This window comes from Limosilactobacillus urinaemulieris, from assembly GCF_932750685.1.
Lineage (GTDB): Bacteria > Bacillota > Bacilli > Lactobacillales > Lactobacillaceae > Limosilactobacillus > Limosilactobacillus urinaemulieris.
The window spans coordinates 57,672-115,342 of record NZ_CAKOBX010000007.1 but is presented as its reverse complement, the minus strand read 5'-3'; the positions used below and the strand labels follow the sequence as shown (position 1 = coordinate 115,342).

Sequence of the window (57,671 nt, the reverse complement as noted above, 5' to 3'; positions counted from 1 at the left end):
GACGTTCAAACTGGGGTAAATGACGATTATTAATGTCTGCAAGTAACTGTTCAATAAAGCCCCGTTTCAATCCTAAGACACCGGTTTTCTCTAACCACCGTACTAAAACCAGCCGCTCCTTAGCTAGAGATAACTGAGATAGTTCTTTTATATCCAGATGGCCATCCTTGTTACTAAGTTTTGCTAATTGTTCTTGAGCAAACTGGTTTTCAAGTTCAACCGCTAACTCGATCTGTTCATGGTAACTGCTTAAAGAAGCTAAGAAATTGGAATTTTCCTTTTCTAATAATGGAATGACTTGATGACGAAAACGGTTGCGACTAACAGTTAGTTCGTTGTTAGTTAAATCTTCATACCACTTTAAATGATTATTGATCGCATACTCACGCAAGCGGTGTTTAGGAAAGCTTAAGAGAGGCCGTTCAAGCACTCCTGATGCAAAAGGCCGCTTTTCTTCAATCCCGATTAACTGGTGCAATTGACCACCGCGAGTAAGTTTCATTAGCATTGTTTCAGCAAGATCATTTTGGTGATGCGCCGTCAGTAAAATCGTTGCTTGCTCTTCCTTCATTACCTGAGCGAAAAAACGATAACGCATTTTTCGGGCAGATTCTTCAATCCCAGTTTGTGGATGATCAGCTAACGACCAGTGGTAAACGAATAATTTGAGCTGGTGTGCATTACAGTAATCACGAATAAATCGTTCCTCTTCCTCACTCTGCTTTCGTAGCCGATGATTAACATGGGCAACAATTATTTGGGGACGAATATTTGCGGGAAGTTCCTGTAGCAATGCTAACAAGACCATTGAATCTACCCCCGTTGAAACCGCCACGACTACTCTATCATTTTTAGTAAAAAAGCGACCCCGTTCCAGGTGCCGCTTAAATTCGTTGTTTAGTTCCATCTTAGCTTCGACGACCGCCACGACCGCCACGCTTACCGTCAGTTTGACGCTTTAGTGTTGAAAGACGAGATTCGCTTTCCTTCAAGTATCCAGCTAACATTTCATCAAAATTTTCGTGGTGTCGCGATTGATGATGGCCTGAGTTGAATCCACGGTGGTAACCATGCTGACTTTGATGCTCAAAATCATTATTCCGGTGTTCATGATGCTCATGATGGAGGTTATTATGACGATGCTCGCGATGTTCGCCATGTTCTTCGTTATGATGGTGTTCTTCTGCATCCTTCATGGATAAAGCAATTTTGCCATCATCGCCAACCTTAGTGACCTTAACAGTCACAGTATCACCAACTGATAATACATCATGAATGTCTTTTACGTAATTATTTGAAATCTGACTAATATGTACTAAACCAGTTTGGTTATCATCCAAATCAACAAAGGCCCCAAAATTAGTAATTCCTGAAACCTTACCCGAAACCTTTGCTCCAACTTCAATTGACATGAAATTAATTGATCCTCCTCAAGCCACAATATTGTGATAAATGTACGTTGAGTATACCATACTTCAAACCAGAAAAGGTGCTAAAACCTCAGAAAAAAACAGGAACAAGTTATCCATGACCCTGTTCCTGTTTTATTGCTAATTATCTAAATTATAAACTGTCTCGCCCTTCTTCGTATAGTTATACTTTGAGCGGATTATTTGTTGCAGATAATCGGGATTATGTAACTGCTTTTTCTCTTGTTTAAGGTCTTTTCCAATATCCCTCTGACGAGCTAATTGGGTCTTTGAAGTACGAATACTTGCTTCAATCTTTGCTAAAGACCGTTTACTTTGAATTATTTGAAAACCAAGAAGCAAAAAAACAACCGAGAAGATCAACAAAATTCGTTTACAGCGCTTAATATGTGCACGACGAACTAACTGCTGATTAACAGTCATTTGCTGCGCATAAGGCGTATTAATTTGTGAAATTTTGTCAGATCGACTCCTCATTTTAATTGCCCCCTAATTTGGCTTATCACGGACTAAGTATAACAGCTTTTTAGGGAAATTGTCTATAAACATTTAAAATTATTAAATATTTTATTAATAACTGTTCAGAATCAGCATTAATCAAAATTCTCCGCATAGGTTTCATCAATAATTTTGTACATATTTTCTGCTTCGCTCTTCTTGGTTGTTTCAACAATTTGGTTAACTTTAACTGTTTCAGTCTTATTACCAAACTTAATTGTTAACGTATCCCCCGCTACAACCTGACTTGAAGACTTAGCTGGCCGATTATTAATTAAGATCCTTCCCTGATCAGCAATCTCCTTGGCAACGGAGCGTCTTTTAATAATTCTTGATACCTTGAGAAACTTATCTAATCGCATTTGATTCTCTTCTTCCTTATTGTTTATTTTTCTTTAGGTTGCTCAACGCTGTGACAAACTTAAGAAGCTGGTGGAGCCAATCATCAACCGTCATTTTCGGTTGAATTACCAGCCGGACATTTAATTGATGATCATTTTCGCCAATTGTTGCCTTAAATTTTGTCTGGGCTAGCTCCTTAATAATTTGTGGCGCCGTAATGTTCTGGCTTCCCTTTTCTGTAAAAGTAATCATGATTTGATCACGTTGTCGTTTGATGCTTGCAATCATCGCTAAATCCGCGTGTAGTTTCAACTGACTAATCAGGAGCAAATTCCCGACAGCCGTTGGATAATCACCAAAGCGATCGATCAAATCACCTTGAATATCCAGGAGTTCTTCATCACTGGCTGCGGTGCGGATAGTCTTATATAACTCAATCTTCTGTTGTTGATCGTTAATGTAATCATCAGGCAGGTAAGCTTCGACACCCAGTTCGATCTCCGCATCTGACTTGTCAACTTGCTTTTTCCCCTGCTTCTTGGCAACAGCATCACTCAGCATTGAAGAATAAAGGTCATAACCGACCGAATCAATAAAGCCGTGCTGCTGCTTTCCGAGAAGATTTCCGGCACCACGAATTGAGAGGTCGCGCATTGCGATTTTAAAGCCTGAACCCAGCTCGGTAAAATCACGAATTGCTGCTAACCGTTTCTCACCCAGCTCCGTTAAAACTTTATTCGGCTGGTACATAAAGTAGGCGTAGGCAACCCGATTGCTCCGCCCAATTCGGCCGCGAATCTGGTACAACTGAGCTAATCCCATTCTGTCGGCATTCTCAACAAAGAGGGTATTAACATTCGGAATATCAACTCCGGTTTCAATAATCGAAGTCGTCACTAACACGTCATACCCGCCCTGAATAAATTCATAAAGAACTGATTCAAGTTGGTTCTCACTCATTTGACCGTCAATATAACCAATCCGTGCTTCGGGAACTAGTTGTTGCAAACGAGCCACGGTCTCTTCAATGTCCATTACCCGGTTATGCAGATAGTAAACTTGTCCTCCCCGTTGCATCTCCCTAAGGATGCCGTCACGAATTGCACCTGAATTTTGTTCCATTACATAGGTCTGAATCGGGTACCGACCAGCAGGTGGCGTCTCCAGAACGGACAAATCGCGAACACCAAGCATCGACATATGAAGTGTTCGGGGAATCGGTGTGGCTGTCAATGTTAGAACATCAACATTGTTCTTTAACTGCTTCAGCTTTTCCTTATGTTTAACCCCAAAGCGTTGTTCCTCATCAACAATTAATAGCCCTAAGTCCTTGAAATGAACATCTTTAGATAAGATTCGGTGCGTACCGACAACAACGTCAACCGTCCCGTCAGCAAGCCCCTTCTCAGTTTCTTTCAATTCTTTTCTTGTCTTGAAACGGGACATCAATGCGATCTCAATTGGGAAACCCTCAAAGCGTTTTTTCATCGTGTCGTAATGTTGTTGAGCTAGGACAGTCGTCGGAACGAGAAAGGCTACTTGCTTTCCGCCAGTAACTGCTTTAAAAATCGCCCGTAAAGCAACTTCGGTTTTTCCGTAACCAACATCGCCAACTAGCAATCGATCCATTGGTTTGGCTTTTTCCATATCTTCCTTAATTTCCGTAATGCTTCGTAACTGATCACGGGTTTCAGAATAAGGGAAGTTAGCATCAAACTGCTTTTGCAGGTAATCATCCTTAGGGAAGGCGTATCCTTTCTCGGTTTCCCGCTTGGCATATAGTTCGACTAACTCATCAGCAATATCTTCTACTTTAGAGGCAACACGGCGTTTAGTCTTAGCCCATTCGTTACCGCCCAACTTGTTAATGTGCGGGGTCTTCGATTCAGCAGAAACATATTTTTGTACCAGGTTTAATTGGGTAACCGGAACAAAGATTTGCGCATTATTCCGGTAATTAATTACCATGTAATCTTGGTGGACACCATCAACCTCCATGGTCCGAATTCCGCTAAAGATTCCAATCCCATGGTTAACGTGAACCACATAATCTCCTGGTTTTAGATCTAAGTAATTCTTAATTCGTTCAGCATTAGCAAGCTTCTGTGGACGAATCCGTCGCTTTTTAACTTGCTTAAACATTTCACCCTCAGTAATGATTACTAGTCCCATCTGAGGGATTTCAAAGCCGTTTGCCAGGTTAGTTGGCACTAACTGAACGATATTTTGTTGAAGATGATTCAACTCGGTTGAGGTAACTTTAATACCGAAATCATCCATTGTTTGGGCAATTTGATTTCGGCGTTCCTTGCTAGTCGCCATTAAAATGACGGTTTGGCCTTGATCAAGCCACCGTTGCATTTCAGTTTTCAGCAATGGCATTTGACCAAAGAATCGTTGCATCGTTCGACTACCAAAGTCGGTAAGGGTCTTGAACCTTAACTGGCCCATCCCCTTACGGAAGAGTGCCCAAAAGTCTTGAGCATGTTTGTCACTGCTAATTAACTTACTAACATCATGACCAAGGCTAACTGCTTGCAAGATTTGATGGTGCTTCGCCTTATCTTCTAACCATCCTAATTCTTCCTCACCGATCTCTTTAGCCGTCTGCTTAATCCGCGTCCAATCATCAATATGAACTGCCCCATCAGCAGAAAGGTAATCCAGGAGAGAATGCCCTTGCGGATAAATCAAATTAGTATAAGTAAGAAATTCGTTAGTTAACTGGTGCTGTTTTAGATCCGTAAGCAATGGTTCAAACCGGTTTGCTAGTTGTTCCAGTTCATCTTCTCCATCAACCTGATGCTTTAACTGTTCATACTGTTCGGCTAGTTTTTCTTCTACTCGTTCAAACTCATTAACCGGAAGAATAAAATCGGTTGCGGGAAGGATCTCAACTTCATCAACGTTCTTAATGCTTCGTTGCGTGCTAGCATCAAAATACCTCAAGGAGTCAATTTCAGTGTCAAACAGATCAACCCGTACCGGATCATCAGTATTCAGGGAGTAAATATCAATAATTGATCCCCGGACAGCAAAGTCTCCTGGACGCAGAACCATCTTTTGGCGCTGGTACCCCATTGAACTTAATTGGTCTGCCGCTTTTTCAGGATCAATTTCACCGCCGACTTTAAGTGATAGTTCTGCCTGCTTAAACAATTCTGGCGCAACAATATTTCGGCGAAGACCAGCAGTTGATGCAATTACAATTGCCGGCTTGTTATTAATTAACGCGTTTAATGCTTGAACTCGCTGCAGCCGATAGTTTGGTGAACTCGTTGCTACTTCGGCAGCTAACACTTCTTCTACTGGAAATTGATAGATTTCCTCTTCTGGTAACAGGTTCTCTAAATCCGCTGCCAATTCCTGCATATGAAAAAGGCTATCAGTAATCACTAATTGAGGCTGATTAAGGTCCTTCTGCAATGCCGTAAGCAGCAGCGTTCGCGCTGATCCTGAAATACCAGTGATTAGCTGACGTTGATGCTTTTGAATTACCGTCAAAACCTGTTTAAATTCCTTTGTTCGGGTACAAAATTCGGTTAACTCCATGGTTTCCTCCTTTCTGTATTACTAATTCATAATAAAGGTGCTTTTAATTTTAAAGACTAGTTGGTCAGAAATTCGCTAGTGCTGATGTCTTCGGCTGCATAGTCGAAACGTGCTCGCTAGGAACTTGCTAGAGCTGATGTTCTCGGCTACATAGTCGAAATGCGCTCGCCCTAACCTTCCTCGAGCTGATGTTCTCGGCTGCATAGTCGAAATGCGCTCGCCAGGAACTTGCTAGAGATAACACCCTCCCTCCTAGGCGCAAGACGCCTTTGTCGGGAGTTAGTGTTATCTTTCCGCAAGTTCTTTGCTGGCTCGCGCTCTACTTTAGTTATATTCATTCATCAACTGGGCAAAGTTTTTACCGTTGATCCAGTCTTCGAGGGCATGTTCGGCGGTCAAAACGGCTTGATCGAAATCTGGGCGTTCTTCTTTTGTGAATTTACCAAGAACGTGGCTAACAACGGTCCCGTGCTTCGGATGATCGATTCCAACCTTAATCCGGTTAAATTTATTAGTCCCTAATGCATTAATAATGCTCTTCAATCCATTATGACCACCTGAAGCACCGTGAGTTTTCAGCCGAACTTTACCTACTGGCATATCAAGATCATCATTAATAACTACTAAATCATCAAGATCAATATCATAGTAATCAACAAGCGGTCCAACAGCTCTTCCGGAATCATTCATGAAGGTGGTTGGCTTGACGAGCATTACTTTCTCACCATTGATCATTCCAGTAACGGCAACAGCCTCTTGCTTAAGATGCGTAAAGGCCCCTAAGTGGTAATCACGAGCTAGTTGTTCTACTACCATAAAACCTGTATTATGACGAGTTTCATCATAGCGCGTTCCAATATTTCCTAAGCCGACAATCATTTTCATTGTTTTAATTCGTCCCCTTTAAGTCAAATGCAAAAAGGCCGCCTTAGTTGCAGCCTGATGCCTATTTACTTCGTTCAATTCTGATTATGTAGAATTACCTGCATGTTATTATACCCTAGCCGTGACTAAAACTAAAACAATTAACGTCACCCTTCTTTAGTTGTCATATTAGTTATTCTTAATTCTCTCATTTTGTTCTAATACTAAGATCAATTCTGTGTTATGATGATTTATGCACTTAATACGTTTTAATTTAGTAAAGGAAGAACATCATGATTTTTAGTTCGCTTATTAAGAAAAAGGCAGATCTGACCACATTACCTGAAACCGCAACTCTCCAGGAAGCATTGACCGTTCTTGAAAATACTGGATATCGTTGCGTGCCGATTTTAGATAAGTCTGGGAAAATTTTCCGTGGTAATATCTACAAAATGCATATCTACCGTCATAAGTCACGAAATGGCGATATGACGCTTCCGGTAACTTCACTACTAAAGAACTCTACCAAATTCGTTTCCATTAATTCTGCTTTCTTCTCTGTATTCTTTGCGATCCGTGATCTCCCATACATTGCCGTTTTAGATGAAAATAACCAATTTTATGGCATCCTAACTCACAATCGCTTACTCCGAATGCTCGCAGCCGGATGGAACGTTAACAACGGTAGCTACGTTTTAACTGTCGTTGCTCATGACGAACGGGGGGCTTTAATGAATGCCGCAAAAGAAATCACCCGTTTCTGTCAAATTGTTAACGTTATTTCTTTAGATCCCGATCATTCATCTGTTAAACAGGTCCTGTTCACCTTACCGACCGATGTTGATCATGACCGAATGGAACGAATTGTTCGGCGGTTAACCAAAAGGGGCTTCGAAGTTACTGAAATTGAAGACTTACATGAAGCTTAAAAAAGGAACCAAAAAGTTGGTTCCTTTTTTTGATCCTATTGCTTGGTTAGATTGAAATTTGCTACTGTAAGTGAGTCAAAAGGTGTTGAGTAGAAGTTCTAGGTAGCTAAGTCGAGATCTTCCTCGAGCTAGTAATCCTACTGCAACATAGTTGAGATCTGCGCAGTAGCTGATTGACTTCTTTCATCAACAAGTTGATAGCAAGAAGTCTAATCAGCCTTGCGAGGGTTCACAGACGAAAACAGGTTTTCTGGTTCACTCCTTCGCCGTGACCGCAACTTCCGCCTAACGTTCTAGGCAACTGAGTCGAGATCTGCTCGCCAGGAACTTGCTAGAGCTAACAACCTCCCTCCCAGATGCTTTCAGCATCCAGTCGGGAGAAATTGTTAGCTTTCCGCAAGTTCTCTGCTGGCTCGCACTCTACTTCAAACGTGTTCAGCCTAAGCTCCCTCAAGATAACGAACTCTCTCCTAGGCGTAAAACGCCTTCGTCGAGAGAAATCGTTATCATCCGGGAGCTTTTTACGGCTTCACACTCTAATCTAAATTCACCCTTGTTTCTGCTGGCTTGGTTTGGGCAAGGATTTTGCCGTGGCGAACATTAGCTAATACTTCGACATGCTTATTCAAGGCATTGTAAAAATCAGGAGCATTTAACAGGATAAAGTTAGCTGGTTTGCCAACCTCAATTCCATACTGATCGGTAATATGAAGAGTTTTAGCTCCATTATACGTAACGAACTTGAACGCATCTTGAAGCTGGTGGTAGCCCATCAAATGACCGGCATAAACGCCCATGGTTACAGCATCAAGCATGTTCCCATTACCAAGTGGATTCCATGGATCTTGAACATCGTCTTCACCAAAGGAAACGTTCATCCCCGCTTCCGTTAATTCCTTTACCCTAGTCATCCCCCGACGCTTTGGGTAAGTATCAAACCGGCCACCAAGGTGAATATTAACTAACGGGTTAGCAACAAAGTTAATCTCACTCATCTTTAATAGGCGAAATAGCTTATAAGTATAGGCATCATTGTACGACCCCATTGCAGTCGTATGACTTGCGGTTACTCGATCTTTCATTCCCCGTTCATAGGCTTCGGTTGCCAAAACTTCAAGGTTCCGTGAAGCTGGGTCATCAATCTCGTCACAGTGAACATCAACCAGCCGATCATAATGGTCCGCTAACTTCATTAAGAAATGAACTGATTGCCAGCCATATTCAGTAGTAAATTCAAAATGAGGGATTCCACCAACAACATCGAGGCCTTCCTTAACAGCTTGTTCCATTAATTCACGGCCATGAGGGAAACTCAGAATTCCTTCTTGCGGAAAGGCTACTAACTGTAAGTCAATCTGATCCTTTAATTCTTCTCGTAACTCCAATAAAGCTCGGGCAGCAATTAAATGCGGATCCGTAACGTCAACGTGACTCCGAATATGCTGAATTCCGTGACCAACCATATTCTTAATCGTTGCTTTCGCTCTCCGCTTGACGTCTTCAATCGAAAGATCCTGCTTCCGTTCGCTCCAAATCCGAATACCATCGAATAACGTTCCCGTTTCGTTCCACTCAGGCTCACCTGCCGTTAGCGTTGCATCAAGGTGAACATGAGAGTCAACGAACGGTGGCAACATCAACGCGCCATTGCTATCAATCACTTTTTCACCTTCACGCGGCTTGATTTTAGCAGCGATTTCAGCAAATTGACCATCAGTAACGCGAACATCTTTTAACTCTTCATCATTATCAATGTGAACACTCTTAATTAGCATGATGTGATCCTTTCCGGTCATAAATGGCCATTAAAATGTAATAAAGCAATCCGCTTAGTACCATATCAACAAATGTTGCACCAACTGTATTGGCAAAAATTGGCATTTGGTGAACCGCAATGAAGAATACTACTCCTAAAGCAAAGACCAAGTAGGCAATCCAATTAATTCCATGATGGTACCAATATTTACCATTAATAAGCCCTAACTGCTTAACCTCATAATGACGGTGAGCTCGAATATAGAAGTCAGTGCAAATAATCGCAATCGTTGGTCCCAGAACCATCCCAACATAATCAAGGAAGGATTCAAAAGTATCCAAGAAGCTCCCAACAAACATTGGAATAAAGGTCACAATTGTTGCTAAAAGAACCACGATCCACAATGAATATTTTAACCGTAACCGAATAAAGATGTTCGATAAGGCTGATCCGGCAGCCAGCAAGTTAACCGCATTGGCAGTCATTGACGTCAGGATAATTACCAAGAACGCTACAACCCCAAGGCCTAACTTACTTGCAATTGTCGATGGATCCGAGTTATTAGCATTATAAACGCCGCTGGAAATTGCAATACTAATTGTGGAAATTAAACCAATAAAGGCAAACCACACAACCCCAATCAATGCTCCCCAAAATGGTGTATGGATCGCGTTATTCTTGATTGAAGTAAAGCGGGTAAAATCAGCACCAGCAGTCACCCAAGCCAGGTTAAAAGCAGCTACGTAATCAATCGCTGCTCCAGTAGCCATCCGTGCCTTTGCCGGTACATGCCAGCCAATGATTTGATCCATCGAAACTGTCTTAAAAACAGCAACAGATTCCCAAAGAACAAAAATGAAGACCAGGATAATCCCAATTCGTTCAATCAGCTGAACCGACCGCGAACCGCTGGAAACACTGATGATGTGAAGAATACTCATAATCAAAATTCCAACAACCAACCCTTTATCACCACCCGGTTGTCCCCAAAGCGGCCAATGAAGCAGCTGGTGGAAAATAAGACTAACCGACTGAGCAGCAATAAATGTATTAACTGCCGTCCAGCCAATAAACTGGGTAATGTTAACCAGTGATGGCAAGTAGCTTCCGCGTTCCCCAAAGGACGCCCGGCTAATCGCCATGGTTGAAACACCTGTTTTGTAACCAATATAACCGATTAGACTTAGAAAAACATATGATAAGGCTGATGAAAGAACAAGTACCTTCATTGCCACGGCAAATCCACAAGCCGCAAGAACACCACCGACGAACCAGGTTCCGTTATTTGCGTTTGCCCCAACCCAGGTCGCAAACATGTCCCATCTTGTTGTTCGCCGACTCTTCATGGGAATACTTAAGATTGGCGTGTGTTGTTTATCTTCCACAATCGTTCCTCCTAAATAAATAACCTTGAGTCCCGTAAAGAACTCAAGGCTATCCAATCTCTGCGTGGTCGACTGTGGATCACTGCTTATTAATTCGGTAGTCTTTTGTAGTCTCACGGGGCTACATTAAAGGACCTATAAAATTAACTAAATTATATCAAATGGATCAACGATGTCAAGCAACTAATCAGTATAAACCCGGTGAACACGGTTACTGATATTTGTCATAATTTCATAGTTAATTGTGCCTGCTCGATCAGCAAGATCATTGGCTGTAATTTCCTTATTTCCAGACCGTCCCATTAAAACAACTTGTGTTCCGACTGGGTAAGGTTTAGGCAGCCGGATCATCATTTGATCCATGCAAACCCGCCCGGCAATATCACAAAATTGACCGCCGACAAGGACCTTATAGCCTGTCATACAACGTGGGTAACCGTCAGCATAACCAATTGGCAAAGTTGCCAGCCACTCATCTTCTTGCGCGGTATAGGTTGCACCATAGCTTACTGATTCACCAGCTTTGAGTTTCTTAACAAAACTAATACTGGTAACCAACTGTTCTACTGGTTTCAAATCAAGGGTCGCAGCTAATTCACGACCGGATGGATTCTGTCCGTACATTGAAATCCCCATTCGAACAGTATTAGCCGTGATTTTTTCTCGGTGCCACATTCCGGTAGCGGAGTTTGCCATATGAACAAACGGTGGCAACTCAGTCAAACTACTGACAAATTGTTCCCACTTATTAACTTGCTTGTTAAAGTAGCTATCATCGGCACTATCTGCAGTTGCAAAATGGGTAAACATCCCTTCAAATTCAAATTCGTGATGCTCGCGGACGAACTTAACTGCTTCATTAAAGCTCTCAACAGTTGTAAAGCCAATCCGCCCCATCCCTGAATCAATTCCCAAATGAACCTTCAACGGCTTAGTCCAATGATTGGCAATCGCTAATTGGTGATAGTCTTCAAGCCAATCTAACGAACCAACAGTTAACGATACTCCTGCCTCTGCAGCAATATGAGCATTCTCCACTGGGGTAATGCCTAAAACCAAGATTAGTGATGTAATCCCACTATCACGTAGTTCCAAAGCTTCATCCAGAATTGCAACACAAGTCCCCGTTGCGCCAGCCTTAATTGCTGTCTGTGCCACCGGAACTAAACCATTTCCATAAGCATTCGCCTTAACAACCGCAAGGATCTTGCTATTAGGAGCCAGTGACTTTTGCTGTTCATGAATATTGTGCTTAATCGCTCCTAAATCAACAATTAATTTTGTATCTCGTAATCGTCCACTAATCATTTTTATCCTCCAAAAGAATTTCCGTGATGACATTTACCGCAGTATGACTAACCGATGCATGTACCCGACCGGCAAATGGTGCTTTAGTAACGATTGGCGCACCAAGCTGGTTATCAACAACTTCAATATCTTGAAAGCCAACTTCACTACCAATTCCGGTCCCGTACGCCTTTGAAAAGGACTCCTTTAATGACCAACGACCAGCTAAGTATTCTAGTGCCCGTGAACCATTTAGCCCCTCATACTGCTTTTGCTCTGCCGGCGTCAATATTTTATTAACGAATTGGGGATGCTTTTGCAGTATTTCCTGGATTCGTTTAATCTCAGTGATGTCAATTCCAATTCCCTTAATCACTGTCATAACCTCTTATATTAATAAAATTTACCTGTCATTATTCTTTGAACTCTTATTTTCGCATAAATAAATAATAATTCGCAAGATTACATTATTTTACTTTGAACCTTACCGCAAATTATCTATAATAAATAGGTGTAAAAATTTAATTACGAATATCTTAAATTTTTGCTGGAACAATTAACTAACTTACCATGGCGCGCTAAACTCGTTATGGTATATTAGCTTTTATGAGCGAAAGGAGCGATTCGTAATCTTTAGTAAAAGTATTAAGAATCATCCTGCACTAATATTCATCTTAAAAACGGTATTCTACTTTATCGTTATTCTCCTGCTGATTTACCTTTATGGTTATTATGGAGCAGGTCAAGAACCGTTCATTTACAATGAATTCTAATGTGGAGGAAATAGAATTGAATACAAATATCGTTACTGTCTTTGACCAAATTGCCAAGGATAATTCAACGCGGGTTGCTTATGACGAGATGGGAAAGCAGACAAGCTATGGTGAATTAAAAGCCAATTCAGATAGTTTAGCTGCTTGGCTTACTAAGCAAAATATGACCCGTCAAAGTCCAATCCTCGTATTCGGTGATCACCAAGTCGAGATGATTACTAGTTTCTTAGCAGCATTAAAGGCGGGCCATCCATATATTCCCGTCTCAACTGATTCTGCGATTCCGCGGATTCAATCAATTCTCGATACTGCTAAGCCAGAATTAATTATCGCTGTTGATGATTTTCCAAGTGATAATCTCAATTTCGATGCTCGGGTAATTCCTAACGAACAGCTAACTAATGTTTTAGCGGATCACCAAGAGTTTACCCCTACTGATCCCGTTTCTGGAGATGAACTGGCCTACGTCCTCTTTACTTCTGGAACGACTGGTTCACCTAAAGGGGTGGAAGTTAGCCATGATAATTTCAAGACCTTCGTCGATTGGGTTCTTGATTCAGATTTCAATATTCCTGAACACGCTAACTTCCTTGGTCAACCACCATACTCATTTGACTTATCTAATATGTACTGGTTACCGGCACTATTAAATGGTGGAACCATCAAAGCTCTTCCGCACTCAGTGGTGGAGAACTTCGGTCAAATGTTTACCGCATTGCCAACTCTGGACCTTAACGTCTTTGTCGGTACACCATCATTTGCTGATATGTTAATGCTTAGCCCTGCATTTAATGAAGAAAAGATGCCAAGTCTAAGTATCTTCATGTTCTGTGGCGAAGAGCTTACCGTTAAGACAGCTAAGGCTCTTCACCAACGCTTCCCTCATGCCCGAATTTTTAACACTTACGGACCAACCGAAACAACGGTCGCAATCTCTGGAATTGAAATTACTCCAGAAATCATCGCTAATAATGACCGATTGCCAGTTGGTTACGCTAAACCAGGAGTTGAGCTTTCAATCTGGGATGGCGACAAGCAGTTAACCGAACCAGGCCAACAAGGGGAAATTATTATTAGCGGTAATAGTGTTGCTCGTGGCTACATGAATAATCCTGAAAAGACTGCTAAGGCCTTCTTCAAGATCAACGGTGTACCAGCATACCGGACTGGAGATGCTGGTACTCTCGATGTAGATGGTCTCCTTCATCATAAAGGACGAATGGACTTCCAGATCAAGCTCCACGGTTTCCGGGTTGAACTTGATGAAGTACGGGCTAGCCTTGAAAAGAGTCCGCTCATTAAACAAGCCGTTGCTGCTCCAAAGTATAACAAGAATGGTCAAGTTGCTCACCTTATTGCTTACGTTATCCCTAAGGAAGAAGTTGAGGATCAGGAGCAACTAACCAAAGAAATTCGGGAAAGTCTCAATGGTTTGATCATGCCTTACATGATGCCAACCCAATTCATCTATCGAGATTCATTCCCAATGTCTGCAAATGGCAAGATTGCAGTTAAACAACTAATCAAAGAGGCTAACCAATGATTAATTGGCTCGCAAGTTTGCCGAATTTCACTGCCTACGGGACACCAGTTTATTTTATTTACTTACTACTTGCCCTGCTTCCCCTAGGTATTGGATTGTACTTCGGCAAACGTTTCCAGTGGTACGAAGCACTAATTAGCTTCATCTTTATTTTCCTGATGTTTGATGGTGCTAGTTGGCAACAGCTCTTTTCCCTAATTGCGTATGTCATTTACCAAACCATTTTGGTAATGTACTACCACCATTACAGAAAAGCCAACAATTCTACCGGTATCTTTTACCTCTTCTCATTTCTTTCTTTGATTCCAATCATTATTGTTAAGTTATCACCGGCAATGGTCGGTCATAACTCGCTGCTTGGCTTCTTGGGAATTAGTTACCTAACATTCCGGGCAGTCGGAACAATCATTGAAACCCGTGATGGGATGGTAAAAGAAATTACACCGTGGCATTTTATTCGCTTCATGCTCTTCATGCCAACCATTACTTCTGGACCAATCGACCGTTACCGGCGTTTCTCTAAGGATTACCAAAAGACGCCTGAACGTTCCGATTATCTCAAGCTTGTTGAAAAGGGGATCTATTACCTATTCCTCGGTTTTCTTTACAAGTTTGTCATCGCCTACTTCTTTGGCCAACGTTTCTATCCACACTTTGAACAGGCAGCCATGGGTGATGGACTATTTTCGTGGAACATGCTCGGTGTAATGTACACTTACGGGTTCTACCTCTTCTTTGACTTCGCTGGATATTCACTCTTCGCGGTTGCGATTAGTTACTTTATGGGTGTTAAGACCCCAATGAACTTTAAGCAACCATTCAAATCTAAGAATATCAAGGAATTCTGGAACCGGTGGCACATCAGTTTATCATTCTGGTTCCGTGATTATATCTTTATGCGCTTTGTCTTTATGGCAACCAAAAAACGCTGGTTCAAGAATCGGAATACATTATCCGCAACAGCATACATGTTAAACATGCTGACAATGGGATTCTGGCACGGAATTACATGGTATTATATTCTATATGGATTCCTTCACGGACTGGCACTTGTTATCAATGACTGGTGGCTGCGTTACAAGCGTAAGCACTTAAAGAACCTGCCGCATAACAAGTTCACAGAATGTGTTGCCATCTTTGTAACGTTTAACTTTGTAATGTTAACGTTCTTACTCTTTAGTGGTTACCTCAATACTTACTTCTTCGGGTAATCGAGATTTATTTAGGAGGATTTTATAATGAAAGACGATATTATTAACATTTTAGCTGACGCAACTGGTCGGGATGCAAGTGACTTCAGTGATACTAGCGAAGACTTGTTTGCTGATGGTTTATTAGACTCAATGGCTACTGTTAGTGTTCTCTTAGCACTTCAAGATCAATTCGATATCCAAGTACCTGTTTCTGAATTTGACCGGAGCCAATGGAGTTCAGTTGATAAGATGGTTGACCGTGTAAAGGAGCTCCAAAATGACTAACCGCAAGCGACTGTGGTATATCTTTGGCCCAGTTATTCTTGCCTTTGTTCTGATTTTAATTCTTTTTACAATGCCTTTAGGTAGCCACTATTCAGCTAAAACTGAACAACGGGCTGCTTCTTCGCTTAGTCCCGTAGTTTTCAAAAACCAAAAGTTAAAACAACAGGCACTTTCTGATAAGAATACCCGTTACGTTCCGTTTTTTGGTTCAAGTGAATTACGGCGGTTTGATAATTTCCACCCATCAATTATGGCGGCACGTTATCATAACTACACCCCGTTCCTTCTAGGACAACGGGGAGCCCAATCACTCCCCCAGTTCTTTAACATCACTACGATGGAGGGGCAGTTGCGAGATAAAAAGGCCGTTTATATTGTTTCTCCTCAATGGTTTGTTAAAAAGGGGATTTTACCCCCTGCCTTTAAATACTACAACGGCGAATTAGCTGACTTAACCTGGTTGAAGAAAGCTAATCCAAAGTCACCGTATGATCAGTACGTTGCCAAGCGGTTAATTCAAATGATTGGTAATGATGGTTCGGTTGCTGAAGATGCTGCTAAAATTGCTCAAGGAAAGCCTTTAAGCAGTTGGGATAAAACTATTTTGAGCTTCCGGCTAACGTTGTTACAACATCAGGATGCATTATTCTCAGGAATCCAGTTAGATAATAATTATAGCCACTTCATTAAGCCACAAGTTAATAAGTTGCCGGCAAAATATAATGAAGCCCGGTTACATAAAATAGCAGTTAATGAGGCTGCTAAGGAAACTGACAATAATGATTTCCACGTTAAGAATTCCTTCTATACCAAGAAGGTTAAGCCTAACTTGAAGAAACTTAAGGGTTCACAACGTCACTTTAACTATAACCAATCACCAGAATATGGCGATTTACAAGTTGTACTTAATCAATTTAAGAATAACAACACAAACGTGATGTTCGTTATTCCCCCTGTTAATGGTCAATGGGAAGCATACACTGGAATGGATATGCAAATGTACTATCGCACCGTTAACAAGATTAAGTTCCAGCTTCAACAACAAGGATTTAACAACATTCTTGACCTTTCTCATGACGGTAACAAACCTTACTTCATGGAAGATACAATTCACATCGGTTATGCTGGCTGGGTTAAATTTGATAGTGCTACAAGTAAGTTCATTGAACAGAACCAACCTCAACCACACTATCACTTGAGCGATGAGTTCTTGACCAAAAAGTGGGCAAACTTAATCCCTACTCAACAAAACCTGAACCAATTTAAGGAACAAGAATTGAATAAGTAATATTCAATAAATCCCAGAGTGAGCTAATCTCATCCTGGGATTTATTTTGATCTAAAAAAGCGGCTCAAGAGGCTTTCCCTCTCGAGTCGCTTTTGAATTTAATTAGCTAGTTACCAGCTAACTTACTAGTCTTCCTTCTTCTTACCTAACTTGGTAAAGCCGAAGAGACCAGCAAGACTTGCAGCAGCTAAGGCAACTGCTCCAAGGCTAGCGTTGTTTTCATTACCAGTTTGTGGTAATTGAGCTGCTTGCTTATTAGCATTAGTCCGAACAGCATTCTTACCATTTAGACCAGTGGCAGAAATCTTTGCACCATTTGATTGACTTGTTGTAGCACCAGTTACTGAACCGGCTTGACTACCATTATTATTCGTAGCTTCACCTGAACCATTATCAATGGTACTACCGTTGTTACCTGATTGTTCATTTTGGTTATCTGAACTAGTAGCAACCTTAATACTGTTAATAGCAGCGATTCCGGCATTCATTGCATTGTTTACTTCAGCAGCATTATCAACACTATCAATGTTCTTCTTAGCGGTGTCAGCAATTACCTTGACCTCATTCTTCAGATCGGCCTTTTCCTGATCGCTTAAGTTGCTTGCATCAATTTCAGCATCCTTGTTCTTAGCAGCCTGATCAATTGCGTCCTTAGCAGCATCCTTGGCATCAGTGATGCTTGGAATATTAATGTTGTTAATCTTCTGAACACCATTATTTTGTGCCTGTTCAACCTGGCTTGCTGTTGTTGCATTATTGATTGCTTGCTTAGCCTCATTAGCAGCCTGGTCAACTTGCTTATTCAAGTCAGCAGCTTGATCAGCGGTAATGGTACCAGCATCTTGAGCGGCCTTGATAGCATCCTTCTTGGCTGCGGCAGCATTATCAATGACAGTATTGGCAGCATTCTTAGTGTCTGTCAGGTTAGTAGTTGGCACTGATGGAATCTTAATATTATTAATGTTATCAATGCCATTGTTCTGTGCCGTAGTTACTTCATCATTAGTCGTAGCCTTAGCAATGTTATCCTTAGCTTTTTGTACTTGTTGATCAACTTGATGATCTAAGGCTTGCTTTTCAGCATCAGTTAATGGTGATTTAGCAATTTCAGCCTTCTTACCAGCGGCAGCGTTATCAATTGCTGCATTAGCAACATCCTTGTCAATTGCTAATTGACCGTTATCAGTAGCCTTCTTAACATCACTGTCAGTATTAGCATTATTGATTGCGTCTTGGGCAGTCTTAGCATCCTGATCAATTGCGTCCTTAGCTGCTTGCTTTTGGTCATTAGTCAAGTTAGTATCTTGATCAATTGCCTTCTTAGCATTATCAACAGCATCCTTAAGGTTAGTTGTTGCTTTGGCCTTAGCATCTGAAGTTTCTGGGATAGCAATCTTGTTGATGCTATCAATACCATCGTTCTGTGCCTTAGTTACCCCAGCATCAGTTGAAGCATCATCAATCGCCTTGTTAGCAGCTGTTTGGGCGTCACTAACTTGCTTCTTCAAGGCAGTCTTTTCGTCTGATGTCAAGTTGGAATTGTCAATTGCCTGATTCTTGGCATCGGCAGCCTTAGCAACCGCATCCTTAGCTTCCTGTTGCTTCTCAGCCAAACTTGGAACCTTGATGTTGTTAATATTATTCAAGCCCTTAGTTTCAGCATCCTTAACAGCATCATTAGTTGTAGCGTCCTTGATTGCCTTAGTAGCATCATCAGCAGCCTTATTTACCTGATCAGTTAAAGCTTGCTTCTCTTGGTCAGATAAGTTCTGAGCATTATTGATCTCATCAATCTTAGCGTTCTTAGCAGTTTCGATTGCCTTAGTAGCATCATCTTGAGCACCATCTAAGGTTGGGATAAACAAATCAGTGATTTGGTCAATTGCATTGTCCCGAGTTGCTGTAACTGCATCATTCGTCGTAGTTGCTGGATCGTTAATCTTAGCAATCGCATCATCAGCAATCTTATTAACCTGATCAGTTAAACTCTTTTGTTGATCTGCATTTAAGTTCTTAGCATCACTAATTTGTGTATTCTTAGCTGCTTGTACTTGCTTAATTGCGTTAATAGCATCTTGTTTAGCTTGATCTAAGCTTGGAACAGCAACATTAGCAATTGCTTCAATTCCCTTGTTTTGGGCATCAGTTACAGCATCGTTAGTAGTTGCCTTAGCGATGTTGTCCTTGGCAGTGTTGGCTGCATCGGTTGCCTTGTTAATCAAGTCTTGCTTCTCATCTTGTGACAAGTTAGAAGCATTGTTAATTTCATTAGTCTTATTAGTTAATGCATTATCGATAGCGTTATTAGCTGCTTTCTTTGCATCATCTAAGTTAGTGAAGTTAACGCCCTTGATTGCTTCAACACCATTATTTTCAGCGTCCTTAACAGCATCGTTGGTGGCTGCACTATTGATGTTATCTTTTGCAGTGTTAGCGGCATCAGTTGCCTTGTTAATCAAATCTTGCTTTTCTTGATTACTCAAGTTAGAAGCATTATTGATTTCGTTAGTCTTAGACTTCAATGCGTCATCAATTGCTTGGTTAGCATTAGTCTTAGCACTATCAAGACTTGGAATCTTCACATCTTCAATGTTCTTAACACCAGTATCTGCAGCTTGTTTAGCTTCATCATTAGTCTTGGCGTTATTAACATTGTTAATTGCATTAGTTGCGGCCTTAGTAGCATCATTAATTAACTGTTGCTTCTCATCATTTGACAAGTTAGAAGCATTCTTAATTTCATCCTTCTTCTTATCTAAGGCCTTATTAATTAACTCAGTGCTTTCCTTCTTGATGTCAGACAACCCCGGAACAGTTACATCAGCAATTGCCTTTTCACCATTAGTTTCAGCTGTTGCTACATCTGAATTAGTGGTTGCATTATTGATCTTATCCTTAGCGGTATTAGCAGCATCGGTGGCTTGCTTGATCAAATCTTGCTTTTCTTGATCGGTAATGTTAGTAGCACTCTTGATTTCATTTGTCTTGTTTTGAAGAGCCTTATCAATTACAGCAATAGCATTGTCCTTAACAGAAGAAGAGGTTGGAATATTAATGTTATTAATAGCCTTAACACCAGCTTCTTGAGCTGTCGTTACTTCTGCTGGAGTATTTGCATTGGCGATATTTTGCTTAGCATTCTCACCAGTTTCCTTGATTAAATCAGTCAAGGCCTTTTGCTCATCAGTAGTTAATGGAGCCTTAACGTCCTTAATCTTACCAGCTACTGCGTTATCAATGGCTGCATCGGCTACAGTCTTATCAATAGCAAGTTGACCGGCATCAGTGGCCTTCTTGATATCATCGTCAGTCTTAGCGTCATCGATTGCCTTTTGAGCGTTCTTAGCATCAGTATCGATTTGATTCTTTGCTGCTTGCTTTTGATCATCAGTTAAGTTGCCGTCCTTATCGATGGCATCCTTAGCATCTTGAACTTGCTTATCAAGATTTTCTTTTGCCTGGTCTTTTTCTGGTGAAGTTGATGGAACCTTAATACCCTTAATTGCATCAACGCCATTATCCTTAGCAGTAGTTACAGCTGCTGGAGTAGTTGCTTTATTGATGTTGTCTTTGGCAGTCTTTACTTCCTTAGCTACTTGATCATGCAACTTGTTTTGTTCATCAGTAGTTAATGGAGAGTTAGCAATTTCTTTGTTCTTACCAGCTGCCGCATCGTCAATTGCAGCATTGGCAACTGTCTTATCGATAGCAAGCTTACCAGCATTGATTGCATTGTTGACGTCAGTATCAGTCTTAGCGTCATCGATTGCTTTTTGAGCATTCTTGGCATCGCTATCGATTTGATTCTTAGCTGCTTGCTTTTGATCATCGGTTAAGTTGCTGTCTTGATCGATTTCCTTCTTAGCATCATCAGCGGCTTTATTGATGTTACCTTTTGCTTCGTCCTTTTGAGTTGAAGTTGATGGAACATTAATACCGTTGATTGTATCAACACCATTCTTTTGAGCAGTAGTTACTGCTTGTTCAGTATCAGCAGTAGAAATTGCATTCTTAGCGGTCTTTACTGCTTGAGCTACTTGAGTTTTAAGGCCGTTCTTTTCTTCATCAGTTAATGAAGATCCATCGATGGCTTTATTCTTACCAGCTGCTGCATTATCAATGGCAGCGTTGGCAACTGTCTTGTCGATGGTAACTTTCCCAGCAGTTGCGGCAGAAGTTACTGCGTCGTTGGTAGTTGCCTTATTGATAGCTTCTTTTGCAGCGCTAGCATCTTGATCTACTTGAGCCTTAGCTGCATTTTTTTCATCTTTAGTTAAGTTAGTATCTTGATCGATTGCTGCCTTAGCTGCATCAACAGCAGTAGTTAAATCAGCAGTAGCTTTTTCCTTAGAAGTTGATTTAGTTGGAATCTCAATATTTTGGATATTTGAAATTCCTGTATCTTTAGCTTTCGTTACTGCAGTGTTAGTTTTAGCATTATCAATTGCAGTATCCGCAGCATTTTGAGCAGTAGTTACTTCTTGTTTCAAAGCAGCTTTTTCTTCATTAGTTAAGCTTGATGCGGCATCAATTGCTTGATTCTTTTTAGCAGCTTCTTGAGCTACGGCTTCTTTAGCGGCAGTTTTAACTGCTGATTCAGCTGGGACTGAAATCTTGTTGATATTGCCAACACCCGTTGTTTGAGCAGTCTTGACTGCTTCATTAGTCGTAGCACTATCAATTGCAGCATTTGCAGCATCTTGAGCCTTAGTTACATCTTGCTTTAAGGCAGTCTTTTCTTCATCAGTTAAGCTTGATGCGGCATCAATGGCTTGATTCTTTTCATCAGCGGCTTTTGCTACAGCATCCTTTGCAGCTTGTTTTACTGCTGATTCAGTTGGTACTGGAATAGTATCGATTGCGTTAGCACCAGCTTGACCTGCTTGAGCAGCTTCATCATTAGTGGTTGCTTGAGCAACTTTTGTTTTAGCCTCATTTGCGGCAGTATTAGCTTTATTAGTTAATTCTGTCTTTTCATCAGTGGTTAAATTTTGTGTAGCATCAATTGCATTTAACTTCTTAGTTAAGGCATCTTGAATTGCTTGATTTGCCTTAGTTTTAGCATCAGCTAAGCTAGTTGGAACAATCTTTTCAATTTCAGTAACGCCTTTTTGACCTGCTTGGGCTGCAGCATTATTTGTAGTAGTCTCATAGATTTTATCTTTAGCAGCATTCGCTATGGCAACTACCTTATCCTTTAGATTTTTCTTTTCGGTATCACTAATATTATCTGCTTTATCAATTAAGTCAGTTTGAGCATCCATAGCTCTAGTTACAGCTCGAGCTGCTTCCTGTTGAGCATCGTCTAAGCTTGGTACGGTAACTTTATTAATATTAGTCGTACCGGTAGTTTGTGCATTTGTTACATCAGCAGTTGTCTTAGCATTGTTAATCTCTGTCTTAGCGTTATTTGCTGCAGTAGTTGCATCATTGATCAACTTGTTTTTAGTTGTTTGATCAATGTTCGTAGCATCGTTTATTTCTTTAGTTTTATCTGCTAAGGCTTTATCAATTGCATCAGTTGCATCAGTTTTTGCAGTTTCAAGATTGGTAGTACCGTTCAAATCACTAATAGCATCATTGATAGTCTTTACGGCATTATCTACTTCAGCTTGAGTAGCATTTGGCTTGGTTAAAATGTTTTGACCAGCAGTGATTGCATTAGTAAGTGCTTCTTGTTTAGCTTGATCAGCATCAGTGTAATCACTAGTCTGTTTAGCGTCATTAGCAGCAGCTATAGCCTTATTAAGGGCATCGGTATTAGTTGCTTCACCCTTCAAATTACCTTTAGCAGTATTAATTGCATCTAAAGCACCCTTGATTTGATCAGCTGTTGCATTGGTATTATCCAATACTGCTTGACCATCAGTAATTGCTTTGTTGTAAGCTTCTTGGGCTTCATCAGTGCCGTTGTAGAAAGCAGGTGTCTCTCGTACAGTTGGTGCTTCCTTAACAGCAGCTTCAAGAGCAGCCTTGTTAGCGACATCTGTCTTGGTATCACCATTTAACTTACTGTTTGCTTCCTCAAGCTTTTGCAATGCTTGATTTACTTGGGCCTGGGTTGCACCAGTGTTATTCAAGACTGACTTTGCATTAGTAACTGCATTATCGTAAGCAGTCTTAACGGTTTGATCGGCATTAGTGTAGTTATTACTCTTTTTAACATTAGCAGAAGCATCTACAAGATTCTGTAAATCACTCTTGTTAGTTGCTTGACCGTCTAAAGCATCCTTGGCTGTATTGATTGCCTTTAGTGCGTCAGTAAGACTATCTACTGTTGGGTTTTGTGCCTTTAGAGCATCACTACCTGCAGTAATTGCAGCTTTATATGCCTTTTGCTTTGCAGAATCGGCATTGTAATATGCTGCCGTTTTTTCGGTGGCTGGTGCAGCATTCACAGCATCCTGAAGAGCCTGCTTTGCACTATTAAGATCACCATTTAAGCCACTCTTAGCGGTAGTAATTTTAGTAATTGCATCTTGAATTTGGTCTGAAGTAGCAGCTGAATTATTTAATACATCTTGGCCGTTTGTGATTGCATTAGTATATGCTGTTTGCTCATCTGTGCCAGCTGACTTGAAGTTAGTTGAAGCTTTAATTGTTGGTGCTTCGTTAACTAAGTCTTGCAATTCAGTCTTGTAAGAATCCGCCATCCAGTCGTTAACTGACTTTGGCCCTTGAGTATCAGCCTTAACAAAGTCCTTAGCAGCATATACAGAAACTTGGTCACCATCATTTAACTTACCAAGGTTTACAGAGAAGTTACCGTTAGCATCTGTTTTAGCAGAATATGGTTCAGCGGTTGATGTTGGGTCACCTGTTTCATTCGCAGTCCAAAGAGTTTGTGAATCTGTTGGAGCAACTCGATGAACTTGACCATTTACTGAAATATAAACATAAGCGCCCTTCTTATCAGCGGTATTAGCACTACCACTCATGGTGTATGTGCCGTCAGTATTCTTAACAAACTTAACGCCAGAAAGGTTAACTTCTTCACCAGCAGCAACTAAATTAATCTTGTTTTTAGCATTATTTCCAGCAGTTCTAGTTTCTGTAGTTGTAGCTTCATCGTAACTAGTTACCTTAGTGACAGTTGGAGTACCATCACTAGCATAAGTAATGTCGATTTCACCGATTGGTTGACCATCAGCTGAAGTCTTTACACCAGTAAATTGGACTTTACCGTTCTTAATTGCAGTGGCACCATCTGGCATTGAAATGTTAAATAATTCTGGTTGTTTTGAAGTGAAGGTACTACCACTACCAAGTGATATACCAGTAGCTTGGGCACCATCGCCAGTTACATCAAAGGTACCATGGTGACTAATGGCGATCTTTGAATTACCGTTTGAAGTAATAACTGAACCCTTGTAATCACCCATGTTAGTAGCATTGACCTTGAATGAACCACCATCTACATTGATGGTGGCATTACCATTGATGTATACCGGATCATCCATCCCACTTGATCTGTAAAATGGTGTACCATCAGAATTAATGTTCAAATTACCATTAACATTAAGCGTTGCACCTGAATTTAAGAAAAGTGCACCAGAGTGATACTTATCTTCAGAATTATCCTTCAAATTAATATCTAGGTTACCACCCTGCTCAATGTTCAAAGTAGTATTACCGTTTGAAGCAATCCCTCGGGCAATACCATCCATACTCATTCCATTAAGGTGTTCTGGATTATTTTGAGTATGTGGGTTTAAAGAAACTTGGGCACCATTCTTAACGTTAATCGCTGTTGTTCCAGCATCAACTTCAAGAACATTCGAGTTAGTAGTAGTTAAGGTGACATTACTACCAGAATTGAAGTTAATTGTGTTCGTTCCAGCAGCAAATTGAATTACCTGTTGATTATTGCCACCCTGGCTGGACTGAGACTTATTATTTAGCGGACTGGTATATGAACCTACTGATTTAGCAGTAACATTACCCTCAAAGTTAACTGTCGTGTTATACCCAGAATCAGTATAAATTAATTGTGACCCAGTGTAGTTAACGTTATCAAAGGTATATGAACCAGCACTTCTAATAATACCGAAATAGCTTCTACCATATAAGTCTAAGTCTTTGAAAGTAACTCCATAATCATTACTGTACATGTTGAAGCCATAACCGTTAAAGTCAATTGTATAGTGGTTATCACCCGTAGATTGAATGGTAATATTCCGCTTATTGGAAATATTAGTATTAGTCCAATTACTATTGGTCTTTTCTCCTAGATCAATATCTTTCCCAATATTAATAGTCGTAGCAGTTCCCTTTTGAATTTCATCAATCAATTCTTGGGCAGTATTAACGGTTACCGTATCTTCATCGTTAGTAGCCGCCTTTGTTTGCACTAAGGAAGCCTTCGCTGCTTGGGCCTTAAGAACGCTTCCCTTAGTAAGACTTAAGTTAGTGGTCTTGTCATCGTTTGCCTTGGCGTCATTGCTTTCTTCATCCTTTACAGCTGTTTGATCAGTCGTGGTTGATTGATCCTTAACAGTGGTTGAAGCATTATCGTCAGCTGTTGCCTTCTTTACTGAAGTGGCCTGATCGTTATTTGCCTTAGCAACTTGATCTTCAGAAGTTTGGTCGGTCTTTGATTCAGTAGCTGCCTGCTTATCAGCATTTGTTTGCGTCTTGGCACTATCAGAAGCATCTGTCTTCGCATCAACACTTGTCTGTTCTTCAGTCTTTGTTTGCGCTTGAGCAGTAGTTTGATCACCAGATTGTGCAGGTGTCGTTGTCTTAGCTGATGATTCAGTTGTGGCTTGGTCAGTCTTAGCGGTCAAAGTAACCTGCTTCTGATCAACTAAGGATGACCCCCCCTCATTGGTTTTCTGGGTGTCAGCTGCCTGATCGCCGGCATTAGTAGTATCAGCGTGAGCGACTAGCTGTCCACCGCCATATACACTGAAAGTTACCCCTAAAAGGACAGAAGCAACACCAACATTTAACTTTCGTAAGCCAAACCGTTGCTTTTCGTTCTTCCGATTCTTGCTTGCAATTAATTTCCGGTTATTCTTTGATACCATTGAATATCCTCCCCTAATTGTTAACTACAACAAAATCGATTACTTACTCCAAAATTAGTTACTTATGATTAACTAATCATACTATCAGTCAATAAACTAATAGTTAATTTATACTTTCTTCGTAAAGCAATCGATTATCCTATATTTCATTTCCTTTTGATAAACATTTTCCTGATTAGTAAATCGAAAAATTTTTTCAAAATTACTACACAATTAGTTTAACTTATTGGTAACTTATAAGCAATTAACTTTGCTTACTATCAATTAGTCCTAAATAAAAAAACAATTCAGAGATATCAGTTTAACTAAATCTCTGAATTGCTTTAAATATTAAATCTCAGTTAGTCTAATCTTCCCGATGACGGATATTAAACGCATGTCGACTAGAATGATTACTACCATGATTATCATGACGCCGGGAACGACTCCGACCACCGTTGTTATGCCGACGGTGACCATAGTTATTATGGCGATGATCTCGTGGACCACGATAACCATGTCCTGAGCGTCCATTACGGTGATTCCGCCGTGGCAATGGCCGTTCTGGTGTGATTTTAACTGGCACATCACTGGCTGGTTCCTTGGTCATTTCGTTCAGTAACGCAGCAACCAAATCAGTAGCATTGTGGGTTGCTAATAACTTCTCTGCAGACTCTTGGTACCGTTCCGTGGAGTCTTGGGAAATCAGCTCATCAATATCATTAAAGGCACTAGCAACTTGCCCCTTAAATGCTTCTTCGGCCGTTGGTGGCTTTAATGGGAGCATCCGAACCCGGGTTAATTTTTCGATTTCACGCAGGTAATCCATTTCATTTGGCGTAACAAATGTTAAAGAAACACCATGATGTCCGGCACGACCAGTCCGCCCAATCCGGTGAACATAGCTGTCCGGATCTGACGGAATATCGTAGTTGTATACGTGGGTTACTCCGGAAATATCTAATCCTCGCGCTGCCACATCGGTTGCAACAAGGATATCCAGTTCACCACGTTTGAATTGCTTCATGATCTTAGTTCGCCGATCCTGACTTAGATCACCATGGATTCCGGCTGCATTATAACCCCGAGCAACCAGTCCCCGTGATAATTCGTCAACCCGACGCTTAGTCCGACCAAAAACAATGGTAAGGTCAGGATCCTGAACATCAATCAGCCGAGTCATAATATCGAACTTTTCGTAGTCCCTAGCTTTTACGTAATATTGATCAACTAAATCAGTTGTTAATTCCTTCGCTTTAATCCGTACCATTGTCGGGTCAGTCATGAACTTAACCCCGATCTTCTTAATCTCTGGTGGCATTGTAGCGGAGAATAAGAGCGTTTGCCGCTCAGCAGGTGTTTGGTTGATAATTACTTCAATATCATCCAAAAATCCCATATTCAGCATTTCATCCGCTTCATCGAGCACTAATGTCTTAATATGATCTAATTTCACCGTATGGCGGTTCAAGTGATCACGGAGTCGTCCCGGCGTCCCCACAAGGATTTGCGGGTGTTGCTTTAAGTTTCGAATTTGGCGACGAATATCAGCTCCACCGTATACAACCTGCACCCGGACATGCTTATCTTTCCCCAAACGGAATAGTTCTTCTTGAGTTTGGATCGCTAATTCCCGAGTTGGTGAAATGATAATTGCCTGGATATTAGGGTTATCCGTATCAACGTGTTCAATAATTGGCAACCCAAACGCAGCGGTTTTCCCCGTACCTGTCTGTGCTTGACCAATTACGTCTTGTCCCTTTAATACCATTGGAATGGTTTGTTCTTGAATCGGTGTTGCTTCTTCATAACCACTCCGTTTGATTGCCTTTAATAAACTATCTGACAATCCTAATTCACTAAACTTCAATATGGTCCTCCTAAAAATTACCAGCCGACTGAACAAGCACTGTCTGTCGGCTGGTCTTACACTTTATTTTATTGTTAATTCTGCTAAAACTTTTTCTAAATGAATCCCGTGGCTAGCCTTTAATAATACGAGATCATTATCATTAATCGTTGCTTGTAAATCTGCTACTAGCTTGTCTAATTCAGTCGTGGAATAATGGTGAATTGCTGAAGCAGGATAATCCTGCTCTTCTAAGGCATTTCGAAGATTTTCCATTTCTGAACCGACAAGGTAAACTTCTTCGATCTTTTTCGGATCAATGTTAGCGGCTAAACTAGCATGAAGGCGTGCTGAGGCATCCCCCAATTCAAGCATATCACCCAAAACGACAATCCGCTTACCAGTTGTTGGCAATTCCTCAATCGTCTTTAATACTTGCTTAGCAGCTGTCGGGTTAGAATTGTAAACATCACTCAGAATTTTCTCCCCTTGAGCACCGTCGACCCACTCTGCACGATTTTCGGTTAATTCAACATTTTTCAATGCGTTCTTAATGTGCGCTGGCGTAATGTGAAGCTGTTTACCAACTGCAATTGCGGCTAATGCATTGTTAACATTGTATTCACCAACCATTGGAATTGTGAATTCCTCATCTGGCCATTCGTTAACCTTAAAGTCGATTGAAGTCTCGTGCTGTTTAACACTCGTTGCGTAGAAATCATCGGTTAATTGACGACCAAATGTAACCCTGCGTTGTTCGACATTAGCTACGCGTTCTTGAAGCAATGGTTCATCACCATTAAAAATGAAAGTTCCATCTTCTTTTAAGCCATGAACAATCTCCATCTTTGCATCAGCAATCTTGTCGCGTGTCCCAAAGAACTCGATATGGGCTTCGCCAATCATTGTTATTACTGCAAAATCAGGGGATACTAACTTACTCAAGAAGTCAAGCTGACCAGGGCGATCCATCCCCATTTCAACTACAACAACTTCGTTACTGGACTCCATATTCAAAAGGGTTACCGGTACCCCAATCTCATTATTGAAGTTCGCGTGGGTCTTTGTAACGTTCAATTGGGTACTGAGGATTGAAGCTGTCATATCCTTAGTAGTTGTTTTACCATTACTTCCCGTAACCGCAACAACGATTGGGTTAATTTTATGTAAGTAGTACTTACTTAACTGCTGTAATGATTCAAGCGGATCATCAACGACAAGAATTGGTTGGTCATCTGTCGTTGTTACATCGTGATCACTTGCCCATAGAGTTGCAACTGCGCCGTTTGCAAAAGCGCTCTCAACATATTGGTGGCCATCTTGGGCTCCTTGAAGTGGAATAAATAATGCTCCTGAATCAAGCTGTCGACTATCAAAGGCGACACTTGTAATTTCAACATCTTTCCATTGTTCAATATTGTTTTCTGCGCCGATTGCCTTCGCAATTTCGGCCAATTTCATTTTCATGGAAAAGCTCCTCTATCTCCTATATCTAAGTCTAGCTTATTAAGTATATCACACTATTAGAGTACGAGTCAGCTACTTAGAGCTTGATTGACCACAAAAAAGCGACCTTATCCTAAACTGAATAAGGTCGCCATGGTTACTTGTATGAATAAAACTCTAAATACCTACATTTCCTCTAATCGTGCAATCCGTTCATCTAGGGGCGGGTGGGTGTCAAAGAGATGCGCAAATCGTTTGTGACGGCGGTTAAGTTCTGGATCACTAATATAGAGTGATGAACTGCTTGGAGCAACGTTCTTCATTGGCTGCGCATTTTGCAGTTTCTGTAACGCACTAATCAGGCCATGAGGGTTCCGTGTTAACTCTACAGCCCCTGCATCCGCTAAATACTCTCGATTACGCGATAATGCCATTTGCGCAATTGAAGCAGCTAACGGGGCCAAGATAATTAACAAAATCGAACCAATGATGGCAAAAATACCAATTGCACTATCATCGTCGTCATCCGAACTCCGCCCACCACCAAACCACCAGAAATTACCGGCAAAATTAACTAAAGCCGTAATCGCTGCTGAAAGAGCGAGTGCGATCGTTTGAAGGCGAATATCATAGTTGCGCACGTGACTCATTTCGTGTCCCATCACGCCCTCTAGTTCTTCCCGGTTCATTATTTGAAGAAGACCTGTCGTTGCGGCAACCGCAGAGTGATGGGGATCATTTCCCGTAGCAAACGCATTGGGGCTTGGATCGTCAATGATGAATACTCGCGGCATCGGAACCTGAGCAACCATTGCCATATCTTCAACGACATGCCAGAGTTTAGGTGCTTCCTGTGCCGAATGAATTTCTTGGGCATTATTCATATTCATCACTACATCAGTTGATTGACTAACCATGACCGACATATAAATTACTGCCAGAACTCCGGCAATTATAATTCCTCCTACTGCTGTCCCTGCAAATAGGTAACCAATTGCTGCACCAATTAGTGCTACAAGAATTAAGAACCCGGTCAAAACAAAAATTGTTTTTCGCTTATTTTTAGCTATTTGTTGGTATAACATTAGGCATCACCTAATTATCAAACGAAACCTTTGGCACTTCTTTTGCTTCCTTTGGCACTTGAAGGTAATCCATCTGCTTAAAATGATGAATTTTGGCAACAATGTTACTTGGGAATGATTGAATCTTAGCATCCAAGTTAGCAACCGTTGAATTGTAGAGTTGCCGAGAATAAGCAATCTTATTTTCAGTGTTGCTTAACTCTTCCATTAATGATTGGTACTGGGTACTAGCCTTCAAGTCAGGGTAATTTTCAGCAACCGCAAATAAGGAGCGTAACGTTCCTGTCAATTCATTAGAAACCGCCATTTTTTGTGCGTGATCATCATCTGGAACATTTTCTAACTGGCTCCGTAACTGGGTAACCTTCTCTAAGGTGCTTGCTTCGTATTTACTGTACCCCTTAACCGTTGAAACCAAGTTAGGAATTAAGTCATTCCGTCGTTGGAGCTGAACATCAATTTGACTCCAGGACTCCTGAGCATGAGTCCGTAATTGTACTAGACCGTTGTACAGGCCAGCATAAAGAGCAACTAGTAACACAATAATTACAATAACAATAATTGTCGCTACCATTTCTCTTCCTCCTCTATTATTTTTTAGTAACAATTATAATATCAAATTGATCATTTAAGAGCGACACTTAAATCACTAATTTAGCAAAAAATTAGCAAATCCGGTATGATGAAAGGAAAGATAACTATGAGGTGGTTAAAATGAAGATTATTTTTGTCTGTCTCGGCAATATCTGTCGTTCCCCAATGGCAGAGGCAATGTTCCGCCAAATGGTTGCTCAAGAACATTTAAGCGACCAAATTGTAATTGACTCCGCGGCCACTAGCAATGAAGAAGAAGGCAATTCTCCTCAGCCCGGTGCACAAAAAACAATGCGTCACCATCACTTAGATCCCAGTGGCCTGGTTTCCCGTCCCATTACAAAGGCTGACTTTGACTCCGCTGACTATATTGTCTGCATGGACGATATGAATAAACGCAACCTCTTGCGAATGGCTCCAGCGATTGATCGTTATAAGATCTACCAGGTATACGACATTGTTCCGGGAAAAGAAGGCACAGTAATTCCCGATCCTTGGTATACCCATCGCTTTGAAGATACTTACCACAGCCTTGCTGAGGCTCTCCCGTTCTGGTTGAAGAAACTAAGTCACGAAATTAAAACCCAATAAATTTCCACCAAGTATTGCTTATTTCTTGTGGTATAGTATAGTTACGATTTATGGAAAGCGAGGCAATTATTATGACAAAGTACGTTGTTGAATTAAACGAAGAAGATTACCAAATGATCAAGGACTGCCATTCAAAGAACCCTTCACTAATGAAGGCAATGGATGAAGCAAAAAAGGTTGAAAAGTAGAGTGCCTTCGTCCCAAAGAGTTTCTGGAAAGCTAGCAATTTCTCCTGACGAAGGCGACTTGCGCCTAGGAAGGAGGTTGCTAGCTATAGGAAACTCGGACGAAGCACGTTTAAAGTAGAGTGCGAGCCAGCAGAGCGTGAAGCCGTAAAGAGCTCCCGGATGATAACGATTTCTCTCGACGAAGGCGACTTGCGCCTGGGAGAGAGTTCGTTATCTTGAGGGAGCTTAGGCTGAACGCATTTTGACTAAGTTGCAGTAGGACGTGTTAGCTCTAGCAAGTTCCTGGCGAGCAGTTCTTGACTAAGTTACAGTAGAACCGCCATTAGCTCAAGGTTCTCGAAAAATTAAAAGGATGCATGATAGAAATCATTAACGATTCCTATCATGCATCCTTTTATTTATGACTTTCTTCCTGTCGTATACTTACTGCTGAAATTATGTTGTACTTGCTGTGGTGCTTCATTAAATGGCATCTTCTTAACAAAGCTACCGCGAACCATTAGTCGGTGAGCACCGGTCTCATCACAGGTAATCAGAGTAATAATCTTGTTCTTAGTATTATCTACTACTTCAACCTGTGAAGGCGAAATAATCTTCCGTTCGTAAATCTTGTACTCATAAACATTCTTCAAGTCAGTAATGTACACTTTTTGACCAACCTTAGATTTAGAATACAGGGGAGAGAAAAGGACCTTACTGCCGTTAGCCATATTATGACCAGCCAACGCATAATTACCTTCCCCCATCTTCATGTTTGGCCGTAACGTTCCGGCTGCTAAAGCTAACGTTGTGTTATCAACACCATTAGCAATCGGAATCGTCATATCAATTGCTGGTACAGTAATCTCACCAATAATGTTAATTGGTTGTTTCTTTGCTCGTGCCCTTGCAACGGTCTGTAAGCTTAGATCCTGTGCATTGCTATAATCATAGTTAGCACTGCTTTGCTTACTTTGGTTCTCCTTAATTGCTTGACGAGTAATCTGCGGTCGATAACTTTCTGTTAAGTAATACTTAATCTGTTGGTTAAAGATGAGAACTACCGCAATTAATAGCAAGATCACTACCGCGGTCCACCGTAGCCATCCCCGTGATTTTTTTTGTTGTTTCATCCTACTTATCCCTCTCGTTCAATTAGATAGACATAGTATAACTTGTTTTCCATTTTTTGAACAGAAACTTTAATTATCACTGTTCTTCCTACTTCCGTCGTTCCTATTTACTGGATTATTTGGATTTCGGCCATCAAGGAGGTACTCCTCAATCATCTTAACGATTTGCTTATTTTGGGGCAAATCAGAGTGTTGCGCCTCATCACCGGTTACTGTCATCGCCGTATAATGAGCAACCTGTTTTTGAAAAATATACTTTCCTGCTTGAACACTTTCTTCTGGAACCAAACCATCAGAATCATAATTTTCCGTCCCGGCAATGGAAAAGACATTTAATGTTTTTGGCAGCTTATCACGATACTTTATTAATTCCGTGAACATTTGAGTAGGCGTTTGAATCGACTTTTCAGCAAAGTTATATGGTGTTCCCAGAGTCATTAAACTTTTAATTTTAATACTATCCTGATAGTTAGCGTAATAGTGTTCTAACCAATATGTCCAGATTAACCCACCATTTGAATGACCAAACGCCTTAAAGTTATTAAAGTAATACTGATCAGTTAATTCATCAAACGCATCATTTAACATTGCTGCCTGTTTTTTGATGTTTGAAAGACCGTCTTTATTATTTTCAAAACTAATAATAATAAACGGTTCATTATCATTTCGGGCAATCGTCCCGTTATAACTAATCTTGCCACTGTTATATACTTCCAACTTCAAAACACTATGCTTTTTATCAGTATTCTTATTCAATAACTCAATCAACTGGTTAAACCGTTCTTTCGTTGCAGAACTACCAGGGACCATAATTACTGGGGACATTCGTGACTTTTCTTGAAGAGCTAGATAGCGGTTGGTATGCTTCATCCAAAAATAAGTTGGTAAGGCAATCAAAACTAAAACAATAATGATTGATATTAGGATGCGACGACTTTTTTTACGGAGACTTCCTTCTCTTTTAACCATAGTAGTCCACCTCCGAGGAGTCTAAGTATAGCTCTTTATCAAAATGATCAATAATTTTAACAAATGGAATGAAACACCATACATCCAAGACGAATAGCGCTAATGTAAAAATCAGTACCCACCAATTACCATTGCTAGCAACAAAGCTAATCAGTGGCCCTGGCGTCCCTACCAGAACAGGATATGGAGTTGGTGGGATTAAATGAATTGCAATTGCTCCCGCAGCAATTAATATATTGACAATTGGTAATATTAAAATTGGCAGGAGGTAGAGCGGGTTCATTATAATCGGCAAACCAATCATCGCTGCGTATTCCGAATTAAAAAGTGTTGGTAACAGCGTCCTTCGAGCAACTTGGTGTTGTCCCTGACTTCGTGAAGTAATAATAATCGCCACTGTAAGAGCAAGTAACAATCCGTTGCCACCAAAATTAGCAAATGAATTATACAACGAACCACCAAAGAATGGATAAGGAACATTCCACGAGGAACCATGCCGCAAAGCATAGCTCAGGTTACTAGCAAACGGTCCGCCGCTTAAGATTGCTCCAGAGTTAGCAACATTCCCTAACCCTAACCAGTCAAAAATTGTTACCAAAGTAGTTCCAGCAATTGTCAGGAGAATTCCTTGATTATTGTGGCCGACTGTTACCATTTGGGAATAAACACCCCGTAATACTTTACTTAACCAGCTAAAGTTCAAAATATAAGTAAAAATAATTGCTAATATAACGGAGGTTACCAACGGCTTCATTGCATACAGTGATCGTTCACGAACACTAATAATTTGGTTGGTCTTCTGAAAGTTGCGTTCGATTCCTAACCAGTGATAGATTTGTCCAATCGCGTACCCCACAATCAAGGCAATCAATAAACTCTGTGTTCCGAGGAGACGCCAATTGAAGGCAATTGCTCGATCCACTGGTGCGTGATCATAGCGAAAAGCAATAATCAGAATAACGATAATTCCCGTTGCCCCGGCTAGTTGTGAATCACGATGATAGATCCTTGCAGTGTATTTGGCAGCAGCATAGGCAACCAAAATTCCAAACAGGTTAAACGTAATCTTACTAACTCCTATAAAGGCGGCTTGTAGATTTGTCATGATCCATTCTGGAACCCACACACCAAGGTAAGCTACATTGTAAAACAGGCCATCTTGACTAAGAAAGGTTCGGTATATCATCTGGGAAAATGAACCAAGTAATGCAAATGGAAATAGCATTGATAATGTCTGACGAACTACCCGAAAAAACGAGCAGTTATTTAGCTTCATTATTATCTTTATTAAGCGACGAATCATCTAATCATCATTCCTTTTAAAAACTAGTTTTATTATACCTACCGCAGTGTTACTTTGGCTGATCTAATTTCTGATTTTAAAGAAAAAAGGCGTTGGGAACTCCCAACGCCTTTATAATTGAATAAGTATGTCTTACTTGAGACCGTACTTCTTGTTGAACTTGTCCACAGCACCATCTGCTTGGGTAAACTTTTGCTTACCAGTGTAGAATGGGTGTGAATCAGAAGTAACTTCAACCCGTACTAATGGGTATTCGTTACCGTCTTCCCACTTGATAGTTTCGCTTGAGGTTACAGTAGAACCTGAGAGAAACTTGTAACCAGTAGATGCATCTTGGAATACTACTGGATGATAATCTGGATGAATTCCTTGTTTCATAATTTATTACGCTCCTTTTGCCATGAATCATTGCCTGAAACATAGATAATCAACCCTAACAGAATAACACGGATCCATTATCGATGCAATAGACTAATTAGATTTTTACTGAGCTATCGTCTTCGATAGATACTTTTGCGCCTAACCGGTTTAGCTTCCAAACGATTCGGTCATAACCACGAAGGATATTTCCAGCATTGTTAATGACCGTTGTGCCTTCTGCCATCAAGCCGGCAATTGTTAATGAAGCTCCAGCCCGAATTTCTCCAGCAGAAACTTCCGCACCATGAAGCTGATCAGTATGCTTAATAACGATCATTCCGTCACGTGCTTCAATCTTCATTCCCATCTTTTGTAATTCTGGGATATGCTTAACCCGCTTTGGGTAAATTGTATCAACAACCGTACTATCACCTTCCGCAAGTGACATCAATGGCGTGAGTGGTTGTTGCAGGTCAGTTGCAAATCCAGGAAATGGCATCGTCTTAACGTGAATTGCTTTGAGTTGCTTAACCCGAGGAACATAGATCTTATCGCTATCAATTTGCAAGTCGACACCCATTTCAATCATCTTGCTAGTAAATGATTCTAGGTGTTCTGGAATGACGTTATGAACCATTACGCCATCACCAACCGCCGCTGCCATTGCTAAGTAGGTTCCGGATTCAATCCGGTCAGCAATGATGGTATGGGTGTTCATTGATTGTAAAGTATCTACCCCGTTAATCCGAATTGTGTCCGTTCCAGCACCACGAATTTGGGCACCCATGTTATTTAAGAACGTTGCTAAATCAATAATTTCCGGTTCTTTCGCAGCGTTTTCAATCACGGTTGTTCCTTCTGCGCGAACAGAAGCTAAAATGGTGTTAATTGTTGCCCCAACTGATACCATATCTAAGAAAATCCGTGTACCGTGGAGGCCATTTGGTGCATCCAAATGAACAGTTCCGTTGTTTTCACTAACAGAAGCACCTAATGCCTTAAATGCCTTCAAGTGCTGATCAATTGGTCGTGGTCCAATATTGTCCCCACCAGGGAATGTTAACGTTGCCCGATGGAAGCGTCCTAAAAGAGCACCCATAAAGTAATAAGAAGCCCGCAAACTCTTAATTGCCTTACTTGGAAGTTCAGCTTCAATGATCTGAGTCGGATCGATTTCCAAAAATCCGTGAGTGAATGATGATTTAACGTTCATCGATTCCAAGATGATCATTAAGTTGTGAACATCCAAGATATCTGGAACAGTATCAAATTCAACTGGAGTATCAGCTAAAATTGCTGCTGGGATCAAAGCAACAGTACTGTTCTTGGCACCACCGATCGTAACTTCGCCCGAGAGTCGGTTTCCTCCTTGAATGATCATTCTTTTCATGTCCGTGTTTCCTCACTTAAAATTTCTATGATTTTATAATATTTTTAATTTAATTTTAGCTAAACATTGTTTGTTTCTCAAACAAAACAATCAATAACCATAATAATTAATAATTTAACAAATTACAACCTTTTGCAGGCAATCTTAAACAATTTTGAAGGCCGTTTTTCCGCAAAAAAAGCTCTCAAGATAAGTTATAATTCACATCCCTATCCTGAGAGCAGTTAAAAGAAATTAATTATTCTTATTTTCAACGGCAGCCTTAACAAATGCCTTAAATAAACCTTCTGGGTGGTTTGGCCGTGACTTAAATTCTGGGTGATATTGAGCAGCAACAAAGAATTTCTTCTCTGGTAATTCAACAACTTCAACTAAGTTCCGGTCAGGATTAACACCAGAAACAACCAGGCCGTGATCTTCCATCTCTTGACGGTAATCATTGTTAAATTCGTAACGATGACGGTGCCGCTGACTAATCATCTTTTGGTTATCGTAAGCTGCAGCTGCAACAGTTCCTGGCTTCAGCTTACATGGGTAAGCACCTAACCGTTGAGTACCTCCCATATCTTCAACGTCTTCCTGATCAGACATCAAGTCAATAATGTTGTGCTCAGTATTTGGATCAAATTCAGTTGAGTTTGCATCCTTGTAACCAAGAACATCACGGGCAAATTCAATACATGCGGTTTGCATCCCAAGGCAGATTCCCAAGTAAGGAACATCGTTTTCACGAGCATACTTAATTGCAGTAATCATTCCTTCAATTCCCCGGCTACCGAAACCACCTGGAACAAGGATCCCATCATAATCCTTAAGGGTATCAGCAACATTATCTGAATTAATGTTTTCAGCATTAAAGTGATCAATATCAACCTTAGCATCAACAGGGTAACCAGCATGACGAAGAGCTTCGTTAACGGAGATGTACGCATCTTGTAAGTCAGTGTACTTACCAACCATGGCAATCTTAACGGTCTTCTTCAAGTCATTTTCGATGTGGTTTACCATATCAGTCCATTCCCGCATGTCAGCAACTGGACAATCAAGACCAAAGTGATCAACCACTAATTGATCCATCCCTTGTTTTTGAAGGTTCAATGGAATTTCGTAGAGCGTATTTACATCCATTGATTCAATTACGGCCTTAGGATCAACATCACAGAATAGGGCGATCTTGGTCCGCATTTCATCGGTGATTGGCTTTTCGGTCCGAACAACCAGGATGTTTGGCTGAATTCCCAGACCACGTAATTCACGAACACTGTGCTGGGTTGGCTTGGTCTTCATTTCACCAGCTGCACGAAGATATGGAACTAGAGTCGTGTGGATGTATAAAACATTGTCATCCCCGACTTCTTCCTTCATTTGCCGAATAGCTTCCATAAATGGTTGTGATTCAATATCACCAACAGTCCCACCAATTTCGGTAATAACAACTTCAGCGTCAGTACTTTCACCCGCACGCTTAATCTTATCCTTGATTGCGTTAGTAATGTGGGGAATAACTTGAACAGTCCGTCCTAAGTAATCACCACGACGTTCCTTCCGCAGTACTTCAGAATAAATCTTCCCGGTTGTAACGTTTGAGTACTTGTTTAAGTCGTTGTCAATAAACCGTTCATAATGACCTAAATCCAAATCAGTTTCAGTTCCATCATCAGTAACAAAAACTTCACCGTGTTGGTATGGACTCATAGTTCCCGGATCAACGTTAATGTATGGATCAAATTTTTGAATGGCAACCTTTAAGCCACGGTTCTTTAACAGGCGACCTAGGGAAGCAGCAACAATTCCCTTGCCTAGTGATGATACAACTCCACCGGTTACAAAAATGTATTTAGTCATCGCGTAATTTTCTCCTTTTTGTTTTTTAATGGGGTTAGTAAATAGAAAAGACTCCCCATTTCTACTGAAACAGGGAGCCAACATTTTAACGAACGATTACCTGTAATTCACAGGCGCCCAAGAAAGATAATACAGGCTCGGCATCAGATAGTCAAGAACAAAATATTAAAAATTATTCTTCGTCATCATCGTCATCGTCGTCTTGCAACTCAGATAATTGACCTTCAATACCGTCATCAAGGCCATCATCATCGCTGTAATCGTCATCATCGTCGTCATCATCATAATCTGTGTTATCGTCATCATCCTGATCGTCAAGATCTTCATCTTCAGGATCATCGTTATCATAATCAATAACATCATCATCAGAATTAGAGTCAGCTAAGAAGGCGTTAACCTTACGACGCTTTGTCTTTGGACGATCGTCCTCTTCGTCATCTTCATTTTCACCAACGGTTGCTTCGTCGATTGATTCGTATGGGTACCATGCACGTAGACCCCAAGTGTTATCACCGAGGGAGATAAAACTGCCGTCAATGTTCAAATCAGTGTAAAACTGGGAAAGTCGTTCACGAATCTCTTCATCACTCTTACCAAGGTATTGTTGAACTTCATTAGTTAAATCAACAAATGCCATTGCTTCGCCGTGGTGTGCGAGAATAGCGTGGGCAACTTCGATCATTGAAAGTTCTGATTTGTCTTGGCCGTCAAAAATCTTTAAATCCAAATTGGTGCACATCCCTTCAAAAGTCTAAATTACAGTATACAATGCTAGGCCGCAAATTGCAATTGAACTTGGTAAGTTCCAATTAATTGTTCATTCGCAGTCAATTGGTATTCCAAATCAATTGATCCATTAACATCTTGCGGATCAAATTCTACCGCTAATCGGTTTGTTGTAACCAGCATTCCGATAATCCCGTATTCTGTTCGGTAACGAGTTTTTGTCGGTGCTGATAATTGAAATTCAAAGTCTGTTTCCCGGATGCCGCTTCGTCTTAAATGAAGTTGGTCTGTTCCAAGGCGGAATTGAACCGGAGTAGTTGTTCCGTCTTGATGTTCCTGATAGCGAAGATAATACTTACCATTTAATTCAACAAATTGTCCCTGTTCGTCAAAATGGTATTGGTCACGCTGACCATCTTGTTCCATCGTGGTCGTTAATTGAATATGGACTGGCACTACGCGTTTGATATTAAGGACCTCCCGTTTATTAAGTATCTTGCCCTGATTATAACGTCTCCGAATGTTATTATTCAACCTAGTTTAGTATAATGAAATTGTTAAATAATACCAGTATTTATAGAAAAGAAGAAGTAACTATGATTAATATTTCAAACCAACACGTCGAAATCTTTGACCAACCATTAAAACCAGCAAATAATCTTTCTTCGTTTACATATACCAATGCGATCCTCCGCGCTAGTGATCAATTACCGTCCCCAGTTCTTCATTTCTGGACCCTAGAGGACACGATCATTTTAGGGTTAAAGGATCAACGACTTCCCCACCTTTCTACTGCATTAAACTACCTTTCTAATAAAGGACTGCACTATTTTATTCGTAATTCAGGCGGGCTCGCCGTCGCCAGTGACTCTGGAATCCTCAACTTTTCCATTTTTCTGCCGTGGCACGTCATCGGCGGTGAGCTTAAAATTGATGAAGCCTACCAAGTAATGACTGATATGGTTAATGCTGCCTGCCCTGAATTAACAATTAAAACCGGAGAAATCACTCATTCATACTGCCCCGGAACCTTTGATCTTAGCGTTAATGGGCAAAAAATTGGCGGGATGTCCCAACGTCGGAACAAATCGGGAGTAGTTGTGATGCTATACCTCAGCGTTAATGGCCCTCAAATGTTACGGGGTGAAGTAATTCGCGATTTCTATACCAAGGGACTACAGGATGAAGAAAATAAATGGCACTTTCCGGATATTTGGCCAACATCAATGACCACCCTCGAAGAACTGCTTGGCAAGCCATTAAGCCTTGAAGACGCTAGGCAACGCCTGTTAAATGTTTTTAGGGACCGCGGAGAACAACAATTACGGCAAGCAATGTGGTCACAGGAATTTATCCAATACCTTGGTCAAGAACTATCAACAATCACCCGTCTTCAAGAACGCCTTCAGGGGGAGGAATAAGTAAATGTCCTTTCAGGATGAACAATTAGCTAAAGAAAAAGTCTTTCGGGACCCGATTCATGGGCAAATCATTGTCGATAATCAGATCCTGCTCGACTTAATTAATACTCCAGAGTTCCAGCGATTACGGCGAATCAAACAATTAGGGACTTCCTCGCTCACTTTTCACGGCGCGGAACATTCCCGGTTTGGTCACTGTTTAGGGGTTTACGAAATCACACGAAGAATGTGCAACAGGTTCCAGAGAAATTACCCAACTCGCAAACCTGGTGATGGTCTCTGGGACGACCGGGAACGTCCCGTTGCGCTTTGTGCCGCTCTCTTGCACGATCTTGGTCACGGCTCCTATTCCCACACTTTCGAACACATTTTTCACACGGATCACGAGGCAATTACCCGGGAAATTATTACTAGCTCGTCAACCAACGTTAACCAGATTCTAAGCCGGGTTTCCCCAACTTTTCCGGAAGAAGTTGCGAGCGTAATTGATCACACTTACCATAACCCTCAAGTTGTCCAAATGATTTCCAGTCAAGTTGATGCAGACCGAATGGATTATTTACAACGGGATTCCTACTATACCGGAACTAATTACGGAAAATTCGACCTTGACCGGGTTCTTCTCATGATGCGGCCCATCAAAAGCGGGATTGCCTTTGATATTTCAGGAATGCATGCGGTTGAAGATTATATTATTAGTCGGTTACAAATGTATCTCCAAATATACTTCCACCCCGTTTCTCGTTCAATGGAAGTAATCCTTGACCACCTTTTAAAACGGGCCAAGTATATTTATCAGCACCCTAGTGAATTTGAACCAGAATTCACCCCTTATATGCTGATGCCATTTTTTAACAATCGGTTCACGTTAGACGACTACCTTGCGCTTGATGATGGTGTCCTTACTACCTACTTTAATCATTGGACTCACTCACGAGATGAAATTCTCAATGATCTCGCCAGAAGATTCCTTAACCGGCGACCACTGAAATCTGCCTTGTACGATGAGAAATCCAAGCCGCTTTTGCCAAAGTTGCGGAAACTAATCCAAACGGCAGGGTTCAATAGTGACTATTACACCGCTGTTAATGATAGTTTTAAGCTTCCTTACGATACTTATAATCCGCAAAATTCAAACCCGCAAACTCAAATTGAATTGATCCAGCCAAACGGCAACTTAATCGAACTGTCACAAGTTAGCACGCTTGTGGCAAGTGTTTCTGGCAAAGAAGCTGGGGACCAACGATTCTTCTTTCCTAAAGAAATGCTTAACGAACACCAAGATATTGAAATCTTTGAGCCAATCTATGAAGAATTTCAAAGTTATATTCAAAACAACCACATTATTAACCCAAAGGAGCATAAACAATGACCATTAAACTAGTAGCAATTGATATTGACGCAACCCTGATTAATGACCAACGACAAATTACCCCTAAAACTAAAGAAGCCCTCGAAGCCGCAAAGCAACAAGGGGTTAAAGTTGTTCTCTGTACTGGTCGGCCAATGACTGGCGTTAACGCGTACCTTACAGAACTTGGCTTAAATCACCAGGATGACGAATACGTCATTAGTTTCAACGGTGCTCTCGCCCAATCAACTAATGAACGGGTCCTTGTTAACTATACGTTATCCTTTGACGATTATATTGACTGGCAATCCTTCTGTACTAAGAACAATGTCAAATCACAATTTGAATCTCGTGATTATATCTACACGACTAACCGTGACCTTAGTCCGTGGACGATCCACGAATCCGACCTAGTAAGTATGCCTGTCCGTGTTCGTTCGCTTGATGAAATGGCACATACGCAAGATCAGTATGTCCTTGCAAAGGGAATGATGTTAGGCGATAAAGAAGAGTTGGATCAAGTTCAAGCTAAATTTATTCAGGAGTTTGGTAGCCGGTTCACGGTTATTCGTAGTGAAGACTTCTACCTAGAAATTATTAACCACCGGGCAAGCAAGGGAAGTACCCTTAAAGCATTGAGCGAAGAGCTTGGTATCAAGCAGGACGAAGTGATGGCTCTTGGAAATGCCCAAAATGATAATTCAATGATTGAATATGCTGGAATTGGTGTAGCAATGGGAAATGCCGTTCCCGAAACTAAAGCGGTCGCTGATGTAATTACCGACACTAATAATAACGATGGGGTTGGTAAAGCAGTCGAAAAGTACGTTTTACATTAAGCAAAGTTGAAAATACCCACGGAGGAGTGAGAAAACGAAGCAATAAATGGCTTCTGTCGCTCTTCCGTGGGTATTTTTCTATTCAAACCGCTGAATTTCTTTTTCTTGAGCATGTTCATTTATATTATCTTTTGTCACTTTACCAGTCATTTGATTATAGAAGCGGTATTCACCAGTTTGTTGGTTAATAATTGCTTGATAATGGGTATAGTTATGCGGGTGTTGATCATTTTTCGGGATTGTTACAGATTGAAGAAAGGACCTTAATCCGTCAACTGTTGATACTTTGCTTCCCCAACGCGCCTGAGCTGCCAAAATAAAGCGGTCACTTGAATTGCGACCAGTAATTTGAGAATTTTTGTCAACTAAACCAGCCTTTGTTTGCGCTGTAAATTGAGCGCCTGAATCATTGCCAAGATAGTGGTTTAGCTTCTCTAGCTGGGCCGGATAAGCTGGGGTATTGGTGTATGCACCAACTGCATTTTTAAACACTACCAGCTGACCAGCTAACGGCTCAATTCCATAAGTCCCTGTTGAATCCATTAATAGCCAGTGAAACGGGTATTGCACCCCATCAAACCACCGTTCCCTTACAACACTAATATTTTCTAAATCAGCAATCACTTCTCGCACCGTAGCATGGCTTGCTAAAACCCAGTGGATAAAGTCCTGTGGGGTTAATGTTAGCTTGCCGGAATGGGCTTGCTCATAACTCGCCGCTACCGGGAAAAAGAGTTCAGCACAAACCAGTCCCCGATCATTAATTCCGTCACCAATTAGGTAGTGGTTATTAACAAGTCGCATCCCGCCCAAAATAGCATAGCGATCTTCAATTGGTTGTTCTTTACTTGCGGGACACCAGCGATAACCAGCTGGTAAAAACGTTAATCGCCATGGTGTCCGGGGTGGAAAGTCCATGGTCCGGCCAACTAATTTTTCCTGATCTAGAGTTAATACTGTACACATTTATCTTCACCCGCCTGAAATAAAAGAAGTTGTAGCGTAATTCCTATTACCTATATGAAAAACTAATAGGCGATACAATAATGGTCTCTAACATTCTGGTAAAGCAGAACGCTAGAGACCGATTGTTGCTCGCCAGGGCATGACTACGAAGTCATAAATGGCTTCTGTCACACTCTCATTGCACATGTCTTATTGTAATTTGGTAACCGCACCAGTTTGGCTGTTGTACTGATAAATTCCAATCATATTGGAAACAGTATTATCGCTATTATTTTGCCGAACTTCTAACTTATAAACACTACCATTAGCAGATGTTGGAATAATTGAATACCCCTTTTCACCTGTAAAGCCCATCTTATTTGCAAAGGCTTCGACAACACTATCACTTGTCTTAGCAGATGCTTGTTGATTTGCGATCCGCTGACTAGAAGAGGAACTTGTTGTGGCCTTAGCATTTTGCTTCTTGTTAATCTTAGATTGAAGCGTCGTATAAGCATCACGCATTGCCGTGCTGGTAGACTTTAATGGTTTCAAACTGTTAGAGGCAGTTTGGTAATCGCCATTATCATATGCACGCTTAGCAGTTAGATAATTTTGTAAATCATCCTTCAAATTATTAGCTTCATTTGAACGATTATTGGTGTTAGTTAAATTATCGTATGCTGCTTGAAAGTTATTATTCCGAATTGAACGGTTAGCCGAACGAACCGCCTTAGTTGAATCATTTTCAGACGACTGAGTACTGCTATTGGCAGATGAGCTCTTCGTAGAACTAGCCGATTGACTATTACCGCATCCGGCTAACGTTAGAACAAGGGTCAGTGCAGCAGCACCTACAGAAACATTCCTGAAGAACTTATTTACTGTCATAATTACTCCTCCTTTTTCTCCACCAATAATTATACCATGCTGAGTTCACTACTACTCTTCTCGGCCTTGCTCTTAAGAATATCGTTAAAAATGAAGAAGGAACTGTGACATAAGTACTTTTACCAAGTTCAAATACGAACAGCGCGGTACGCAAATGGGTTCCAGTGTCCGGTATAACCGAACTCTGGAACCCTATTTGCGCTCGCGGGGGCGTGAAAACGAAGTCATAAATGACTTCTGTCACGCTCCCTTCTAACTATTACCGATAATTTTCAAATTTACTAAATTTAATCGCGGGAATCAAGCTCTCTATATAATTAAAGTTCCGCGCTCTTAAATACTTTCTTAAATAACGGACTAACTGGCCGGTTTTCGTTAATTCGTTTAATAGCAGCACCAATAAGTGGGGCAACTGACACCTGCTTAATCTTGTCAATTTGCTTTTCCTTTGGCAGCTGGATTGAATCAGTCACAACAACCTCTTTAATTGGCGAATTATCTAACCGTTCGATCGCTGGACCTGAAAGTACTGCATGGGTACAGGAAGCATAAACTTCTTTTGCCCCGGCATCAATTAAGGCTTGGGCTCCCAAGGTAATAGTTCCAGCAGTATCAATCATGTCATCAATCATGATACACTTTTTACCCTTAACGTCCCCAATGATGTTCATAATTTGAGCGACGTTTGCTCGTGGACGACGCTTATCAATGATCGCAATCGGTGACTTTAAGAATTCAGCTAATGCTCGTGCACGAGTAACCCCACCATGATCTGGTGAAATTACAACAGCATCTTGAGCAACGCCTTCTTTAATAAAGTATTCAGCCAATAATGGTGCTCCCATCAAGTGATCAACTGGAATATCAAAGAACCCTTGAATTTGAGCAGCATGAAGGTCTAAGGCAATTACCCGATCAACACCAGAATTTTGTAACATATTTGCTACTAGCTTAGCAGTAATTGGTTCCCGACTACGTGCTTTCCGGTCCTGACGTGCATAACCATAGTAAGGAATTACCACATTGATGGTCTTTGCACTAGCACGACGTAAAGCGTCAACCATAATCAATAGTTCCATTAAATTATCATTAACGGGTGCTGAGGTAGATTGGATAACGTAAACATTATCACCACGAACACTTTCTTCAATGTTAATTTGAATTTCACCATCACTAAAACGGTCAACGGACAACTTACCCAGTTCAACGCCAACGTGTTCAGCGATCTTTTCGGCAAGTGGGCGGTTTGAATTCAAAGCAAAAATCTTCAACTTAGGGTCAAAATAATGATTAGTAGTCATTGCATCCTCCACTGGATTAATTCAAAACTGGGAAACCGGAAAATTAATCTCCAGTCCCTTTAATAAAAATTATGTGTGCGACAAACATTATTATACCAACACTTTAATGATATAAATTTGCCACACAAAAAGCAAGAGTAGAAAACTTACCAAGGCAATTTCTTAGCGTAATTTTCCTTGTTAACCTGACGTGCCCGGGCAATTGCCATATCATATTCTTCAACATTGTCCGTAATTGTGGAGCCCGCTGCAACAAATGCATTGGCAGCCAAATTAACTGGAGCAACCAAGTTACTGTTGCTACCGATGAAGGCATGGTCGCCAACATTAGTATGGTGTTTATTCTTACCATCGTAATTAACAAAGACAACCCCACAGCCAACATTGATATCCTTGCCAAGAGTAGCATTTCCAATGTAAGTTAAATGACCAACCTTAGTTTCTTCACCAATAAAGGCTTTCTTGACTTCGCAGAAATTACCAATATGAACGTTCTTGCCAATTTCAGCAGCTGGCCGAAGATGACTATTAGGTCCAATATCACTACCATCATGCATTTCGGCTTCTTGAAGGGTTGACGAAGTAATGGTTACCCCATCATGAATAGTAGAATCTTCAATTCGTGAATGGGCACTGATATAGCATTCATTACCAATTGTGGTCTTCCCCTTAATAACCACTCCACCTTCAATAACCGTATCTTGGCCGATTTGGACACCGTCATCAATGTAGGTTGTTTCTGGATCCAACATTGTAACCCCAGATTCCATCAACTTAGTGTTAATCCGTTTACGCATAATCTTGTTAGCGCGAGCAAGGGCAACCCGATCATTAACTCCCATTGACTCATCGAAATCCGACATCTTGTATGCAGTAACGATCTCTTGTTCATTCTTCAAGATCTCAATCACATCAGTAAGGTAGTATTCCCCTTGAGCATTATCATTATTGATATTCTTTAAAGCTGCAAAGAGTTTCTTATTATCAAAGCAGTAAACACCCGTATTAATTTCATGAATTGCTTGTTCTTCTGGCGTAGCATCCTTTTGTTCCACAATTCGTTCTACGATCCCCACGTCATTGCGAACAATTCGGCCATAACCTGTTGGGTCAGGTGCTACAGATGTAAGAATCGTTGCAGCAGCATGACGTTGTTCGTGGTATTCAAATAACTTCTTAAAGGTATCAGCAGTAAATAAAGGCGTGTCCCCACTCACAACAATGGTTTCACCGTCTTCGTTCGCTAAAAGATCCTTTGCCTGCATTACCGCATGCCCAGTCCCCAACTGTTCATTTTGTAAGGCAAACTTAGTCCGGTCACCAACAACCTCTTCAACCTTTTCGGCACCGAATCCAACAATGGTAATAATATTTTCAATATCAGCTTTTTCAAGTTGACCGACAACATGTTCCACCATCGTCTTTCCACATACCTTATGTAAGACCTTATATAACTTTGACCGCATCCGGGTTCCCTTGCCGGCTGCTAAAATAATCGCATTCCGCTTCATTTTGCTACTTTACTCCTTCTCAAAAACATCTTTAATAAAGCTTCCTGGCCCGGCTTGGATTGTCTTTTTCTCATCGTCCACCGCATTAACCTTAATCAAAGATGTACAGTTATCTACTAATCGTTTACCAGTAACTTCACCCTCAGCCAAGACAGTCATTCCGACTAAGTTAGCGTCGAATTCCTTGATCAGTGACTTCATCCCGTTCAGGGTTCCGCCACCCTTCATAAAGTCATCAACAACCACCACGTTTGCTCCCGCTGAAAGGGTTCGTCGTGATAACTCCATCTTCTTAATTCGTTTTACAGAACCAGAAACATAGTTAACGCTCACGGTTGGCCCTTCAGTGATATGCGAGCTATTCCGTACAATTACAAACGGCTTATTTAAATACATGGCAGCACTTTGCGCAATCGGGATTCCCTTAGTCTCAACCGTCATAATAACATCAACATCTTGATCAACATATTGGGTGGCAATTAACCGACCAACCCGGCGTAAAATATCTGGCCGACCAATTAAGTCTGAAAGGTAAACATAATCTCCAGGTAGCAGCCGGGTATCATCACTCACCGCATCGACAAGGTCAGCAATGGCTTTTTCGGCATTTTCTTTTGAATAAAATGGCGTTAATACAGCACCACCACTTGCCCCAGGGATTGTTTCCAGTCGTCCCATTCCCCAAGAGTGGAAAGTATGGCGAATAATGCTAAGGTCTTCGCTAATTGAAGACTTAGCAGAATCATACCGTTCCCCAAAGAATTTGAGTGAAACGAGGGAACGGGGGTGTTCCATCAAGTACCTTGTCATATCGACAAGGCGGTTACTACGTCTAACCTTCATATCTAATCCTCCAAAAGTATTAATTGCCTTTGATTTTAACATAAATGTTCGTCTTTTACTTAATGTTTATTAAAATAACTGGACTTTTCTTCAGCATTAGAAAAACCCAGCTAGTAAATTTATAGCAAAGTAACAATATTAGCGTTCCGACAAAAGCCCCGGATTCCATTTTGAACCCGTCGTGCTCGTGATTCGGTATGGCAAATTGCAAAAACTGATGGTCCAGTCCCGCTCATCTGTGCAACATCCGCCCCCAAAGCAAGCATCTTATCCTTTAATCGCTTAATTTCCGGGTAATAACGCATTGTTAGTGGTTCCAGAACATTTCCCATATACTTGGTTGCCGTTTGCCAATCGCCATCCCGGAAACTTTGGAGTAACAGCGAATTATTTAAGTGGTCAATCTGTGTATAATCAATTTGCCGCAATATTTGTGGAGTTGACACGCTAATCTGCTGCTTAGCAATTACCACCCAGTAATGAGGCTGTGGCGGTAATAATTCAATTTTTTCACCATGTTCAGTTACGTGAGCCAGCTTGCCATATACACAATACGGAACATCTGAATCAATTGAAAGTGACAACCGTGCTAATTCTTCTAATGAAAGACCTAGTTCCCAGGCTGAGTTCAAAATTCGCAATACTGCGGCAGCATCAGAAGAACCGCCGCCTAATCCCGCAGCAACCGGAATGTGTTTTTTAATATTAATTGTTAATGCTTCCCGATGGTGGAACCGATTACGTAAAATATTGGCAGCCTGAAATGCAAGATTCCGTTGATCGTTGGGAAGAAAACTACTATCCGTATATACTTTAATGTTTCCCGGTCGGTCATCAATTTCAATTGAAACATAGTCAGCCAGATCAACAGAAACCATTACCATATCCCATTTTGGCATCCCATCGAGGTATCTCATCGGCGAATCTAAGCTTAAGTTAAGCTTTGCCGGTGCTTTTTCAGTGATCAGCATTCAGAACACCTCCCCGTTTAGTCAAATAGTTACTTTGATTATAGCAGAGAGAAAGCTGGGAAAGAAGTTAGGAGATTTAAAAAAAGCCGTGATAAAAGTCTTTAGTGACTCTTATCACGACTCTTCATTGTTTTATGCTTGTGCTTCTTCATCTTCGAAATCAATCGAGATATTTTGTGTTAAGAGATCAGTATAACTGTAAGTGATCCGGCTAATTTGTCCTTGTCCTTCATTAACGTGAACGACAAAAATTGCTGGATAGGTTTTACTAAGTACTCCATGATGCTTAGCAATACGCTTCCGGCCTGCTTGAGCAGTTACTAGAACTCGTTGACCAACGCGACCCTCAAGTTCTTGTTTAATCTCTAAAATACTTTTAGCCACACATCTCACCTCACAGGCTGAACTATACGCTCATTTAGCATAAAAGTCAAAATTTTAACACAAGTTCAGTAATAATTCAATCGTATTTTAAATTAATTTTTCTTGATGAAGGGCATTCAAAAGGTTGATAAACTGGGCTAAGGTCAGCTTTTCTGGCCTAAGTTGTGGTGAGATCTCGATTTTTTCCAAAACTTTTGTCATTTTTGCTTTTATATTTTCGTCTTTACCAATGACAGTTTGTAAATTATTCCAGAGACTCTTCCGCCGGTGAGCAAAGCATCCCCGAATAAAGCCCATTAATTTTTGCTTATCAAAGGGCTTAGTTGTTAACGGCTGCTGACGTTGCTTAAGAACCACAATTGCTGAATCAACGTTTGGCGCTGGAATAAATGAATGACGAGAAACGTTAAAGGCAACCTCTGCATCCATCTGATATTCGATTGCCAGGGTTAAAGCACCATACTGTTTTGTTCCCGGTTTAGCGGTAAGCCGCTGGGCAACCTCCTTTTGCATCATAACCGTAATTGATGACCACTCTACCGGACTAGCCAGCAGGTTCATCAGGATTGGACTGGTAATGTAATACGGTAGGTTAGCAACCACCTTAATCGGTTTGGTTGGGTCGGTAAACCGTTGTTGAATTAATTCTGGTAAATTGGCCTTTAAGATATCCTGATTAATCACCGTCACATTATCGTAAGAAGCCAACGTTTTCTCTAAAACAGGAATTAAATCTTGATCAATTTCAACGGCAACTACCTGGCCAGCAGCTTGCGCTAACTTTTCAGTCAATGCCCCGATTCCGGGGCCAATCTCAATCACGTTGTCTGCATTTGTAACCGCAGCGGCCTCAACAATTCGCTGAAGAATTGCCGGATCAGTCAGGAAGTTCTGACCAAACCCCTTCTTGGCGTGAAGGCCATATTCGTTCAGAATTGAACGGGTCGTTTTTCGGCTACCGATTTGTGTTGACTCACTCATTTTGCTTCCTCCTGATCCAATTGATGAACTGCATCTTCAAAGTCTTGTCGACGAATTTGAAACATATTCAACCGTTTTAAAAGCTGCTTACCGTTTCCGTAGCCAATCCCGAGGATCTGACCAAGACGCTCACGCCGGTAACGAGAATTTTGTTTTCCGGTTAAACCAGCTGTTTTTAAATCAGTGCTAGTAATCTCGGCATCCGCTACTGTTCCTTGAGTATAAAGGTTCTCTAGGGCGCCCCTGATCACTTCAGGTGTGGCATGCTCAACGCCAAGACTTCCCTTAAATTCAGGAACTCCTTGATCACGACGAATAAAGGCATGTTTAACCCCGGGAATTGCGTTGCTGATCATTTTACGGATTCGTTCGCCATTAAAGTCAGGATCGGTAAACACGATTAATCCTCGTGTTTCCTGAAGCTTTTTCAACCGAGCAATATCAACTGTCGATAATGCCGAGCCATTTGTCTCATAGGTATCGGCGTTAACTGCTTTTAAGATTTGCTTCGTATCGTCCTTTCCTTCAACAACAATTACTTCTTTAATTTTCTTCATTTGGCTCTCTCTTCGTTAAAAATAGTCTTTCAGCATTATGAAAAGTTTTGTAAGCAACCAATTCTGGATCAACATTCTTTAGCCTTGCAATTGCGTCAACCACAAACTTAGTAAAGCCGGGCTCATTTTCTTTTCCCCGGTAAGGAATTGGTGTTAGATAAGGGGCATCGGTTTCAACCATCAACCGATCTAGCGGGACCGCTAATGCAGCTCGGTGAACTTCTTCAGCCGTTTTGAAACTAACAACCCCGCTAAACGAGATTGCCATCCCTAACTCCATGAACTTTTCTGCCATTTCAGGCGAACCATTAAAACTATGCATTACCCCGCCAAACTCAGCAATATGAGAATTACGGAGAATTGCATAAGCATCTTCAAGAGCGTCCCGGACATGGATTGAAACCGGAAGCTTCAATTGGCGAGCAATTTCTAGCTGCCGAGCAAAAATTTCCTGCTGACGATCATGGGGCGATTTTTGGTCATTAAAGTAATCTAACCCAATTTCACCAATTCCCACAACTAGGGGATCCCGCAGTTGCTCAATTAATTTTTTCTCAGCCTGATCGGTATATGAACGAATATCTTCTGGGTGCCAGCCGATAATTGCGTGAAGATTATCGTATTCATGAGCAAGTTTAATTGCCCGCTCATTCAAGACGGTATTTGAACCCACAATATTCATTTGGGTAACTCCATAATGGGCAGCCCGAGCCTCAAATGCTGGAACATCATCATAAAAGGCGTCATCGTTTAGATGCGTATGCGAATCATAAACTTGACGCCAGTTTTTATGTTGTTTACTCATTGGGTAACCCGATTATTCAACACCCATTCCAGGAACGAGTGAATCTGGAACAGTCACAACGGTTACGTTACCATCCTTTTCCGCGGACAGAAGCATTCCTTGACTAACTTCTCCACGCATCTTCCGTGGCTTCAAATTAGCAACGATCAGGACCTTCTTACCAACAAGAACGGCTGGATCCGGATACCATTTAGCAATTCCCGAAAGAATTTGCCGGCCTTCTTCAGTCCCATCATCCATGTGGAACTTTAACAGCTTATCTGCCCCTTCAACATGACCTGCTGAAGTAATTTGGGCAACCTTTAATTCGACCTTATCAAAAACATCAATCCGAATTTGCTTCTTACCAGTTGTTTCTTCTTCACTCATTGCTTTTTGCGCTTCTTTCTTTGCTTGTTCCATTGCTTTACGTCCCTTTTGCTTTTGATTAGCACTCATTTGACTCTTAATGAACTCTACTTCTTCCTTAACATCAAGTCGAGGGAAAATTGGCGTTCCCTTAGCAACTACTTGGGCAGTTTCAGGGAAATCGTTAAATTGTAAGTCAGTCAATTCAAGGTTCGTTCCTTCAAGACCGAGCTGGGTAATAATTTCCTTTGGCGCGTGAGTCATTATTGGCTGGATCAGTGCCGCAATTACCCGTAAGCTCTTGGCGAGATGAGTCATAACATCAGATAACTCCGCCTTCTTACTCTCGTCCTTAGCTAATACCCATGGTTCAGTTTCATCAATGTACTTATTAGCTCGAGAAACTAACTTCCACACTGCTGACAAAGCATCGGCAAAGTGAACTTGATCCATTTCCGCTTTAAATTCAGCAATTGCATTTGCGGCAGTTTGTTCAAGATCAGCATCATATTCAGTTGTGGCATCATTTTGAGCAACCAGCTTACCGTCTTGATACTTATTAATCATGGCAACGGTCCGGTTCAGTAAGTTCCCCAGATCATTAGCTAGATCGTAATTAACCTTATCAACAAAGTCTTCTGGACTGAAGACCCCATCATTTCCAAATGGCATTGCCTTTAAGAGGTAGTAACGGGTAGCGTCCAGGCCGTAACGGTTAACCAACGTTTCAGGATAAATGACGTTTCCCTTTGACTTAGACATCTTCCCGTCTTTCATTGTCAACCAGCCGTGACCGATAACATGCTTTGGCAATGGCAACCCAAGAGCATGAAGCATGATTGGCCAATAAATCGTATGGAAACGAACAATTTCTTTTCCTACCATGTGAACATCAGCTGGCCAGTACTTCTTAAAGAGACTGTCATCATCAGAACCATACCCTAAAGCAGTAATATAGTTGGATAAAGCATCAATCCAAACGTAAACGACGTGCTTTGGATCATTAGGAACCTTAACCCCCCAGTTAAAGGAGGTCCGAGTAACGGCAAGGTCTTCAAGTCCCGGCTTTAAGAAGTTGTTAACCATTTCGTTAACCCGAGTGTGCGGTTCAATAAAGTCAGGGTGTTCTTTATAATAGTTCATCAACCAGTCAGAATACTTGCTCATCTTGAAGAAGTATGATTCTTCTTCAACCAGTTGAACTTCGTGACCAGAAGGAGCCTTCCCCCCAATTACATTACCATTGTCATCACGGTAAACTTCAGCTAACTGGCTTTCAGTGAAGTATTCTTCATCATCAACTGAATACCATCCCTTATATTTACCCTTATAAATGTCGCCCTGGTCAACAAACTTTTGGAAGATTTTTTGGACAGCCTTCTCATGATAGTCATCCGTTGTCCGAATAAACTTATCATTAGTGATTTCCATTGTCTTCCAAAGCTTCTTAATTCCGGCAGCCATTTCATCCACGTATTCTTGTGGCTGTTTGCCTAGTTTTTCAGCTTTCTGTTCGATCTTTAACCCGTGTTCATCAGTTCCGGTTAAGTAGAAAACATCATAGCCCATTAACCGCTTATAACGTGCTTCAGCGTCACAAGCAACGGTCGTATATGTATTACCAATATGTAATTTACCAGATGGATAGTAAATTGGCGTTGTAATGTAATAAGTTGGTTTTTGTTCAGCCATATGAGGCCCCTCTTTCTTATTAATTCCTAATTTTTTAATTAATCTTTAGTATAGCATTATCCGCAATCCACTCCAACCTCAAAAGAGATCAAGTTGTTGAGGATCTCGCGGGGCAAGACCGTTAAATTTAACTCCCATTAACTTTTGCAGTTGAAGAGCATTAGGTGCGGCATCCCCGCCAGAATTATTATTAAAGATTACGCAAAGTTCCTGTGGTTGGGGATTAACCTGATTAATTTTTTGAGCGAAATCGGTTAGTTCTTCTTGCGTATAACGATAAAGCGTCCGCGTCTTCCGCCATTCTTTTCCCGCGTTATCCCAGCCCTTTCTATTACGACCATGTAACCTAATCATTGCTAGTTTAGGATTTGTCGTTGCGAGATAGAACGGAACGGACGTGACTGTATCATGTGGTTCATCCGCAGCAACTAGGGTAAATTGCAGATCTTGGCAATATGAGACTAGCGAATTAACCACTCCCGGCCGATACCACGAATTGTTACGGAGTTCGATTGCAATTGGTAAATCACCCAGCCAGTCACGAACCAGCTTCAAATATTCGATATCCTTTACTTCCGCATCAAAGTACGGTGGAAATTGAAAAAGAATTGTTTTCAACTGTCCAGTAGCAATCAATGGAGCAATCGTTCGTCGGTACTGCTGAAATAATAAGGCTAATTCCCCTTTTTCCTGATTCCGCTGATGGAGAGTCATTCCTTGATGGGCTTTAACGATGAACTGAAACTCACTTGGCACTTGGGAAAGCCAGTTCTGAATCGTTGCCATTTGGGGCAATGCATAGAAAAAAGTATCAAGCTCAACCGTTGGCAGGTGCTGTGCGTATTCGTTTAACGTCACTGGTCGTTGTTCATTATTGATTAACGCTGGGTGCTCAGTCCATGTTGTCAGTCCTATTGTAATCTTCATCTATTTTCCCTCCCTTAGATTCTCAGCGATTTCTTATTTTTGCAAAAATAAATCTATACTCATTAATCCTGGCGATTAATTGCCGTCCTCATCACTTTTATGCACAATTACCGCTAATTCCACGCAAAATATACAAAAATAGTCTTTTTAGAAATGAGACGTCTTCTTAGAGTTGTTCCATTCTGGGATTGTTCATGATATCTTGAAAGTGGAAACAATGAGTGTCCAAAAATGAAAGGAGCGATCAAAATGTCATTAACTACAAAGACTATTCGGAACGTATTTTCACTAAAGAAGAGTGGTAATGAAAAACGTTATCAGGGGATGCCATTTAAGGTCGCTGGCAAAGTGATCTACTTCAATTAATTACCTTATTTCAATAAAAAGAAGCTGCTAGTTTGCGTTTTGTCTTGTTGATTTGCGCACGGCAGCTTCATTTTTTATTTTACTTGTAATTCCTTGAAGAACTCAGTTGCATCAGTTTGGATCATTTCAAAATCACACGGTAACTGAAGGGCTTCCTGATTAACCGCCACTACCTTTGCGGTTGGATTTCGGTACTCAAGAAGTCCGGCAAATGGGTAAACTTTCATTGAAGTCCCAACAATGACAACCAGATCTGCCTGTTGCATCGCCCGAACGGAATTAATAATGTTTTCCTGCTTAATTCCCTCATCGTAAAGAACAATATCAGGACGCAGTGCCCCACCATCCTTTTGGTGAAGCCGACTCCTTAAATATTCGTCTACCGGAACAGTTTCATGACACTTTTCACAGTAAACATTAAAAAGGTTCCCGTGAAAATCAATCAAGTGCTTAGTTCCTGCTTCTTCGTACAGGTTGTCAATGTTTTGGGTAATTACCGTAGCCCGATCTTGTTGTGTTAAGGCTGCCTGTTTTTGGTGAATAACGTTGGGCTTAGCATCAGGAAAATATAAATTTTTCTTGCAAAACTGATAAAATCCTTCTGGATCACTGACAAAATAACGGTGACTTAAGTAATACTCCGCATTCCGGTCCTTGGTATACAAACCATTTGCAGAACGAAAATCCGGAATTCCCGAGGCGGTTGAAACTCCAGCTCCGGTTAAAAAGACAATCTGTTGAGCGTTATCAAATAATTGCTGTACTGCGTGTTCCATTAAATTACTTCCTTATGATATATGGAATATGATTTTGTTCTAAAAATTCCTTTACGGGTTGATCATAAATCTGCTTAAACTCTTCTGGCGAATGCTTAGCAGTAGTAAATGAATTTTGACCGATATTCCGGCGAAGACCAACATAGGCAGGCTTTCCGGTTTTACGATCCTTCATTCCGGAATTAAAGATTTCAAATACCTGACGAACTTCAAGGCGCAGTTGACGTTCACTTAATACCGGCGAAAGAGTCGTAAACTTATCGTTATTTAGTGCTGGAAGTCCCCATTCCTCCATTTGCTGATCATATAAGGAATAAACTTTAACGATTGATCGCCACATATCAAAAGCGTTCTTTATTGGTTTTTTAGTAATTTCAGCATATATCTTTTTAGCAGCTGCCAGTGCCTTAGGATAATTGTCCTGTAAGCGCCCCTCGTATTTTGCCAAGTGGTCGCCAAAGAACACTAATGCATCAAGCAAGGTTAATAGCCGTAAAGCCCGCTCGTCATCATCCTCACTTTCAGGAGTTAACGTATGTTCAACCCCCTTAAGATACTCTTCTTCTACCCGATCGTTAATGAAGCCATGCTTCCGTTGTTCCGCAACCACAACCCGGTGCATTGCAACGTTGTACAAATCTGTCGACATGATCATCATTTGCTCGTCAAGCTCACGATCACCTAGGGAAAGCTGGAAGAAAATTTGTGGGAATCCCCGAAGAAGCATTAATAGGTGAAGCAGTTCGTGAGAAGCGGTATAGTTTGGTTCCGTTAAATCAGTTACTAAAATTACCAAAGCACCCGGAATCGTTTGCTGGGTAGCTTGGTCATGGCGAACGTACCCAGCTCGCTTGCCCTTAAATTGAACAAAGACTGACCCCTCTGGATACAGTTCATTAACCTGATCAAGGAGGGCTTTATTTTCATCATTTAACTTGATTGCTTGTTCTTCACTCATTTGTGGACTCCTTTCGTAATGTCGCTAATAATTGTCGAGCGACTTCACGGTCAACATGTGGTTGCTGCCGAAGTTCTTTTACTAGTTGTTCGATTTCTGATTGTTTTGCGCCAACGCTAATTGCTAAGGAACGGTATTGAAGTTTCATATGGCCTGCTTGAATCCCGGTAGTAGCCAATGCACGAATTGCTGCTAGATTCTGCGCTAATCCTA

At 41.1% G+C, this 57,671-nt stretch carries 48 protein-coding genes (2 of these 48 cut by a window edge); 10 read left to right on the top strand and 38 right to left on the bottom strand.

Features of this window, described 5'->3' with window-relative positions; translation table 11 throughout:
- The 6 genes from tilS to pth form a co-directional block, all read right to left on the bottom strand.
- Positions 1-928, bottom strand: partial view of a tRNA lysidine(34) synthetase TilS gene (tilS, locus tag MR181_RS06290; RefSeq protein ID WP_277956501.1) — the 5' portion only. It extends 482 nt beyond the left edge of the window; 928 of the gene's 1,410 nt are visible here — the first part of the coding sequence; its start codon is at positions 926-928; its stop codon lies beyond the left edge, outside the window.
- Positions 909-1,412, bottom strand: a complete 504-nt coding sequence (locus tag MR181_RS06285) for a S1 domain-containing RNA-binding protein (protein WP_242336188.1) — start codon at positions 1,410-1,412, stop codon at positions 909-911. Before MR181_RS06285 ends, tilS begins: the two co-directional genes overlap by 20 nt.
- A 138-nt stretch (positions 1,413-1,550) precedes the next feature.
- Positions 1,551-1,907 (bottom strand): FtsB family cell division protein, encoded by a 357-nt coding sequence (locus MR181_RS06280; protein WP_102168310.1) that lies wholly within the window; start codon positions 1,905-1,907, stop codon positions 1,551-1,553.
- 116 nt (positions 1,908-2,023) lie between these two features.
- Positions 2,024-2,290 carry an RNA-binding S4 domain-containing protein gene (locus MR181_RS06275; protein ID WP_003717850.1) on the bottom strand — a complete coding sequence of 89 codons (267 nt, stop codon included), beginning with the start codon at positions 2,288-2,290 and terminating at the stop codon, positions 2,024-2,026.
- 16 nt (positions 2,291-2,306) lie between these two features.
- Complete coding sequence (gene mfd, locus MR181_RS06270; RefSeq protein WP_242336185.1) at positions 2,307-5,822, bottom strand: transcription-repair coupling factor; 3,516 nt, start codon at positions 5,820-5,822, stop codon at positions 2,307-2,309.
- Positions 5,823-6,146: 324 nt separating this feature from the next.
- A complete protein-coding gene (gene pth, locus MR181_RS06265) occupies positions 6,147-6,707 on the bottom strand; it encodes an aminoacyl-tRNA hydrolase (RefSeq protein WP_191911673.1) in 561 nt (186 codons plus the stop codon).
- A 272-nt stretch (positions 6,708-6,979) separates the two neighbouring features.
- On the opposite strand from pth, the gene cbpA reads away from it, so the two are divergent.
- Entirely contained in the window at positions 6,980-7,615 is a 636-nt protein-coding gene (cbpA, locus tag MR181_RS06260; protein ID WP_102168307.1) for a cyclic di-AMP binding protein CbpA, read from the top strand.
- 536 nt (positions 7,616-8,151) lie between these two features.
- Here cbpA and codA read toward each other — a convergent pair.
- From codA to acpS, 4 genes are all read right to left on the bottom strand, one after another.
- Positions 8,152-9,390, bottom strand: coding sequence for a cytosine deaminase (codA, locus tag MR181_RS06255; protein ID WP_242336182.1), 1,239 nt, complete (start codon positions 9,388-9,390; stop codon positions 8,152-8,154).
- Entirely contained in the window at positions 9,380-10,756 is a 1,377-nt protein-coding gene (locus tag MR181_RS06250; RefSeq protein ID WP_191911675.1) for a cytosine permease, read from the bottom strand. The genes codA and MR181_RS06250 overlap by 11 nt, the downstream gene beginning before the upstream one ends.
- 183 nt (positions 10,757-10,939) lie before the next feature.
- Positions 10,940-12,064, bottom strand: coding sequence for an alanine racemase (alr, locus tag MR181_RS06245; RefSeq protein WP_242336179.1), 1,125 nt, complete (start codon positions 12,062-12,064; stop codon positions 10,940-10,942).
- On the bottom strand, positions 12,057-12,419 hold the full coding sequence (gene acpS / locus MR181_RS06240; protein ID WP_242336176.1) for a holo-ACP synthase: 363 nt from the start codon (positions 12,417-12,419) through the stop codon (positions 12,057-12,059). The genes alr and acpS overlap by 8 nt, the downstream gene beginning before the upstream one ends.
- A 253-nt stretch (positions 12,420-12,672) precedes the next feature.
- On the opposite strand from acpS, the gene MR181_RS06235 reads away from it, so the two are divergent.
- Genes MR181_RS06235 through dltD form a run of 5 tightly spaced genes read left to right on the top strand, consistent with a single transcriptional unit; the run spans position 12,673 to position 17,125 of the window.
- A complete protein-coding gene (locus MR181_RS06235; protein WP_102168321.1) occupies positions 12,673-12,816 on the top strand; it encodes a teichoic acid D-Ala incorporation-associated protein DltX in 144 nt (47 codons plus the stop codon).
- 16 nt (positions 12,817-12,832) lie between these two features.
- Positions 12,833-14,359 carry a D-alanine--poly(phosphoribitol) ligase subunit DltA gene (gene dltA, locus MR181_RS06230; RefSeq protein ID WP_242336173.1) on the top strand — a complete coding sequence of 509 codons (1,527 nt, stop codon included), beginning with the start codon at positions 12,833-12,835 and terminating at the stop codon, positions 14,357-14,359.
- Positions 14,356-15,570, top strand: coding sequence for a D-alanyl-lipoteichoic acid biosynthesis protein DltB (gene dltB, locus MR181_RS06225; protein ID WP_191911678.1), 1,215 nt, complete (start codon positions 14,356-14,358; stop codon positions 15,568-15,570). The genes dltA and dltB overlap by 4 nt, the downstream gene beginning before the upstream one ends.
- Positions 15,571-15,597: 27 nt before the next feature.
- Positions 15,598-15,837 carry a D-alanine--poly(phosphoribitol) ligase subunit DltC gene (dltC, locus tag MR181_RS06220; protein ID WP_003717840.1) on the top strand — a complete coding sequence of 80 codons (240 nt, stop codon included), beginning with the start codon at positions 15,598-15,600 and terminating at the stop codon, positions 15,835-15,837.
- Positions 15,830-17,125: a D-alanyl-lipoteichoic acid biosynthesis protein DltD gene (dltD, locus tag MR181_RS06215; protein ID WP_242336170.1), complete on the top strand. Its 1,296-nt coding sequence runs from the start codon at positions 15,830-15,832 to the stop codon at positions 17,123-17,125. Before dltC ends, dltD begins: the two co-directional genes overlap by 8 nt.
- A 125-nt stretch (positions 17,126-17,250) precedes the next feature.
- Here the strand turns inward: dltD and MR181_RS06210 are convergent, their stop codons facing one another.
- The 5 genes from MR181_RS06210 to MR181_RS06190 all read right to left on the bottom strand — a co-directional run bounded on the left by MR181_RS06210 (position 17,251) and on the right by MR181_RS06190 (position 31,087).
- A complete protein-coding gene (locus MR181_RS06210) occupies positions 17,251-26,154 on the bottom strand; it encodes a DUF1542 domain-containing protein (RefSeq protein WP_242336167.1) in 8,904 nt (2,967 codons plus the stop codon).
- 346 nt (positions 26,155-26,500) lie between these two features.
- Complete coding sequence (cshA, locus tag MR181_RS06205; RefSeq protein WP_277956500.1) at positions 26,501-28,003, bottom strand: degradosome RNA helicase CshA; 1,503 nt, start codon at positions 28,001-28,003, stop codon at positions 26,501-26,503.
- 63 nt (positions 28,004-28,066) lie between these two features.
- On the bottom strand, positions 28,067-29,449 hold the full coding sequence (locus MR181_RS06200) for a UDP-N-acetylmuramoyl-tripeptide--D-alanyl-D-alanine ligase (RefSeq protein WP_242336164.1): 1,383 nt from the start codon (positions 29,447-29,449) through the stop codon (positions 28,067-28,069).
- A 164-nt stretch (positions 29,450-29,613) separates the two neighbouring features.
- Positions 29,614-30,513, bottom strand: a complete 900-nt coding sequence (gene htpX / locus MR181_RS06195; protein WP_242336161.1) for a zinc metalloprotease HtpX — start codon at positions 30,511-30,513, stop codon at positions 29,614-29,616.
- A 10-nt stretch (positions 30,514-30,523) separates the two neighbouring features.
- The gene (locus MR181_RS06190; protein WP_242336158.1) at positions 30,524-31,087 is read right to left on the bottom strand and encodes a LemA family protein; all 564 of its coding nucleotides are present in this window, start codon (positions 31,085-31,087) and stop codon (positions 30,524-30,526) included.
- Between the two features lie 140 nt (positions 31,088-31,227).
- Here MR181_RS06190 and MR181_RS06185 point away from each other — a divergent pair, with 140 nt between their 5' ends.
- Positions 31,228-31,698, top strand: coding sequence for a low molecular weight protein-tyrosine-phosphatase (locus MR181_RS06185; RefSeq protein WP_242336156.1), 471 nt, complete (start codon positions 31,228-31,230; stop codon positions 31,696-31,698).
- Positions 31,699-32,284: 586 nt separating this feature from the next.
- On the opposite strand, the gene MR181_RS06180 is transcribed toward MR181_RS06185, so the two are convergent.
- From MR181_RS06180 to MR181_RS06145, 8 genes are all read right to left on the bottom strand, one after another.
- Complete coding sequence (locus MR181_RS06180; RefSeq protein ID WP_242336153.1) at positions 32,285-32,998, bottom strand: class A sortase; 714 nt, start codon at positions 32,996-32,998, stop codon at positions 32,285-32,287.
- A gap of 69 nt (positions 32,999-33,067) precedes the next feature.
- Positions 33,068-33,967: an alpha/beta hydrolase gene (locus MR181_RS06175; protein ID WP_242336150.1), complete on the bottom strand. Its 900-nt coding sequence runs from the start codon at positions 33,965-33,967 to the stop codon at positions 33,068-33,070.
- A complete protein-coding gene (locus MR181_RS06170; protein WP_242336147.1) occupies positions 33,960-35,270 on the bottom strand; it encodes a PTS transporter subunit EIIC in 1,311 nt (436 codons plus the stop codon). The genes MR181_RS06175 and MR181_RS06170 overlap by 8 nt, the downstream gene beginning before the upstream one ends.
- Before the next feature lie 132 nt (positions 35,271-35,402).
- Positions 35,403-35,648 (bottom strand): type B 50S ribosomal protein L31, encoded by a 246-nt coding sequence (locus tag MR181_RS06165; RefSeq protein ID WP_003717829.1) that lies wholly within the window; start codon positions 35,646-35,648, stop codon positions 35,403-35,405.
- Between the two features lie 97 nt (positions 35,649-35,745).
- Entirely contained in the window at positions 35,746-37,020 is a 1,275-nt protein-coding gene (locus tag MR181_RS06160) for a UDP-N-acetylglucosamine 1-carboxyvinyltransferase (RefSeq protein WP_242336144.1), read from the bottom strand.
- Between the two features lie 234 nt (positions 37,021-37,254).
- Positions 37,255-38,865, bottom strand: a complete 1,611-nt coding sequence (locus MR181_RS06155; protein ID WP_191911691.1) for a CTP synthase — start codon at positions 38,863-38,865, stop codon at positions 37,255-37,257.
- A 172-nt stretch (positions 38,866-39,037) separates the two neighbouring features.
- Positions 39,038-39,592 (bottom strand): DNA-directed RNA polymerase subunit delta, encoded by a 555-nt coding sequence (gene rpoE / locus MR181_RS06150; protein ID WP_242336141.1) that lies wholly within the window; start codon positions 39,590-39,592, stop codon positions 39,038-39,040.
- Between the two features lie 44 nt (positions 39,593-39,636).
- Positions 39,637-40,047, bottom strand: a complete 411-nt coding sequence (locus tag MR181_RS06145; RefSeq protein WP_277956499.1) for a YwiB family protein — start codon at positions 40,045-40,047, stop codon at positions 39,637-39,639.
- 140 nt (positions 40,048-40,187) lie between these two features.
- On the opposite strand from MR181_RS06145, the gene MR181_RS06140 reads away from it, so the two are divergent.
- Genes MR181_RS06140 through yidA form a run of 3 tightly spaced genes read left to right on the top strand, consistent with a single transcriptional unit; the run spans position 40,188 to position 43,202 of the window.
- The gene (locus MR181_RS06140; protein ID WP_242336138.1) at positions 40,188-41,012 is read left to right on the top strand and encodes a lipoate--protein ligase family protein; all 825 of its coding nucleotides are present in this window, start codon (positions 40,188-40,190) and stop codon (positions 41,010-41,012) included.
- A 4-nt stretch (positions 41,013-41,016) separates the two neighbouring features.
- The gene (locus MR181_RS06135; RefSeq protein ID WP_242336135.1) at positions 41,017-42,384 is read left to right on the top strand and encodes an HD domain-containing protein; all 1,368 of its coding nucleotides are present in this window, start codon (positions 41,017-41,019) and stop codon (positions 42,382-42,384) included.
- Positions 42,381-43,202: a sugar-phosphatase gene (gene yidA / locus MR181_RS06130; RefSeq protein ID WP_242336132.1), complete on the top strand. Its 822-nt coding sequence runs from the start codon at positions 42,381-42,383 to the stop codon at positions 43,200-43,202. The genes MR181_RS06135 and yidA overlap by 4 nt, the downstream gene beginning before the upstream one ends.
- 78 nt (positions 43,203-43,280) lie before the next feature.
- Here the strand turns inward: yidA and MR181_RS06125 are convergent, their stop codons facing one another.
- The 15 genes from MR181_RS06125 to MR181_RS06055 all read right to left on the bottom strand — a co-directional run.
- The gene (locus MR181_RS06125; RefSeq protein WP_242336129.1) at positions 43,281-44,168 is read right to left on the bottom strand and encodes a linear amide C-N hydrolase; all 888 of its coding nucleotides are present in this window, start codon (positions 44,166-44,168) and stop codon (positions 43,281-43,283) included.
- Positions 44,169-44,357: 189 nt separating this feature from the next.
- Entirely contained in the window at positions 44,358-45,038 is a 681-nt protein-coding gene (locus tag MR181_RS06120) for a hypothetical protein (RefSeq protein WP_242336126.1), read from the bottom strand.
- Between the two features lie 317 nt (positions 45,039-45,355).
- Positions 45,356-46,339: a ribose-phosphate diphosphokinase gene (locus tag MR181_RS06115; RefSeq protein WP_191911698.1), complete on the bottom strand. Its 984-nt coding sequence runs from the start codon at positions 46,337-46,339 to the stop codon at positions 45,356-45,358.
- A 146-nt stretch (positions 46,340-46,485) separates the two neighbouring features.
- Positions 46,486-47,850 carry a bifunctional UDP-N-acetylglucosamine diphosphorylase/glucosamine-1-phosphate N-acetyltransferase GlmU gene (glmU, locus tag MR181_RS06110; RefSeq protein ID WP_242336123.1) on the bottom strand — a complete coding sequence of 455 codons (1,365 nt, stop codon included), beginning with the start codon at positions 47,848-47,850 and terminating at the stop codon, positions 46,486-46,488.
- A 9-nt stretch (positions 47,851-47,859) separates the two neighbouring features.
- Positions 47,860-48,693 carry a pur operon repressor gene (gene purR, locus MR181_RS06105; RefSeq protein WP_040531797.1) on the bottom strand — a complete coding sequence of 278 codons (834 nt, stop codon included), beginning with the start codon at positions 48,691-48,693 and terminating at the stop codon, positions 47,860-47,862.
- Between the two features lie 119 nt (positions 48,694-48,812).
- Positions 48,813-49,664, bottom strand: coding sequence for a 4-(cytidine 5'-diphospho)-2-C-methyl-D-erythritol kinase (ispE, locus tag MR181_RS06100; protein ID WP_242336120.1), 852 nt, complete (start codon positions 49,662-49,664; stop codon positions 48,813-48,815).
- A 132-nt stretch (positions 49,665-49,796) separates the two neighbouring features.
- On the bottom strand, positions 49,797-50,048 hold the full coding sequence (locus tag MR181_RS06095) for a Veg family protein (RefSeq protein WP_191911702.1): 252 nt from the start codon (positions 50,046-50,048) through the stop codon (positions 49,797-49,799).
- Positions 50,049-50,135: 87 nt separating this feature from the next.
- The gene (gene rsmA, locus MR181_RS06090) at positions 50,136-51,029 is read right to left on the bottom strand and encodes a 16S rRNA (adenine(1518)-N(6)/adenine(1519)-N(6))-dimethyltransferase RsmA (RefSeq protein WP_242336117.1); all 894 of its coding nucleotides are present in this window, start codon (positions 51,027-51,029) and stop codon (positions 50,136-50,138) included.
- Positions 51,026-51,586 carry a ribonuclease M5 gene (rnmV, locus tag MR181_RS06085; RefSeq protein ID WP_242336114.1) on the bottom strand — a complete coding sequence of 187 codons (561 nt, stop codon included), beginning with the start codon at positions 51,584-51,586 and terminating at the stop codon, positions 51,026-51,028. The genes rsmA and rnmV overlap by 4 nt, the downstream gene beginning before the upstream one ends.
- Positions 51,573-52,391: a TatD family hydrolase gene (locus MR181_RS06080; RefSeq protein ID WP_242336111.1), complete on the bottom strand. Its 819-nt coding sequence runs from the start codon at positions 52,389-52,391 to the stop codon at positions 51,573-51,575. Before MR181_RS06080 ends, rnmV begins: the two co-directional genes overlap by 14 nt.
- 12 nt (positions 52,392-52,403) lie before the next feature.
- Entirely contained in the window at positions 52,404-54,431 is a 2,028-nt protein-coding gene (gene metG / locus MR181_RS06075) for a methionine--tRNA ligase (protein ID WP_242336108.1), read from the bottom strand.
- 78 nt (positions 54,432-54,509) lie between these two features.
- Positions 54,510-55,358 (bottom strand): DUF72 domain-containing protein, encoded by an 849-nt coding sequence (locus MR181_RS06070; protein ID WP_242336104.1) that lies wholly within the window; start codon positions 55,356-55,358, stop codon positions 54,510-54,512.
- Positions 55,359-55,798: 440 nt separating this feature from the next.
- Positions 55,799-56,500: an NAD-dependent protein deacylase gene (locus MR181_RS06065; RefSeq protein ID WP_242336102.1), complete on the bottom strand. Its 702-nt coding sequence runs from the start codon at positions 56,498-56,500 to the stop codon at positions 55,799-55,801.
- A 4-nt stretch (positions 56,501-56,504) separates the two neighbouring features.
- Entirely contained in the window at positions 56,505-57,458 is a 954-nt protein-coding gene (locus tag MR181_RS06060; RefSeq protein ID WP_191911709.1) for an IpaB/EvcA family protein, read from the bottom strand.
- Positions 57,451-57,671, bottom strand: the 3' portion of a protein-coding gene (locus MR181_RS06055) for a hydroxymethylglutaryl-CoA reductase, degradative (RefSeq protein ID WP_242336098.1). The gene runs 1,048 nt beyond the window's last position; 221 of the gene's 1,269 nt are visible here — the last part of the coding sequence; its start codon lies off the right edge, out of view; its stop codon occupies positions 57,451-57,453. The genes MR181_RS06060 and MR181_RS06055 overlap by 8 nt, the downstream gene beginning before the upstream one ends.

What these genes read in the sequence shown, in the direction of transcription:
- codA (WP_242336182.1), bottom strand. Translation starts at nt 9,390, where the DNA reads ATGCTAATTAAGAGTGTTCACATTGATAATGATGAAGAGTTAAAAGAT.
- MR181_RS06175 (WP_242336150.1), bottom strand. Translation starts at nt 33,967, where the DNA reads ATGGTTAAAAGAGAAGGAAGTCTCCGTAAAAAAAGTCGTCGCATCCTA.
- MR181_RS06275 (WP_003717850.1), bottom strand. Translation starts at nt 2,290, where the DNA reads ATGCGATTAGATAAGTTTCTCAAGGTATCAAGAATTATTAAAAGACGC.
- MR181_RS06165 (WP_003717829.1), bottom strand. Translation starts at nt 35,648, where the DNA reads ATGAAACAAGGAATTCATCCAGATTATCATCCAGTAGTATTCCAAGAT.
- MR181_RS06125 (WP_242336129.1), bottom strand. Translation starts at nt 44,168, where the DNA reads ATGTGTACAGTATTAACTCTAGATCAGGAAAAATTAGTTGGCCGGACC.
- MR181_RS06135 (WP_242336135.1), top strand. Translation starts at nt 41,017, where the DNA reads ATGTCCTTTCAGGATGAACAATTAGCTAAAGAAAAAGTCTTTCGGGAC.
- dltB (WP_191911678.1), top strand. Translation starts at nt 14,356, where the DNA reads ATGATTAATTGGCTCGCAAGTTTGCCGAATTTCACTGCCTACGGGACA.
- mfd (WP_242336185.1), bottom strand. Translation starts at nt 5,822, where the DNA reads ATGGAGTTAACCGAATTTTGTACCCGAACAAAGGAATTTAAACAGGTT.
- ispE (WP_242336120.1), bottom strand. Translation starts at nt 49,664, where the DNA reads ATGCTGATCACTGAAAAAGCACCGGCAAAGCTTAACTTAAGCTTAGAT.
- MR181_RS06115 (WP_191911698.1), bottom strand. Translation starts at nt 46,339, where the DNA reads ATGACTACTAATCATTATTTTGACCCTAAGTTGAAGATTTTTGCTTTG.
- MR181_RS06155 (WP_191911691.1), bottom strand. Translation starts at nt 38,865, where the DNA reads ATGACTAAATACATTTTTGTAACCGGTGGAGTTGTATCATCACTAGGC.
- MR181_RS06170 (WP_242336147.1), bottom strand. Translation starts at nt 35,270, where the DNA reads ATGATTCGTCGCTTAATAAAGATAATAATGAAGCTAAATAACTGCTCG.
- pth (WP_191911673.1), bottom strand. Translation starts at nt 6,707, where the DNA reads ATGAAAATGATTGTCGGCTTAGGAAATATTGGAACGCGCTATGATGAA.
- MR181_RS06070 (WP_242336104.1), bottom strand. Translation starts at nt 55,358, where the DNA reads ATGAAGATTACAATAGGACTGACAACATGGACTGAGCACCCAGCGTTA.
- alr (WP_242336179.1), bottom strand. Translation starts at nt 12,064, where the DNA reads ATGATTAGTGGACGATTACGAGATACAAAATTAATTGTTGATTTAGGA.
- htpX (WP_242336161.1), bottom strand. Translation starts at nt 30,513, where the DNA reads ATGTTATACCAACAAATAGCTAAAAATAAGCGAAAAACAATTTTTGTT.
- rnmV (WP_242336114.1), bottom strand. Translation starts at nt 51,586, where the DNA reads ATGAAGAAAATTAAAGAAGTAATTGTTGTTGAAGGAAAGGACGATACG.
- MR181_RS06080 (WP_242336111.1), bottom strand. Translation starts at nt 52,391, where the DNA reads ATGAGTAAACAACATAAAAACTGGCGTCAAGTTTATGATTCGCATACG.
- cbpA (WP_102168307.1), top strand. Translation starts at nt 6,980, where the DNA reads ATGATTTTTAGTTCGCTTATTAAGAAAAAGGCAGATCTGACCACATTA.
- MR181_RS06190 (WP_242336158.1), bottom strand. Translation starts at nt 31,087, where the DNA reads ATGGTAGCGACAATTATTGTTATTGTAATTATTGTGTTACTAGTTGCT.
- MR181_RS06140 (WP_242336138.1), top strand. Translation starts at nt 40,188, where the DNA reads ATGATTAATATTTCAAACCAACACGTCGAAATCTTTGACCAACCATTA.
- MR181_RS06065 (WP_242336102.1), bottom strand. Translation starts at nt 56,500, where the DNA reads ATGGAACACGCAGTACAGCAATTATTTGATAACGCTCAACAGATTGTC.
- rsmA (WP_242336117.1), bottom strand. Translation starts at nt 51,029, where the DNA reads ATGAGTGAGTCAACACAAATCGGTAGCCGAAAAACGACCCGTTCAATT.
- MR181_RS06200 (WP_242336164.1), bottom strand. Translation starts at nt 29,449, where the DNA reads ATGAAAATGAAATTGGCCGAAATTGCGAAGGCAATCGGCGCAGAAAAC.
- MR181_RS06285 (WP_242336188.1), bottom strand. Translation starts at nt 1,412, where the DNA reads ATGTCAATTGAAGTTGGAGCAAAGGTTTCGGGTAAGGTTTCAGGAATT.
- MR181_RS06180 (WP_242336153.1), bottom strand. Translation starts at nt 32,998, where the DNA reads ATGAAACAACAAAAAAAATCACGGGGATGGCTACGGTGGACCGCGGTA.
- MR181_RS06060 (WP_191911709.1), bottom strand. Translation starts at nt 57,458, where the DNA reads ATGAGTGAAGAACAAGCAATCAAGTTAAATGATGAAAATAAAGCCCTC.
- purR (WP_040531797.1), bottom strand. Translation starts at nt 48,693, where the DNA reads ATGAAGGTTAGACGTAGTAACCGCCTTGTCGATATGACAAGGTACTTG.
- MR181_RS06185 (WP_242336156.1), top strand. Translation starts at nt 31,228, where the DNA reads ATGAAGATTATTTTTGTCTGTCTCGGCAATATCTGTCGTTCCCCAATG.
- dltD (WP_242336170.1), top strand. Translation starts at nt 15,830, where the DNA reads ATGACTAACCGCAAGCGACTGTGGTATATCTTTGGCCCAGTTATTCTT.
- MR181_RS06210 (WP_242336167.1), bottom strand. Translation starts at nt 26,154, where the DNA reads ATGGTATCAAAGAATAACCGGAAATTAATTGCAAGCAAGAATCGGAAG.
- metG (WP_242336108.1), bottom strand. Translation starts at nt 54,431, where the DNA reads ATGGCTGAACAAAAACCAACTTATTACATTACAACGCCAATTTACTAT.
- yidA (WP_242336132.1), top strand. Translation starts at nt 42,381, where the DNA reads ATGACCATTAAACTAGTAGCAATTGATATTGACGCAACCCTGATTAAT.
- glmU (WP_242336123.1), bottom strand. Translation starts at nt 47,850, where the DNA reads ATGAAGCGGAATGCGATTATTTTAGCAGCCGGCAAGGGAACCCGGATG.
- MR181_RS06120 (WP_242336126.1), bottom strand. Translation starts at nt 45,038, where the DNA reads ATGACAGTAAATAAGTTCTTCAGGAATGTTTCTGTAGGTGCTGCTGCA.
- MR181_RS06280 (WP_102168310.1), bottom strand. Translation starts at nt 1,907, where the DNA reads ATGAGGAGTCGATCTGACAAAATTTCACAAATTAATACGCCTTATGCG.
- MR181_RS06160 (WP_242336144.1), bottom strand. Translation starts at nt 37,020, where the DNA reads ATGAAAAGAATGATCATTCAAGGAGGAAACCGACTCTCGGGCGAAGTT.
- dltC (WP_003717840.1), top strand. Translation starts at nt 15,598, where the DNA reads ATGAAAGACGATATTATTAACATTTTAGCTGACGCAACTGGTCGGGAT.